This window comes from Nonomuraea sp. NPDC004186, assembly GCF_053603495.1.
Genome location: NZ_JBSGFQ010000035.1, coordinates 54,800 through 110,586, shown reverse-complemented (window position 1 = coordinate 110,586; position 55,787 = coordinate 54,800). Strand labels below are relative to the sequence as shown.

Sequence of the window (55,787 nt, the reverse complement as noted above, 5' to 3'; positions counted from 1 at the left end):
TCGCCCTCGTCGGCGAAGTAGTCGTCGCGGGCCGTCGCGTCCTCGCCGTCCGCCACCTTGGTCGCCCGGAACAGGAGCGTGCCGAGCGCCGCCACCACCAGGTTCACGGCCAGCGCCAGGAACCCGGTGTAGATCGTCATCTTGGTGTCGAAGCCCAGGTTCGACAGCGCGAACGCCGAGCCGCCGAAGTGCTCCTGGTGCTTGGCCGGGTTCGGGGTGAGGTACAGCATCCACATGCCCGTCGCCAGGCCGGCCGCCCAGCCGGCGATCAGGCCGCCCTTGTGGAACCAGCGCGTGTACAGGCCCAGCGCCACCGACGGCAGCGTCTGCAGGATGATCACGCCGCCGATGAGCTGCAGGTCGATCGAGAACTGCGGGTCGAGCAGCAGGATGCACAGCACCGCGCCCACCTTGACCACCAGCGACACGACCTTGGAGACGTTGGCCTCCTGGGCGTCGCTGGCGTTCTTGTTGAAGTACTCGCGGTAGATGTTGCGGGTGAACAGGTTCGCCGCCGCGATCGACATGATCGCCGCCGGGACGAGCGCGCCGATGCCGATGGCCGCGTACGCGACGCCCGTGAACCAGTCGGGGAACATCTTGTCGAACAGCAGGGGCACGATCGTGTTGGTGTCGGCCGTGCCCGCCTCGTTCACCACCGGCTTGATGCCGGCCGAGATGGCCATGAAGCCGAGCAGCGCGATCAGACCGAGCACGAAGCTGTAGGCGGGCAGCGCCGACATGTTGCGCTTGATGACGTTGCGGTTCTTCGAGGCCAGCACGCCGGTGAGGCTGTGCGGGTAGAGGAACAGCGCCAGCGCCGAGCCGAAGGCCAGCGTCACGTACTGGAGCTGGTTGTTGGCGTTCAGCAGGATGCCGTCGCCCGGCGCCGGGCTGGCGTCGAACTTGGCCTTGGCCGCGTCGAAGATCGAGTCCCAGCCGCCCAGCTTGGCCGGGATGTAGATGACGGCCGCCAGGATCACGATGTAGATCAGCGCGTCCTTCACGAACGCGATCAGCGCGGGCGCCCGCAGGCCCGACTGGTAGGTGTACGCGGCCAGGATCGCGAACGCGATCACGATCGGCAGGTGCCCGGTGATGCCCATCGCCTTCAGCACCGCCTCGATGCCGATGAGCTGGAGCGCGATGTACGGCATCGTCGCCACCAGCCCGGTGATCGCGATCACCAGCGCCAGCGTCGGAGACCCGAAGCGAGCCCGGACGAAGTCGGCAGGGGTGACGAACCCGTGCACGTGCGACACCGACCACATCCGCGCCAGCACCAGGAACACCAGCGGGTACACCACGACCGTGTACGGCAGCGCGTAGAACCCGATCGCGCCGGAGCCGAACACCAGCGCCGGCACCGCCACGAAGGTGTAGGCGGTGTAGAGGTCGCCGCCCACCAGGAACCACGTGATCCAGGACCCGAAGCTGCGCCCGCCGAGCCCCCACTCGTTGAGGCTGGCCAGGTCGTTCGGCCGCCGCCACCGCGCGGCGACGAACCCCATGACGGTGACCAGGAGGAACAGCAGCACGAAGACGACCAGCTCGGTCGTGTGCGCGCTCACTTGGTCATCCTGTAGACGATGGTCGTGGACACGACGCCGACCACGATGAAGGCCAGCTGGAGCCAGTAGAAGAGCGGGAAGCCCAGCAGGCGGGGCTCGTCGGCGTTGAACAGGAACGTCAGCAGCGGCAGCACGATGGGCAGGATCAGCAGCCAGTTCCAGGGGCTGCGGTCGGTGCGTGGCTGCCCGGGTTCCCCGGTAGTCATCAACCCTCCGATGAGTGGATCTGGAGCCGGCTGTGACCGGTTCCTGACGGGTAGTCAATGGAGGGAGAGTAGCTTTACGGCGGTATTAATCCAAATGTCGGCAATATTACGGTTTGGCCTAAATCTTCGGCCCCTGAAAGGGGGCCACACGCGTCGCCACAGAAACCATAAACACTCACCCGCCGCACGCCTCCCCCTGATCGCCGAATGGTCCCTTCCCCGCGACGAACGGTCCCGCACCCCACCAAGCCACCGCACCGGCGAGACTCCGGATAACGGGACCGGACGGGCGGACCGTCGTGGGGCGGTGCTTGGGCGGCGGCGTGGGGCCATCACCGGGCGGCGCGTGCCGTGGCGCATGGCGTAGGGCCGTCGTGGGGTGGCGCTTCGGAGCGCCGCGTCGGCGGGTCGGGGTGCGGTGGAGGTTGGCGCTGTCGTCGGTGCCCAGCCCTCCACGGGCGCGAGGTGCCCGCGTTCGTGGGTCAGACGGTGCGGTCGGCGGCGGTTCTGGGGTCGTGGTGGACGTCCCCCGGCTGCCCCACCCGGCGCGTCCAGGCCGCGAACTCCACCAGCACCCCATCGGGATCCTTGAAGTAGATCGACCTGACGAACACCCCGTCGTGCATCTCCGGCGCCACCCCGAACTCGCTGTCGTCGTGGTTGAGCACCACCCCCACGTCCACCCCCTTGGCCACGAGCCGTTCCCGGTACTCCTCGATCCGCTCCGGCGGCACGTCGAAGGCGATGTGGTTCATCGACCCGACCGCCGACAGCAGTTCCCCCCGATCCGGCAGGTTCTTCGGCGCCGACACCCCCGGCACGCCCTCCGGCGCGTCCGGGAACCAGAAGAACGCCAGCGCGTTCCCGCCCCCGCAGTCGAAGAAGAAGTGCTGGCCCCAGCCCATGGGCAGTTCGATCGTCTTGATCAGCGGCATGCCCAGCACGCCCGAGTAGAAGTCGACGGTCTGCTTCATGTCCGAGCAGACCAGCGCGACATGGTTGACCCCGCGGAGCTCGAATTCGCTGTTCATAGTAACTCCGTACTTATCACAGGGTTATACGAAAAAACATGACACGAGATGTCGGGTATTCGGGGAACGATCGGCCACATGATTGCTTTGGTGGCGGGGGCGACCCGCGGAACGGGACGGGGCATCGCGGTGGCGCTGGGCGCGGCCGGCGCGACGGTCTACTGCACGGGCAGGAGCACGCGGGAGCGGCGTTCGGAGATGAACCGGCCGGAGACCATCGAGGAGACGGCGGAGCTGGTGACCGCGGCCGGCGGGACGGGCATCGCGGTCCAGGTCGACCACCTGGACCCCGGCCAGGTCGAGGCGCTGGCCGAGCGGGTGGAGCGCGAGCAGGGCAGGCTCGACGTGCTGGTGAACGACGTGTGGGGCAGCGACCACCTCTGGGCGTGGGACACCCCGGTCTGGAAGCACGACATGGACAAGGGCTTCCGGCTGCTCAGGCTGGCGGTCGACACGCACATCATCAGCAGCCGCCACCTGCTCCCGCTGCTGATCAGGAACGAGGGCGGCCTGGTCGTCGAGGTCACCGACGGCACCTGGGCCTTCAACGAGACCCGCTACCGCGAGAACGTCTACTACGACCTGGCCAAGGTCTCGGTGAACCGGCTGGCCTTCGCCTGGTCGCGAGAGCTGCGCCCGTACGGGGGGACCGCGGTGGCCGTGACGCCGGGGTTCCTGCGCTCGGAGGCGATGCTCGACAACTTCGGCGTCACCGAGGACAACTGGCGCGAGGCGAAGGTGGACGTCACCTGGATGGTCTCCGAGACCCCCGCGTACGTCGGCAGGGGCGTCGCCGCCCTCGCCACCGACCCCGACCGGCAGCGCTGGTCGGGCAGGTCGGTCTCCAGCGAGGACCTGGCCGGCGCGTACGGCTTCACGGACGTGGACGGCAGCCGCCCGCGGGTGTGGAGCTTCATCACGGAGGCGCGGGAGCCGGGCAAGGACACCGACCCGGCCGAGTACCGCTGAAGGCCGGTCAGGGCCGGTAGAGGGCGGACGTGCGGGCGGCGGCGTCGGCGACCAGTTCCCGCAGCTCGGGCGGGTCCAGCACCTCCGCCTCCGGCCCGAACCGCAGCACCTGCGAGTACGCCACCGGCACCGACTCCACCGCCAGCCGCACCGTCCCGTCCGGCTGGAGCGAGGCGAGCGCGTCGTCGAGCGCGGCCGGGTCGGCGATGTGCCGCAGCATCCGCACCCCGTGCTCGCTGAGCCGCAGCGTGACCACGTCCCGCAGCAGCGACCGGCTGAACTCCGCCGACTGCTCCGCCCAGAAGGCGGCCAGGTCGAAGGAGGGCTCCCGGTCGAACGGCTCGGCGAGCACGGACACCGCGCCGAACCGGTGCACCCGGAAGATCAGGAACCGGGTCCCGAGCCGCGCGGCCAGGTACCAGGCACCCGCCTTGAGCACCAGCCCGTACGGCTCCAGCGTGCGCACCTTCCCCTTGTAGACGGCCGAGACACGGCGGTCGTTCCACACGGCCCTGGCCAGCGGTGCGAGCGCCTCCGGCGGCGGGTCGTCGCCGACGAACCAGCCGGGCGCGTCCAGGTGGAAGCGCTGCGCCGCGACGGCCGGCGCGTCCCGCAACGCGGGGGAGAGCGCGGCGGCGGCCTTCAGCCGGGCCGTGGCCGCCACCTCCTCCAGCCCCATCTCCCGCAGCGCCGCCGGCACCCCCGACAGGAACAGCGCCTCCGCCTCGGCCCGGTCCAGCCCTGTCAGCCGCGTCCGGTACCCGTCCAGCAGCCGGTAGCCGCCGCCCCGTCCCCGGTCGGCGTAGACGGGCACGCCCGCCTCCGACAGCGCGAGCACGTCCCGGTGCACGGTCCGCTCGGAGACCTCCAGCTCCTTGGCCAGCTCGGCCGCCGTCATCCCGCCCCGGCCCTGCAGCAGCAGGACCAGCGACATCAACCGCGAGGCGCGCACAGCGGCAGCACCACGCCGGAGGGACGGTCGGGGGAGTGGAACACCTCGACGTCGGCGGGCACCATCGCGCCGTCGCCCCCGCCGAGCGGGTCGCCGTTGCCGGGGTTGCGGGCGATCGTCGGGTACGCCCCGGCTGCCACGTGCACCCTGATCCGGTGGTCGCGCCCGAACCGGTGCGCGATCGGCCACAGGTCCACGGAGACCCGCCGTACCCCGTCGAGGGAGTCCGACGCCGAAAGGCGGCGCACACCCTCGCACACGTTGAACGAGCGCCCGTCCGGGTGCACGTCGCACACCCGCACCACCACGTCCACGTACGGCGTGCTCGACCGCACGAACAGCTCGCCCCGCACCGGCCCGATCATCTCCACGTCCGACTCCAGTGCCGCCGAACTGTACACCAGCACGTCGCGCCGCTGTTCCAGCCGCCGCTGATCACGCGGCCGGGAGTCGCCGAGCAGGACCGGCCCGCCGATCACCGGCGTCGGATGGGAGGGGTGGTACCGGAAGCGGTCGGGCGAGGTGTCCAGGGGCCCGTCCGTCCCCAGCCCGAAGCCGTGCTGCAGGTGCCAGCGCTGCTCCCGCATCCCCGGCGGCGGCCAGTCGGGGAGGTCACGCCACTCCTCGGCCCCCGTCACGTACAGGCGCACGGGGTCGGGCCGCAGCCCGGAGCGGTCGCCCAGCAGGTGCGCGCGGAACCAGGCCAGCGACTCGGCCATGGCGGGCCGCCCGTGCCGGGTGTCGATGTGGTACCAGGGCCCGATCGTCAGGTACGGCCGCCGCCCCGCGGCCCGCATCGCCGTGTAGTCCTTGAGCTGCCACGGCAGGAAGACGTCGTACCAGCCGCCCAGCATGGTGACGGCCGCCTCCACCTCGCCCACCTGCGGTGAGAAGTCACGTTTGTCCCAGTAGGGGACGTCCGGGTGGGCGTGGTGCATGAGCAGGTCCTGGTAGAACCGGAGCGGCCGCCCGGCCGAGGCCAGGTCCAGCTCGGCCACGGGGCGGCCGGACAGGACCGCCCTGCGGGTCAGCCGGGGCGCGGTCAGCAGGGCGGCGCCGCCGAACCGGCGCGACATGCCGTCGGTGAGCGTGGTCCAGCTCAGCGTCGACTCCAGCGCGAACGCGCCGCCCACGTACGCCGCGTCCCTGAACTGGGAGGCGGTGATCTGCGTGGCCATGGCCTTCAGCTCGGGCCCGGCGTAGGGCGCGACGGCCCACTGCGCGTAGCCGAGGTAGGAGGGGCCGAACATCGCGAACGAGCCGCCGTACCAGGCCTGCTTGCGCAGCCAGGCGATGGTGGCCAGGCCGTCGTCGTGCTCGTCGCCGAGCGGATCGAGCAGCCCGCCGGAGCCGAAGCCGCCGCGGCAGCTCTGGATGACGACGTGGAAGCCGTGCCGCGCGAAGCCGCGGCCGTAGTACCAGCCGAACAGGCCGCGCCGGCCGTACGGGGAGCGCATCAGGATGACGGGTGCCCGCTCGCCGCCGGCCGGGGCGTAATGGTCGGCCAGGAGTGTCACGCCGTCGGGCATCGGAACGGGAAGATCCCGCTGGAGCCGCACGCGTCTCATGTACTAACCAGTAACAGATGCCCCCGGGCCGTGACAGCCCGGGGGCACCCGTGGGCCGCTACGGGGTCGCCCGGTCGGGGCGCTCCGAGATGCGGACGGCGTTCACGATCGTGGCGCCCTGCCGGGTGGCGAAGCGCACGTTGAGCTGGCCGTCGGTGACCTTCACCGTGTACTGCCTGCTCACCGCCGTGTACGTGCCCGCCTCCAGGGCCAGGTCGAGCGCCGGGATGGCCAGCTGCCCCTCGACGAGGACGTCGAAGACCCGCTTGCCCGGCTGCGTGCTCTTCAGATCGGCGAAGTCCAGCTCGACCGTGTACGTGCCGGCGGGCACGTTGTCGAAGCGGTACTCCAGCATCTTCTCCCTCGCGGTCCTGAACAGCGCCTGGTCGGCGGTGCCCGCGATGGTCTTGGACGTGCTCGACGTGCTGGTCGAGGTGGCCACGTAGCCGTAGCTGCCCGCCGCGTACTTCTTGTCCGGCGTCCAGGTGTCACCGGCGCCGTCGACCACGTTCTTCGTGGCGCCCGTGTCGATGGCGACCTGCAGCTTCGGCACCACGACCGACACCTTGATCTCGATGGTCGGCTGCCGGCCGCTGGCCGACCGGACGAGGAGCGTGCCGGTCTTGACCGTGCCGGGCGCGACGCCCGTGCTGGAGAGCGTGGCCTTCAGGGTCACCTTCTGCCCCTTGGCCAGCTCGCCCGAGGCCGGCGTCGTGGCGAACCACGGCTCCGAGGCCACCGTGTACGGAGTCGGCGCGCCCAGGTTCGTCAGCTCCAGCGTCCTGGTGCGGGTGGACCCGGCCGGCATCACCACGGTCAGCTCGCCCGCCGACGCGCTCACCTGGCCGGTGACCAGCGCCGTGTCGATCCGCGTCACCGTGGTGGGCGCGACCGTGACGGCCTTGGTGAAGGTGCCGTAGTGCTCCTTGGACACCACGACCTCGTAGTCGCCGGCCAGCACCTGCCCGTAGAACGAGCCGTCCTCGGCGGTCGTGAACGTGGCCACGTCGCCCACCTTCACCGTCGCCCCGGCCAGCGGCTTGCCGTCGTTGGCGTCGGTGACCGCGCCGGTGACCAGGCCGTGCCGGCTGGCCGTGAACGTCAGGCCCTGCCCGGTGGACACCACCGGCTCCTCGTAGGAGTAGAGCATGGCGTCGGTGCCGCCCGCGTTCTCGATGCCGATGGTGGCGCTGGAGCCCTGCTCGCGCTCGCTGTCGATGTCCTTGTACCGGAAGGCGATCGAGCCGTCCTCACCCAGCAGCGCCGAGAACGACACCCGCAGGCCGGCGGCGTTGTAGAAGCCGGCGTTGCGCCACTCCACGACGAACGTCCGGTGCGGCGCCGTGCCCGTCACCCCGGTGTAGACCCCGGCCTGGGCGTCCATGATGAGGTCGTCCCAGTACGGGTAGACCGCGTTGTTGGGCGTGGTCGTGGTCGGCAGCCGGCCGTTGCTGCCGGTGGTGACCCGGTCGGTGGCGAACGAGACGTACCCGTTCGTGCCGATCCACGCCTTGCCGTACCCCGTGCCGTAGTACGGGATCGGGAACGGCAGCGTCACCTGCACGGCCTCGTCGTCGCCGCTCAGCGCCAGCTTCTCGGTGCCCGCCACGTACGCCTGGGCACCGCTCCTGCAGGTGTAGCCGAAGTTGTCGCCGCGCAGCGGCAGCTCGATGTCCTTGGTCACGTCACCGGCCACCGAGACGGACGCCGTCGTGCCGCTGGAGCAGCGGGACACCGGCGTGATCCGCAGCTCGTAGTCGCCCCGCGGCAGCGTCAGGCTGTAGCGGCCCGAGGCGTCGGTCACGGCGCTCACCGGCGTGCCGGTGGCCTCCACCGTCGCGCCCGCCTCCGGCGTGCCCGCGGTGCTGACCGTGCCGGACACCACGCCGGACTGCAGCCTGGTCATGGACACGTCCGCGGTCGCGGCCTGCCCGGCCGCGATCGTGGCCGTCGCGCCCGCCTTCTCGTAGCCGAACTTCTCCGCGCTGACCTGGTAGTCGCCCGGCAGCAGGCGCGGCACGGCGTACGTGCCGTCCTGGCCGGTCGTCACCGTACGGCTCAGCGGCCCCGAGAGCGTGATCGTCACGCCCGCCACGGGCGAGCCGGCCGAGGTGACGGTGCCGCGCAGGTCGCCGAGGTCCTCGTGCGGCGCGGCCTGCACGGCGGCGTACGTGTCGAGCCGGCCCTCGCCCCAGACGTTGTTGTCGGCCGCGGTGCCGCCGCAGCTGGTGTCGCTGACGTCAACGGCGGTGCTGTCGAGCAGCGGCCGGGTGGCCGCCACCTTGCCCTGCAGGCCGGGCGAGCCGGACCAGATCAGCGCGACCGTGGCCGCCACGTGCGGCGAGGCCATCGAGGTGCCGGTGAAGCTTTCGTAGGAGTTGCCCGGGGTCGAGGAGCGCACGTTGACGGCCGGGGCCGCGATGTTCGGCTTGATCTCGCCGTTCTCGCCCTCGCCCTTGCTGGAGCGGTTGTACAGCGCGTTGTTGATGTCGAAGCCGCCCGCGCTGTAGCTCTCCACGTACTGGCCGGGCGAGCCGCTGGTGCGGCAGGCGGGGCCCTCGTTGCCGTTGGCGAACGCCGGGAAGATCCCGGCCGCGACCCACGCCTCGACCGTCTCCTTGTACCAGGGGTCGTACCCGTCGCCGCCCCAGGAGTTGTTGACGATGTCGGGGGCCAGGTCGGGGCGCGGGTTCCGGCCGTTCAGGTCGGTCGGCGCCAGGACCCACTGCCCGGCCGCCAGCAGGGAGGCGTCGGTGCAGGTGTTGACCTCACAGCCCTTGGCGGCGATCCACTTGGCGCCGGGCGCGACGCCGATGCCGTTCGCGCCGACCATCGTGCCCATGGTGTGCGTGCCGTGGCCGTTGTTGTCGCACGGCGCGGCGGTCGGGCAGACGTGCGCCGGGTCGAACCAGTTGTAGTCGTGCGTGAACGTGCCGTCCTGGTTCCTGCCCCGGTAGCTCTGCACCAGCTCGGGGTGGTCGAACTGGGCGCCGGAGTCGATGTGGGCGATCACGATGCCCTCGCCGCGGTTGCCCAGCTCGCTCCAGACACGAGGGGCGTTGACGCGGTCGATGTTCCACTCGACGGCGACTTCTGATGTCGCCGAGTCCGCGACGTTCACCTTGGCCTCGGCCTTGCCGGGAGTGGGGTCCGGCAGCTTGACGGTGCGGACCGGCTGGATGCTCTCGACCTCGGCCAGCTTGGCGATCTCGCCCGCGAGCTTCGCGTCGGCGGTCACCCGTACGGCGTTGACGATCCAGTACGGGGTGTAGTCGGTGCGGCGGGAGTCGAGCAGCTTGCGCAGGCCCGCCTGGGAGGCGGCGGCCCGTTCGGTCTTGGCCTCGAAGACCAGCTCGGCCTTCGTGTCCTTGGTGACGGCCCGGCGGGCGCCGCTCAGGTCGGCCGCCCCTTTCAGCCGGACCCAGAAGGTGGCCTTGTCGTCCTTGTCGAGCTGCGCCTGGACGGCGGCGTCGATCTTCGCGGGCTCCGGGGCGGCCAGCGCCGGGGCCTGCGGCACGCATAAGCCTGCGATGACGGCGATCCCGGCCAGGACCGCACGCCAGCGGGGGGTGTTGGGCACGCGACTCTCCTTCGAGTCCCTCGAGACAAGAGGTGATCTTTACGCTTCTGTCGAGAAGCGTGAAGAGATCGTGTCGGGAAAGCAAGAGGTGTCGCGAAATGTAACGTGACTGCCTGAAATGTAATCTGGTCAGCTGATATGTCGCCGGTAACCGACCTGCCGCATGATCGTAAGGAAGTACGCCTTGATCTCCTCGGCGCCCTCGTCGTCGGGACGGCCGACCAGATGGCCCGTCACCGCGCTGGTCAGCAGCTCCTGCACCACGTCCACGTCGAGGTCGGGCGGGAGCTCCCCGCGCTCGCGGGCCGCGGTCAGCGCCTCGCGCACCACCGCCGCCCGCCGCCCGCCGTTGCTCTCCCGGTACGTCCGCACCAGCTCGGGATAGTCGTCGACCGTGCCGAAGACCCGCCGGAGCAGGACCCGGTTGCGCGGATCGGCGAGATGCAGCGCCCATTCTTCGAACATGTGGTCCAGGTCGCGCCAGCCGGTGAGCGCCGGGTCGTTGTCGTGCAAAGCCCACTTCAGGGTGCGCACCAGCAGCGCCGTCTTGTCGGTGTACCTGCGGTAGACCGTCGCCCTCGTCACACCGGCCCGCTTGGCGACCTGCTCGATGCTGGTCTGCTGGGCGCCGTACTCGATGAGCAGGTCGAGCGCGGCCGCCAGGATGGCCGTGTCGGCCTCCTGGTTGCGCGGCCGTCCGGCCGGTCGCGCGGCTCGCGTGCCGGTCGTGCCGAGGTCGTCGGTGGTCATCATGCGCGGCGGGTCACCATCTTGTCGTAGAGGCGGTCCGGCAGGAGTCTATTGACCCACAGCAGCAGCCCGGCCAGGTAGCCGACGGCGTAGCGGGGTTTCGGGTCGCGCGCGGCCACGATCCGCACGACGGCCCGGCCCACCACGCTCGGGTCCGACGCCTTGCTGCCCGGCCCGAACCCCGCCTCGCTCCGCCGCGCCATCCACTCCGCGTCGTCCGCGTATGCCCCGTGCCCCGAGATCTCCCGCAGCTCGCGCGGCGTGTCGTCGCCGAACTCCGTCTTGATGATCCCGGGCTGCACCACCACGACCCGCACCCCGAACCGCCCCACCTCCTCCCGGAGCGAGTCGGAATACCCTTCAAGCGCGTGCTTGGAGGCGTGGTACCAGGCGCCCAGCGGCAGGGCGATCTCGCCGCCGATCGAGGAGATGTTGACGATCGTGCCGGAGCGGCGCTCGCGCATGTGCGGCAGGACGAGCTGGGTCAGCCGCGCCAGGCCGAACAGGTTGACCTCGAACACCTGCCGCGCCCGCTCCATCGGCACCTCCTCGGTGGCGCCGTACACGGAGGTGCCCGCGTTGTTCACCAGCACGTCGATGCGCCCCTGCTCGTCGAGGACCGTCCGCACGGCCCGCTCCAGGTCGGCGTCCTTGGTCACGTCCGCGCCGATCGCGTGGCCGCCGGCGTCGCGGAGCGCGTCCATCCGCTCCACGCGGCGCGCCAGGCCGTACACGGTGTGGCCGGCGCGCAGGAGCTCCAGCGCGGTGGCGCGGCCGATGCCGGACGACGCGCCCGTGACGAGGCAGACCCTGCCCTTGATGCCGCTCATCCCCGGACGTCCCAGGTCACCGGGAGGCTGTGGACCCCGTAGATGAGCATGTCGGTACGGAGCGGCACCTGCTCCGGCTCGACCGCCAGCCGCAGCGACGGGAACCGCCTGAACAGCGCCGGATAGCCGGCCCGCATCTCCACCCTGGCCAGCTGCTGGCCCAGGCACTGGTGCACGCCGTGGCCGAAGCCCACGTGCCCGCCGGTGTCCCGGCGCAGGTCGAGGACGTCCGGGTCGGGGAAGCGGCCCGGGTCGCGGTTGGCGGACGGCATCGAGACGGTGACCGTCTCACCGGCCCTGACCAGCTCGCCGCCCAGCTCGACGTCCTCCAGCGCCGTACGGACGAGGAAGGGGACGATCGTGAGGTAGCGCAGCAGCTCCTCCACCATCTGGTCCACCCGGCCGGGCTCGTCGCGCAGGACGGCCAGCTGGCCGGGATGGCGCAGCAGCGCGAACGTGCCCAGGGCGAGCATGTTGGCGGTGGTGTCGAGGCCGGAGCCCAGGAGCAGGAACCCGATGTTGGCCAGCTCCTCGTCGGAGAGGTCGCTCCTGGTCAGGCCGCTGAGCATGTCGTCGGTGGGCTCGGCCCGCTTGGCCACGACCAGGTCGCGGATGCGCGCCTGCATCGTCAGGAACGTGGAGACCTTCCGCTCCTGCGGGGCGTCCGGGCGTACCAGGTCGGTGGCCTCGGCCATGAAGCCCGCCCGCTCCTCGTCGGGCACGCCGAGCAGCTCGCAGATCACCACCGCCGGCACCGGCGCCGCGAACGCCTCCACCAGGTCGGCCGGCGGGCCCTGCCGCTCCATGAGGTCGAGCTGCCGCTCGGTGACCTCCTCGATGCGCTCGGTGAGCATGCGCATCCTGCGCACCGTGAACTCGCCGGTGAGCAACTGTCGGTAACGCGTGTGATCGGGCGGGTCCATCCCGATGAACATCCCGGGCGGGCTCGGCCGGCCCGTGGTGGTGCTCTCGATGGGGACGTGCCGCAGCTCGGTGCGGGTGCTGAAGCGCCGGTCGGCCAGCACCTCGCGCACGAGCGCGTGGCTGGTGACCAGCCAGCCCAGGTGGCCGTCGGGGTAGGCGAGGCGGGTGATGGGGGCGGTCGCGCGCAGCTCGGCGAGGCCGTCGGGAGGGTCGAACGGGTTCGGCCGCAGGGTGGGGAGGGTGATCGCCTCGGTCTCGGACATCGTGGTTCTCCTCTCGATCCATGAATACAGTACAGCTCTGTATTCAAACTCGCGCACCCACCCCACCCTCGGCCGCTCACCGGGCGCGAGGGGGCCGGCGCGCCGTACGCCGGCAGGGGGGCGGGTCGGCGTTGCGCGATCATGGTCCGCCGGTTAACCTGTTCGCATGCGAAGTCACGCTCAGCTCCAGTGGTGGCGCCGCTCCTAGGCGGCGCGTGTTTCGCATTCCTCAACGGACGGCCGCCCCGGATGGCGGCCTTTCGCGTGTCCGCCCCCGGGGCTCGATCATTTGACGTGGTAAAGGGGCAGGAAGTGGAGACGAGCGGATATACCACCGCCGGGGGCATCGGTGTCGAGCGCGAGGCGCGTGAGGTGGACGAGGCCGCACTCGAAGAGATCGTGACCTCGCTCGGGCACAGGCGCGGCGGCGCGTTCTCCTCGGGCATGGACTACCCGGGCCGTTACAGCCGATGGGCCTTCGGCTACGTCGACCCGTGCCTGGAGCTGGTCGCCAAGGGCCGCGTCATCTCGGCGACCGCGCTGAACGAGCGCGGCAGGGTCGTGCTGCCCGCCGTCGCCTCCTGCCTGCTGGCCGCCGGGAAGCCGGTCGCCGAGCCGACGCCGGACCGCGTCGAGGTGTACGTCCCCGAGTCGGAGGACCTGCTGCCGGAGGAGATGCGCAGCCGCCGGCCCACGGTGTTCACCGCGATCCGCGAGGTCATCGCCGCCTTCAAGGGCGACGACCCGCACCTCGGCCTGTACGGCGCGTTCGGCTACGACCTGGCCTTCCAGTTCGAGCCCATCAGGCAGGAGCTCGTCCGCCCCGACGACCAGCGAGACCTCGTCCTCCACCTGCCCGACCGCATCATCGTGATCGACCGGCAGCGCGAGTCCAGCGTCGAATTCCGCTACGAGTTCACCGTCGACGGCGCCACCACCCGCGGCCTGGAGCGCACCGGCGCCACCGCCGAGCCCGTCACCCCCGGCGAGCTGCCCGAGAACCCGGAGAAGGGCACGTACGCCAAGGTCGTGGCGGCCGCGAAGGAGAGGTTCAAGCGCGGCGACCTGTTCGAGGTCGTGCCCGGGCAGGTCTTCCACTCCGTCTGCGCCGACCCGTCGGCCTTCTACCGCGGCCTGCGGCAGAGCAACCCGGCGCCGTACGAGTTCATCATCAGCCTCGGCGAGGGCGAGCACCTGGTCGGCGCCTCGCCCGAGATGTACGTCCGGGTCAGCGGCGACCGCGTCGAGACCTGCCCCATCTCCGGCACCATCGCCCGCGGCAGCAACCCGGTCGAGGACGCCGAGGCCATCCGCACCCTCCTGTCCAGCGTCAAGGAGGAGTCGGAGCTGACCATGTGCACCGACGTCGACCGCAACGACAAGTCGCGCATCTGCGTCCCCGGCACGGTCAAGGTCATCGGGCGCCGCCAGATCGAGCTCTACTCCCGCCTGATCCACACGGTCGACCACATCGAGGGGCGGCTGCGGCCGGAGTTCGACGCGCTCGACGCGTTCCTCACCCACATGTGGGCCGTGACGGTCACCGGCGCGCCCAAGACGTGGGCCATGCAGTTCATCGAGGACCACGAGGCCACGACCCGCAGGTGGTACGGCGGCGCCATCGGCTTCATCGGCTTCGACGGCTCCATGAACACCGGCCTGACCCTGCGTACCGCCCAGATCAAGAACGGCGTGGCGACGGTCAGGGCCGGGGCGACGCTGCTGTTCGACTCCGACCCCGAAGCGGAGGAGCGCGAGACCGAGCTCAAGGCCAGCGCCCTGCTCGGCGCCCTGGCCGCGGTGAACCGGCCGGGCACCGTCCCGGTCCCCGAGCCCAGGCCGCAACCGGGCCAGGGCATGAAGGTGCTGCTCGTCGACCACGAGGACTCCTTCGTCAACACGCTGGCCGACTACTTCCGCCAGGAAGGGGCCGACGTGGTGACGCTGCGCCACGGCTTCCCGGCCCACATGATCGACGAGATCGCGCCCGACCTGGTGGTGCTCTCGCCGGGGCCCGGCTGGCCGTCCGACTTCGGCATGTCGGCGCTGATCGACCAGATCTACGCCCGCGACCTGCCGGTCTTCGGCGTCTGCCTGGGCCTGCAGGCCATGGTCGAGCAGGCCGGGGGCACGCTGGAGCTGCTCGGTTACCCCGAGCACGGCAAGCGCGGCCAGGTCTCGCGGATCGCCGACAGCGCGCTGCTGGAGGGGCTGCCCGACGAGTTCACCGCGGCCCGCTACCACTCGCTGCACGCCAAGCAGCCCGGCGTCGTCGGCTTCGCCGCGACCGCGCTCACGCCCGACGGCAACGTCATGGCGATCGAGGACGTCGAGCGGCGGCGCTTCGCCGTGCAGTTCCACCCCGAGTCGATCCTCACGCAGGAGGGCGGCGCGGGCGCGAAGGTCATCGCGAACGTGCTGCGTCTGTCCCGCAGATAACTACGGTAAAACCGCCGCGGGAGCGTGCGGGGCTCCCCTAGAGTCTCCGCATGCTCCCCGTAGACCTGCCCGGCACGGTGCGTGACGCGCTGCTGGCCCCGCTCGTCGACCACCACTGTCACGGGGTGCGGCGGGACGATCTGAGCAGAGCCGAGTTCGAACTGCTCATCAACGAGGGCGGCAGCCCGGCGCCGCCCGGCACCACCCACTTCGACGCGCCGCTCGGGATGGCCGTGCGCCGCTGGTGCGCGCCGCTGCTCGACCTGGAGCCGCACGCCCCGCCGGCCGTCTACGTCTCGCGCCGGGAGGAGCTGGGCGCGGCCGAGGTCAACCGGCGGCTGCTGGCCGGGGCCGGGGTGGTGGCGTTCCTGGTGGACACCGCGCCCGCTGACATTGGCCCGGGGGACGTCGACCTGCTGACGGCCACCGAAATGGGCCGCCACGGCGGGGCCGCCGCCGACGAGCTCGTACGGATCGAGCAGATCGAGCGGGACGTGGCCGAGGAGGCCCCGCTGGCCGTGGACTACCTCGACGGCGTCGGCGAGGAGCTGACCGCCAGGGCCGCCCGGGCGGTCGGGCTGAAGACCGTCGTCGCGTCGCTGTACGGCCTCGACTTCGACCCGGCCAGGCCCACCAGGGGAGCGGTGATCGCGGCGGCCAACCGGCGGCTGTCGGACCCGAAGCAGCCGCTGACGGACGAGGTCCTGCTGCGCCACCTGCTCTGGAGCGCGGTCGACGTGGCCAGGGAAAGAGGGCTGCCCGTGCAGTTCCACACCGGTTTCGGCGGCTCGGGGCCCGACCTGCACCGCACCGACCCGGGCCGGCTGGGCGCGTTCGCCAGGATGCTGCAGCCGGTCGGAGTGCCGCTCATCCTGCTGCACTGCTACCCGTTCCACCGCCAGGCCGCCTACCTCGCCGGCGTCCACCCGCACGTCTACGTGGACGTCGGCCTCGCGCTCCCGCACACCGCCGCCGCCTCGGCCAGGGCCGTGGACGAGCTGCTGGAGCTGGCGCCGTTCCATAAACTGCTGTTCAGCTCCGGCTGCCACGGGGTGGCCGAGACCTGCTACCTGGGCGCGCTCTACTACCGGCAGGCGCTCGGCGCGGCGCTCGGGTCGCGGCTGGCGGCGGGGGAGTGGAGCGCCGCGGACGCCGCCCGGATCGCCCACATGATCGGCTCGGGGAACGCCCGCCGCGTCTACCGCCTGTGAGTCCCGGGGGGCCGACTCGCGCCGGGCGGCCTCGACCTGGTTTGCTGGGGGCCGTCACAACACCCGACCTGAGCAGGGGGGCTCTTCGTGGGCACTGTCGAACCCGAGGCCGAGATCACGTTCCGCAGCGACGTGGACGTGGAGCTGGTCAAGGCCGCCGCGTCGGACGCCGACGTGCTGTGGGCCGCGCGCGTCTCCACGAAGGGTGAGAGCTCGCTGGAGGAGATCGAGGCCGATCCCCAGCGTTCCAAGGGCCTCATCAACTACCTGATGCGCGACCGGCACGGCACGCCGTTCGAGCACTCTTCCATGACCTTCTACGTCAGTGCGCCGATCTTCGTTTTCCGGGAATTCATGAGGCACCGGACCTTTTCCTATAACGAGGAGTCCGGCAGGTATCGGAAGTTGACGCCGGTTTTCTATGTGCCCGGGCCCGAGCGGAAGCTGGTGCAGGAAGGAAAGCCCGGCAAGTACGTGTTCCTGGACGGCACCGCCGAGCAGCACAAGCTGGTGACCGAGGCGACCCAGGAGAGCTACCGGCAGTCCTATCGGGCCTATCTGGAAATGCTCGAGGCGGGGGTGGCGCGCGAGGTGGCCCGTACGGTGCTGCCGGTGGGCCTCTACTCCTCGATGTACGCCACCTGCAACGCCCGCGCCCTGATGAACTTCCTGTCGCTGCGGGTCAAGCGCGAGGACTCCACGTTCCCGTCGTTCCCGCAGCGTGAGATCGAGATGGTCGCCGAGAAGATGGAGGCCTTGTGGGCGGAGCTCATGCCTCTGACCCACGCGGCCTTCGAGGCCAACGGGCGGGTCTGCCCCTGACCTCGCCTCAGGGCAGGCGGGACGTGGTCTCGCTGATCATCTGAGTGAGGATCGACGCGGTCGCGGGGTGGGTGTCGAGGAGTTCGTCCAGGCGGGCCCGCCACGCGCCCGCCTCCGCGTGGATCGCGTCCGCCTGCGCCTGCAGCCGCCTCCGCGTCTCGCACAACTGCGACTGGTACATGGGCCCCAGGCGGTGGCCGACCGTGTCGCTGAGCCACCAGTAGGCGTCCGTGTTCGCGGCGGAGACGAAGATCCGGGCGCCTTCCCAGGCCACGCGCCTGGGATGGAGGGCTGCCATGGCCGGATGGTACGCCCCTCGCGCTGGGACGGGAATGACTCCCAGCGCCAACCCCACCGGCAAATACGATTTTTCCTCGCATTTTCCGTCCGAAATTCGTATGCGAGACATAACGAGGTAACTACAGATGGTTGGCTTCGCACCGTATTGAGGAGAAACGGTTGTGACGCGTCATCAGTGGTGTAACACTCAATTTTGAGCGCATCGGTTGTACCGGGGAGGGGCCGCGCGCTCAAGACCCGGAGCCGTCAGGGAGGTGAACGACACGACCGGAACCCGATTCCGGTCCATAGGTGGGGTTGGTAAATGTCGTTGAATCCGCGCCTGGTAAAAGAGAGTTTCTCCGTCATCGAACCGGTGGCCGACAAGGCGACGGCCTACTTCTACGGCCGGCTGTTCGCCGAGAGCCCGCATCTGCGGGGCATGTTCCCGCCCGCCATGGACGTCCAGCGGGACCGCCTGTTCAGCGCGTTGACCCGCATCGTGTGGAGCCTGGACAGCCCGGGCAGCCTCGCGACGTACCTGGGCCAGCTGGGGAGGGACCACCGCAAGTACGGCGTGATCGCCGAGCACTACACGGCCGTCGGCAACGCCCTGCTCGCCACCATCCGCCGCTTCGCCGCCGAGATCTGGAACCACGAGATCGAGGCCGCCTGGGTCGCCGCCTACACGGCGGCCGCCAAGCTCATGATCGAGTCGGCCGCGTCCGACTCCGGGGTCTCGCCCGCCTGGTGGCCGGCGGAGGTGATCGACCATGAGCGGCGCCACCCCGACATCGCGGTCCTCACGCTGCGGCCGGCCGAGCGGCTGCCGTACACGCCGGGCCAGTACCTCAACGTGCAGACCCCGCGCTGGCCGAGGGTCTGGCGCACGTACTCCATCGCGAACGCGCCGCGCGCCGACAACACGCTCAGGCTGCACGTCCGCTCGGTCCCCGGCGGCTGGGTGTCCAGCACGCTCATCAGGCACACCCGCATCGGCGACACGCTGCTGCTGGGCCCGCCGATGGGCACGATGGGGCCGTGCGAGAGCAGCCTGCGCGACGTCTTGTGCGTGGCGGGCGGCACCGGCCTGGCCCCGCTGAAGGCGATCATCGAGCACATCATCGCCTCCGGCCGCCGGCCCAACATCCACCTGCTGTACGGCGCGCGCACGGTCGAGGAGCTCTACGACCTGCCCGACCTGATCAGGATGGAGTCGTCGTTCCCCTGGCTGCGGGTGCTGCCCGTGGTGTCCGGCCAGCCGGGGTACGGCGGGATGCGCGGCCACCTGCCCGAGGTCGTGCAGCGCTTCCACTCCTGGGCCGAGCACGACGTGTACGTGTGCGGCCCGCCCGGCATGGTCAACGAGACCGTACGCCGCCTCCAGATCGACGGCGTGCCTCTGTCACGCATTCACCGGGACATCGTCCAGGCCGAACGCTGACAGATCTTGACACTTCGGGTCGAAAGGTGCGAGGTGGAGGATGACACGCCAACGTGGAGGTGGACTGTGCCATCCCCCGCCCGGCGCCGAGGAATCGGCGGGCTGCTGACCCTGGTGCTCCTCCTGATCCCGCTGCCCGCCCTGGCGTCGTCGGAGGCCCTCCCGCTGACGGAGCTGGGGACCGCCCCGCAGGCGGGGCCCGACACGTTTCAGGCGGGCACTCAGGCCGGGCCCGACACCTTCCAGGCGGGCACGACGATCGTGACCGCCCAGCAGATCGGCAGGTTCTTCGACGGCGGGGCGTCCGGCATCGCGTACGCGACCTCGGCCGACAACGGCGCCACCTGGACCAGGGGCGTGCTGCCGGGGATCACCACGTCCGGCGGCGGTGTGTACGGGCGGGCCAGCGACCCGTCGGTGGCCTACGACGCCCGGCACGGCGTCTGGCTGATCTCCTCGCTGGCGCTCACCGACCAGGACGGGGTCACCGGGGCGGCGGTGCTCACCAGCCGCTCCGCCGACGGCGGCCTGACCTGGAGCGATCCCGTCACGACCGCCGTCGCGGGCGGGGGCGACCTGGACAAGAGCTGGGTCGCCTGCGACAACGGCGCCCGCAGCCCGTACTACGGGCGCTGTTACGCAGTCTACGACGACGTCGCCGCGGGCAACGCGATCAAGGTGGCCCGCTCCTCCGACGGCGGCCTGACCTGGGCCGAGACCGGCACGTCCGCGACCGGGCTGGGCGGGCAGCCGGTCGTGCGGCCGAACGGCGCTCTCGTCGTCCCGTACCTGAGCGACGAGGGCCAGATCCGCTCCCTGCGCTCCCGCGACGGCGGCGAGAGCTGGGGCCGCAGCGTGCTCGTCGCCACCGTGCAGCGGCACAAGGTCGCGGGCGGGCTGCGGGCCGCGCCCCTGCCCTCGGCCGAGGTGGACGCCGCCGGCACCGTGTACGTCGCCTGGTCCGACTGCCGCTTCCAGCTCAGCTGCGGCGGCAACGACATCGTCGTGAGCACCTCGGCCACGGGCGCGGAGTGGAGTCACATCCTGCGCGTCACGGACGACGGCGGCGACCACTTCATCCCCGGCCTCGGCGTCGACCCCGCCGGCGCGGGCGAGACGGCCAGGCTGGCGCTCGCCTACTACCGCTACCCGTCCGCCGCCTGCACGGCCGCCACCTGCCGCCTCACGGTCGGCTACACCTCCTCCGCCAACGGCGGGGCGAGCTGGTCGGCCCCCGCACAGCTGCACGGGCCGATGGAGCTCGACTGGCTAGCCGACTCCGCGCACGGCCGCATGGCGGGCGACTACATCTCCACCTCGGTCGTCCCCGGCGGCAACGCCCACGTGGCCTTCACCGCCGCGGCGGCGCCGGCGGGCGGGGCGTTCGACATGCGTACCTACACCGTCACGGGCGGGCTGCCGATCACCGGCGGAGGCCGCCCCACGCTCGCCATCGAGGCGCCGATCGCGGCCGGCGAGGAACTGCCCGGCCCGCCCGCCCCCGCCCGCTGAGGCGCCCAGTCCGCCTGGCCCTCCGGCTGACCCCGGAGGCGAGGAGGGGGCCCGCCCGCTAACCCCGCAGGCCCTGGTGGAACGCGGCGGCGGTCTCCTCGTCGTTCGGCCAGAACGTCTCGATGGCCAGCTCGGCGACCGTCACGTCCACCGGCGTCCCGAACGTCGCGATCGTCGTGAACATCGACAGCACCCGGCCACCGGCCGCGATCCGCAGCGGCACCAGGATGTCGGCGGGGCCCGGCACGTGCGCCACGTTCAGGTCCACCCCCGGATACTCGTACGAGGCCAGCTCGTCGTGCAGCGCGGCCAGCCGCGCGTCGCCCGACCCCTCGGCCTGCCTGCGCAGCTGGTAGAGCAGGTGCGCCCGGACCTCGGCCAGGTTCAGCAGCCGGCCGCCCATCGCGTCGGGGTGCAGCGAGAGCCGCATCACGTTGATCGGCTCCTTCAGCAGCTCGGCGGGCACCCCGTCCATGAACATCGCGGCCGCCGAGTTGGCCGCCACCAGGTTCCAGGCCGCGTCCACCACGACCGCCGGGTACGGCTCGTGCCCCGCCAGGATCTTGTCCAGCGCCTGCCGTACGACCTCCATCTCCGGAGCGCGGACCTCGCGTTCCGGATAGACCGGAGCGAACCCGGCGGACATCAGCAGCCTGTTGCGCTGCCGCAGCGGCACATCCAGCTCCTCGGCCAGCTTCATCACCATCTCGCGGCTCGGCCGGGCGCGCCCGGTCTCCAGAAAACTGATGTGGCGGGCCGAAACGTCGGCCTCGATGGCCAGGTCCAGCTGGCTCACCCGCCGCCGCTGCCGCCACGAACGCAACAACTCACCAAATGTCTCTTCTTTTACGGCTACTGCTCCCATGCCCGGCACAGTAGCCGCTGGAGGGAAGCGTCACGATTACCCCCCAGGTAATGCGGCTTCGCGGGCCGAAAACTCCCAGTCCTCTGAGACTGTCGGCCCTGCGTGGCACGATGGCCGCAGACCAACAAGGGAGCACGCCATGAGTGACACACTGCTCGCGATCGGCACCCGCAAGGGCCTCTTCCTCGCCCGCTCCACCGGCGGCGGTCCGTTCGACGTCGAGCCGATCCAGTTCTCGACGGTCGGGGTGCACTCGGTGGCGATCGACACGAGAGGCCCCTCACCCCGGCTCCTGGCCGGGATCGAATACGGTCATTTCGGTCCGTCCGTCATGTATTCGGATGACCTCGGGAAGACGTGGAAGGAGGCGGAGCAGCCGCCCATCGCCTTCCCGGAGAAGACCGAGGCGACCCTGACCAGGGTGTGGCAGCTCGCGCCCTCGCCGTCCGAGCCGGGGGTGGTGTGGGCCGGGGTCGAGCAGGGCGCGCTGTTCCGCTCGGAGGACGGCGGCGTCACGTACCAGCTGGTCGAGGGCCTGTGGGAGCACCCGCACCGGCCGCAGTGGCAGCCGGGCGGCGGCGGCCTGTGCCTGCACACCATCGTCCCGCACCCGACCGACCCGCGGATCATCGGCGTCGCGATCTCCACCGGCGGCTTCTACCGCTCCTTCGACGGCGGGCTGTCGTGGGAGGCCGCCAACCGCAACATCCGGGCCGCGTTCCTGCCCGAGGGGGCGCAATATCCGGAGTTCGGGCAGTGCGTGCACAAGGTCGCCATGCACCCCTCCCGGCCCGAGCGGCTCTACCTCCAGCACCACTTCGGCGTATACCGCAGCGACGACTTCGGCGAGGCCTGGCACGACATCGGCGCCGGCCTGCCGTCCGACTTCGGCTTCCCGATCGCGGTCCACCCGTCCCGGCCCGACACGGTCTTCGTGCTGCCCCTGACGGCCGACATCGACCGCACCCCGGTCGGCCACCGCTACCGCGTCTTCCGCAGCGACGACGCGGGCGCGACATGGCAGCCGTTCGCCTCGGGCCTGCCCGAGGGCCCCGTGCACGCGGCCGTGCTGCGTGACGCGATGACGGCCTCGGAGGCGGGGGTGTTCTTCGGCACGCGCGACGGCGAGGTCCACGGCTCGCGCGACGGCGGCGAGACCTGGTCACCGGTCGTCCGCCACCTGCCCGACGTGCTCACTGTGCGGGCGGCGGTGCTCTAGCCGATGGTCACGATGGTCGTCTTCGTGCTCCCGGGCATGCTGCGGCGCTGGGTGAGCGGGCGCTCGGAGGTCAAGGTCTTCGCCGTGGCCGCCGACCGCGACTCGCCGCCCACCCTGGGAGCGGCCCTCGACATGCTCCGGCGTACGCATCCGCTGCTGGAGGAGCGGCTACGCGACGAGTACGGGCGGATCCGCCGGCACATCAACATGATCGTGTGCGGCGAGAACGCCCACGGACTCGGCTACCTCGACTGCGCCCTCCCCCCGGGCGCCGAGATCTACGTAACCCCCACCCTCACGTAACCCACCACCCCACCCACCCCAACCCCACGCCCACCCCGGACTCACCCACGTCCGCCACCCGTGCACCTCAACACCCCACTCCTCACCCGCACCCGCCCTGGCCCGACCCCCACCCCGGGCCACTCACGCGCCGTTCCGGCCCCTGGGCGCCCCGCACCAGCCCGGGCCCGGACCCCCGCCCCAGGCCAACCCGCGCACGCCACCCTCGGCCCCTCAGCGCCCCGCCTGGGCCCCACCCACGCGCGCTACTCCGGCACCTGGGCGCCCCCACCTCCCCGCGCCCTGGCCTGCCTCCGCCGGGCCTCGCACACCGGCCCGCAACCCAGCGCCCCGCGGCCGCACCCGCGTGCGCGGGAGAGCCGCCAGGACCGCCGGTGTAGGGCGGCTGGAGGCGAGGTGGGTGCTTGAGTGGGGAGGCCCGAAGGCGTACCACGCCGCGCCCGCCCCGGCCCGTCGCGTCATGTCGGCGGAGGGGGCGTGGCGTCAGGGTGGGGACAGACGTGGTAGATCTTTGGGAGACCTGACATATCGGAAAGACCTTGCGCCATGATGGGGCATGCGGCCGTCATCTTGACAGGCTGATGGCGGCACGGACTCCACCTTGCCCCCTGGAGATCGCATGTCCCGACCGCTCATCGGTATCACCGCCTACTTCGAAGCCGCCCGCTGGAGCGACTACGTACGCGAGGCCGTACTGTCGCCCCCCTCCTACGCCAGGGCGGTCGGGCGGGCCGGGGGCGCTCCCGTGATGCTCCCGCCGATCGGCACCCCCGCCATCGAGGACTACATCAGCGGCCTGCAGGGCATCGTCCTGGCCGACGGTGTGGAGCTCGGCGCGGGCAACTACGGCGGCGAGCCCGACGAGCGGGTGGCCGAGCCGCAGCAGCACCGCGACCGGTTCGAGCTGGCCCTGGCCAGGGCCGCCGTCCGCGCCGACCTGCCGATCCTGGCCATCGCCAGGGGCATGCACGTGCTCAACGTCGCCCAGGGCGGCACGCTGATCCCCTGGCTGCCCGAGGTGCTCGACAGCGACCGCCACGGCGAGCCGGGCGCGACCCACACGATCCAGGTCAGCGTCTCCAGCAAGCTCGGCAAGGCTGTGGGCGACCGGGTCGAGGTCAGCGCCCCCCACCACCAGTCCGTACGCCGCCTCGGCACCGGCCTGCTGGCCGTGGCCTGGGCCGAGGACCAGATCGTGGAGGGGATCGAGTTGCAGGGGCACCGGTTCGGTGTGGGTGTCCAATGGCATCCGGAGAGTGACGGAGATGCGCGGATCTTCGATGCGTTCATCGAGGCGGCCCGATAGGCTGCGATCATGCCGCTGCACCCTCAGGCGCGGGATTATCTCGCCCGTTACGTGCCGGACGCGGGCACCGACTACGACGCGTTCGGCCCGGAAGAGATCCAGGAGACGCGCGCGCAGCCCGACCGGGTGGCGATCCACCGCGGCCCGCTCACCAAGCTCCCCTTCGTCCGTGACGAGCAGGCCGAGGGCGTGCCCATCAGGATCTACCGCGCCGACCCCGGCGACGGCGCGCTGCCCGTCGCGGTCTTCTTCCACGGCGGCGGCTGGGTCTACGGCGGCGTCAAACGGAGCGACCGGCTCTGCCGCGACCTGGCGATCCGCACAGGCGCGGTGGTGGTGTCGGTGGACTACCGGCTCGCGCCCGAGCACCCGTTCCCGGCCGCCGCCGACGACGCGTGGACCGTCGTGCGCGACCTGTTCGCCCGGCCGGCCTTCTACCAGGGCAACGGCGGCGTCGCGGTCGTCGGCGAGGGCGCGGGCGGCAACCTGGCCGCCGTCGCCGCCTGGCAGGCCCGCGACGCCGGGCTGGGCCTCACGCACCAGGCGCTCGTCTGCCCGGTGCTCGACCTGGCCATGGACACGCCCAGCCACGCCGAATACGCCAAGGGTTACGCGCTCGGCGCCGCCGAGCTGGCGTGGTACGCCAGGCAGTACGCCGGTGACGCCGACCTCGCCGGCCCGCGGCTGTCGCCGCTGCGGCTGCCCGACGTCGCCGGCCTGGCGCCCGCGACCGTGGTGACGGCCGAGTACGACGTGCTGAGAGACGAGGGCGAGCACTACGCCCGGCGCCTGGCGGAGTCGGGCGTGCCGGCGCAGAGCCGCAGATGGGACGGCGCCGTGCACGGCTTCTTCGGCCTGCCGGGCCTGTTCGACCAGGCGGTCGAGGCCCGCGAGTACGTCGCGGAGCGGCTGCGGGGGTCATGGTGACGTACGACAAGCTCAAGATCGACACTCCGGCCGACGGCGTCCTGCGGGTCACGATCAGCGAGCCGGGCCGGCTCAACGCCGTGGACGCGACCGCCCACCGCGAGCTGGGCGAGATCTGGCGCGACGCCGACCGGGACGACAGCGTCAGGGCCGTCGTCGTCAGGGGAGAGGGTGAGGCGTTCTCCGCGGGCGGCGACCTGTCCATGATCGAGGAGATGACCCGCGACCACGCGACCAGGCTGCGCGTGTTCGCCGAGGCCCGCGACATCGTCTACAACGTCCTCAACTGCTCCAAGCCGATCGTCTCGGCGATCCAGGGGCCGGCGGTCGGCGCGGGGCTCGCCGTGGCCCTGCTGGCCGACATCTCCGTCGCCGGCCGTACGGCGCGGATCATCGACGGGCACACCAGGCTCGGCGTCGCGGCCGGCGACCACGCGGCCATCGTGTGGCCGCTACTGTGCGGCCTGGCCAAGGCGAAATACCACCTGCTGCTGTGCGAGCCCGTCACGGGCGAGCAGGCCGAGCGGATGGGGCTGGTCAGCCTGTGCGTGGACGACGACCAGGTGCACGACAAGGCCATGGAGATCGCGGTCAGGCTCGCCTCCGGCTCTCAGGAGGCGATCAGGCTGACCAAATACTCGCTCAACAACTGGCTGCGCCTGGCCGGGCCCTCGTTCGACGCCTCGCTGGCCATGGAGTTCCTCGGTTTCACCGGCCCTGACGTGGTCGAGGGCGTGCGCGCGGTGCGGGAGAAGCGGCCGCCGTCGTTCGGCTGATCCGCGGGTGTGCTTCCCCCGCGTCCGGGTAGCGGGGGGTGGACGGGGACGGCCTGGTCGCCGCGCGGATGCCGAGGGCTTGTTCACCGAGGCCGAGAACGTTGCTCCGGGGACGAGGCAGAGACTCACCCCGGCCTGCGCGCACCACGGCCGCCTCCGCCGAAGCTTTGCCGGAGATTTACGTGCCCGTCCTATGAGCGGGGGCGGCGCGCGTGGAAGACGAAGGCGGGCGGCGTGTTGCGCCACACCGTACGCCCCGGCACGACCTCCTCGAACCGCTCGGCCAGCAGCGCCCGGAACCGGCGCGCCGAGCTCAGCGGGATGGCGTGAATGTAGGAGAACGTCGTGAACGCCGCACCGGGGCTCATCACCGACGTCACCGCACTCAGCAGCGCGTGCTGCAACTCCTGCGGGAACGCCGCCCACGGCAACCCGCTCACCACCACGTCCGCCTGCTGCAACCCGCGCTCGGCCAGCAACTCGCCCAGCCGCGCCGCATCGGCGTTCACCACGTCGACGGCCGGGAACCGGGCCGCCAGGAGCCGCGCCATGGGCTCGTTGACCTCCACGGCCAGGTGGTGGCCACGCCCGCCCAGCCGCTGCTGGATCTCCGCCGTGAACGGGCCCGTGCCCGGGCCGAGCTCGACCACCGTCGGTTCGCCGCGCTCGGGGATCGGGGCGCAGACAGCCGAGGCCAGCCACCGCGAACTGGGGGCGACCGCCCCGATCGTGGTCGGCGCCCGGAAGAACTGGCCGAGAAAAAGTGCGGAGTCATTGGGCATGCCCCGAACCTAAGGCAAGATCGCGGGTGGACGCTCCGCCCTCCGGGCGGACCTCCGGCCACTTGGAGGAGACGGGGTCCTCCGCAAGGAGGACCCCCGCCGACAAGCTCCACGGATACCGTGAGTCCATGCGTTGGCGTGGTTTGCCGCTGGATGTCCTGCTCGCGGTCTCAGGTGTGGGCCTGGACCTGTTGACGACGGCGCACGCGGGCGACACCAGATACCTGCCCGCCGAGATGAACATCCCGATGGCGCTGCTGGTGGGACTGCCCATGGGGCTCGTCCGGCGCCGGCCGGTGCCCGTCGCGCTCTACCTGGCCGGGCTCCTGGTGGTGACCGACCAGCTCGGGTCGTTCACGTCCAACACGGCGCAGATCCTGGTCTGCGTGGCGCTCGGAGTCGTGGGATACCGCTCCGGCTGGCGGGGCACCGTGCTCGCCGTGGCCGCCGCGATGGTCGCGACCGCGTTGAACATCGTCGACCCCGGCATCCCGGTCGTCATGAACACCTGGGTGTACTCGGTCTTCCTGGCGGTCTTCCCGGCCGTGCTCGGGGCGTACCTGCGCGGCTCGGCGGGGCCGCTGGAGGAGCGGGACGTCACCCCCGACGCGCTGCTGGCGGCGGGCGGGGTGGCGATCACCGTGCTCAGCACCTGGACCTCCTGGCACGCGGGCACCCAGCCCGTCTGGGTGGTCGGCCTGCTCGCCGTGGTCGGCGGCCTGTCGCTGGGCATCGCCCGGCGGCTGCCCGGGGTGGTGCTCCTGCTGCAGGGCGCGCTGCTCGTCTCCGCCGACACCTATCTGAACCAGGTCGTCAACACCTGCGTGATCCTCACGCTCATCGCGATCGGCGTGTTCGCGATGCGGGTGACCTCCTGGGCGTGGACGATCATCGCCTACGCCGCCGGCTGCATGCTGACCGCGATCGCCGTCGTCGGCCAGGAGACCCAGACCACGCCGTTCCGCGTCGGCATCCTCATGACGCTGGTGGCCACGCCGATCGCCATCGGCCGCTACCTCGGCATGCGGCAGGCCGCGGCGGCCGCCGAGCGGCTGCGCGCCGAGGAGGCGGCCCGCGCGGCCGTCGCCCAGGTGCGCGCCGACCAGCTCGCCGAACGCGAGCGCATCGCCCGCGACGTGCACGACATCGTGGCCCACCACGTGGGCGCCATGGTCCTGCGGGCCAGCGCCGCCCGCTACACCGCCCCCGACGGCCCCGTCGCCGACGCGCTCACCGACATCCGCGAGACGGGACACCAGGTGCTGCAGGACCTGCGCGACCTGCTCGACCTGCTGCGCGACCCCGAACGCCAGCCCGACCTGCTGGCCAACCCCGCCGACGTGGTCCGCGAGTCCGCCGAACGCATGGCCGCCGCCGGGCTCGTCGTCGACCTCGAACTCGACCCCGCCACCGACCGGGCGCCCCTCATCGCCAGGGCCTCCGCCGCCCGCATCGTCCAGGAAGGACTCACGAACGTGCTCAAACACGCCGGCCCCGGCACCGAGGTCCGGGTCAGCGTCACCCCCTCGGCGGAGGGCCTGTCCGTACGGATCCGCAACGGCCGCCCGCCCACCGTCGTCGAGCGCCTGCCCTCGTCCGGGCGCGGCCTGGCCGGCATGCGCGAACGCGTCCGCACCCTCGGCGGCACCCTCTCCGCCGGGCCCGACGGAGAGGGCGGCTGGCTCCTGGCCGCCAGCCTCCCGGCCAGGAGCGTCGCATGATCCGCGTGCTGGTGGCCGACGACCAGGCGCTCGTACGGGCGGGCGTGCGGATGCTGCTGCAGGCCACGGGCGACATGGAGGTCGTGGGGGAGGCCGTGGACGGGGCCGAGGCGGTCCGCCTGGCCGAGCGCCACCTGCCCGACGTGATCCTCATGGACCTGCGCATGCCCAGGGTCGACGGGCTGGAGGCGATCAAACGCGTGCTCGCCGCCCGGCCGGGCGCCCGGATCGTGGTGCTGACGACGTTCGCGGAGGACGCCAACGTGTACGCGGCGCTGCGGGCCGGCGCGGTCGGATTCCTGGTCAAGGACGACGAACCGGAGCGCATGGTGGACGCCGTGCGCCGGGCGGCGGCGGGGGAGCAGCTCCTGGCGCCGTCGGTGCTGCGCCGGGTCGTGGAGCGGTTCCTGGACGCCGAGGAGCAGGCCGCCGCGCCCCCGCCCGCAGGGCTGACCGAACGCGAGCTGGAGGTGCTCGCCCTGGTCGGCACCGGGCTGTCCAACGCGGAGATCGCGGAGGAGCTGCACGTGGGCGTGACGACGGTCAAGACCCACATCGCGGCGGCCATGGAGAAGCTGGGGCTGCGCAACCGCATCCAGGCCGCCGTCGTGGCCCACCGCACCGGCCTCGTGGACGCCTCCTTCCGCCCGGTACGCCTGCCCCGCCCCTGACCCCGCCCCTGACCCCACCCATTAACCCGCCCCGCTCGTCCGCCGGACGGGGGACGGCCGCTCATTCTCCGGGTGGACCGGCGTGGGCATGGTCACCGGTGGCCCCCGCCGCCGCTAGGGTCGGGGGTGTGGTGTATGTGAAGATCTGCGGGTTGAGCGAGCCCGAGCATGTGACCACCGCCGTCGAGGCGGGCGCGGACGCGATCGGGTTCGTCATGACCCGGAGCCCGCGCAGGATCGCGCCCGAGCGGGCCGCGGAGCTGGCCGCGCTGGTGCCCGCCCAGGTGCTGACCGTGGGGGTGTTCCGCGGCGAGGACCCTGACACGGTGCGCGCGGCGGCGCTGGCGTCCGGCGTACGGGCCATCCAGCTGCACGGCAGGCACCCGCACGGCGACTTCACCGCGCTCAAGGACCTCGGCCTCCGGCTGATCAGGGCCGTCGACGCGGAGGCCGACCTGCGCTGCGGGGCCTACGACGAGGACCTGCTCCTCGTGGACGCGCCGCACGCCGGGTCCGGGCAGGCGTGGGACTGGGCGGCCGTCCGCGGCCGCGCGTCGGGGCAGTGGCTGCTGGCCGGCGGGCTCGCCCCGTCGAACGTGGCGGAGGCGATCGCGGCGGCCGCCCCGTGGGGCGTCGACGTGTCCAGCGGCGTGGAGACCTCGCCCGGGGTGAAGGACTCGGCGCTCATCCGGGCGTTCCTCGAGGCGGCGCGGCGTGCCGGCTGAACCCGCCGCGGCCCTGGCCGCGGCCCCGGACGCGGCCCTGGACACCGGCGCCGCGGACCTGGCTCGCGCGGTGGGCTTCCAGCACGCCTTCGCGCGCCGCAGGGCGCCGCGGGAGGTGACCGTCCCGGGCGGGTTCGCGGTGATCGACGGGCGCTATCCCGGCTCCCACGACGACAACAAGCTCATCGTCGGCCCCGGGCCGGTCCCGGAGACGCCGGAGGAGGCCCGGGAGGCGGCGGAGCGGCTGCTGCGGGCGGCCGACGAGGTGCTCGCGGAGCGGGAGCACCGGCTGGTGTGCGTGGACGACGACCGGCTCGGTACGGCGCTCGCGCCCGCGTTCCTCGCCGCCGGCTACGAGCACGAGACGAACCTGATCATGGCCTTCCGCGGCCCGACCCCGCCCGGCTCCGGGGTGGCCGAGCGGATCTCCCTGGCCGAGCTGCTGCCGGTGCTGCGGCGCGACTGGCGCCACACGCTGCCGCAGGCGCCGGACGAGGTGATCGACAGGCTCGCCCTGCGGGTGGAGGGCCGGCTGCGCGGCGCCGACGCGGTGAGCTTCTGGGGGGTACGCGCCCCGGACGGGGAGATCGCCGCCAGGGCCGACCTGTACGAGCACGGCGGCGTGGCCCAGATCGAGAGCGTCTTCACCGGCGCGGATCATCGGGGCAAGGGGCACGCGCGCGCCCTCATGACCGCGCTGCTCGCCAAGGCGGCGGAGGCCGAGCTGATCTTCCTGGCGGCCGACGCGGCCGACTGGCCGAAGGACTTCTACGCCGAGCTCGGCTTCGAGGAGCTGGGCCGCACCCACGCCTTCTTGCGCACCTGACCTCACTCCGGGGTGGGCGGGAAGGGCGGAAATGTGAGCGCCCCATGCGGGACCGCTGTGTCAGAGTTCCACGCAGTAGGGTCTGCTCGTGAGCGAAACTTCCGCCGAGGACCGTATCTGGACGGTTCCCAACCTGCTGAGCTTCCTGCGACTCCTCGGCGTCCCCGTCTTCCTCTGGCTGGTTCTCGGGCCCAAGGCGGACGGATGGGCCATCGCGATCCTCGCGGTGGCCGGTTTCACGGACTGGCTCGACGGAAAGATCGCGCGCGCCTTCAACCAGACCAGCAGGCTCGGCCGGATCATCGACCCCGCCGCCGACAAGCTCTACGTCTTCGCCACCATCATCGGCCTGCTGCTACGCGACGTGATCCCGTGGTGGCTGGTCGTGGTCATCCTGGGGCGTGAACTCTTCGTCGCCTGTTTCATCCCCGTACTTCGCAAACATGGCTACAAGGCACTTCAGGTGCATTACCTGGGCAAGGCTGCCATGTTCAACCTCATGTACGCCTTCCCTCTCCTCTTCCTTGCCTCCCATACGGGGTGGTATGCCGATATAGCACGAATTGTCGGGTGGGCGTTCGCGCTTTGGGGAACGGGCCTGTACTGGTGGGCAGGCGTGTTGTATGTGGTACAGGTGCTGCAACTCGTAACCTCGGCCAAAAAGGAGTGATCGGGTGAAGGCGGTCGTCATGGCAGGCGGAGAGGGAACTCGGCTGCGTCCCATGACCGCCAACCAGCCCAAGCCCCTGCTGCCCGTGGTCAACCGCCCGATCATGGAGCACGTGCTGCGCCTGCTGAAGCGCCACGGCATCACCGAGACGGTGGTCACGCTCCAGTTCCTGGCGGCGCTCGTCCGCAACTACTTCGGCGACGGCGACGAGCTCGGCATGAGCCTCCAGTACGCCACCGAGGACGTGCCCCTCGGGACGGCGGGCAGCGTCAAGAACGCCGAGGACCGGCTCCGCGACGACCGTTTCCTCGTGATCTCCGGCGACGCCCTGACAGATATCGATTTAACCGACATGATCCGGTTTCATCGTGAAAATTCGGCACTTGTGACAATCGGCCTCAAGCGCGTCCCGAACCCCCTCGAATTCGGGATCATCATCGTGGACGACGGGGGACGCGTTCAGCGCTTTCTCGAGAAGCCCACCTGGGGCCAGGTCTTCTCCGACACCGTCAACACCGGCATCTACATCATGGAGCCCGAGGTCCTCGCCACCGTCGCCGCGGGCGAGCCCGTCGACTGGTCCTCCGACGTCTTCCCCGCCCTCCTCGACAGCGGCGCCGCCATCTACGGCTACGTGGCCGACGGCTACTGGGAGGACGTCGGTACCCACGACAGCTACCTCAAGGCCCAGGCCGACGCCCTGTCCGGCCGGGTCAACCTGGAGATCGGCGGTTTCGAGCTCTCGCCGGGCGTCTGGGTCGCCGACTCGGCCTCGGTCGACCCCGACGCCGTGCTCAAGGGCCCGCTGCTCATCGGCGACTACGCCAAGGTCGAGGCGGGCGCCGAGCTGCGCGAGTACACCGTGCTCGGCAACAACGCCGTCGTCCGCGAGGGCGCCTTCCTGCACCGCGCGGTCGTCCACGACAACGTCTACCTCGGCCCCGGCGCCCACCTGCGCGGCTGCGTCATCGGCAAGAGCACCGACATCATGGCCGGCGCCCGCATCGAGGAGAACGCCGTCATCGGCGACGAGTGCGTCATCGAGCCCGAGGCGTACGTCTCCAGCGGCGTCAAGGTCTACCCGTTCAAGACCATCGAGGCCGGCGCGGTCGTCAACACCAGCGTCATCTGGGAGTCGCGCGGCCAGCGCAACCTGTTCGGCCCGAGGGGCGTCAGCGGCCTGGTCAACGTCGAGATCACCGCCGAGCTGTGCGTCCGGCTGGCCAGCGCGTACGCCACCACCCTCAAGAAGGGCGAGTACGTCGTCACCTCCCGCGACTGCTCCCTGGCCGCCAGGGCGCTCAAGCGGGCCGTCATCGGCGCGCTCACCGCGGGCGCGATCAACGTCCTAGACCTGGAGGCCGCCCCGCTGCCGGTCACGCGCTTCCACACGGCCCGCGAGTCGGCCGCGGGCGGCATCACCCTGCGCACCACCCCGGGCGATCCGCAGAGCGTGGACATCGTGATCATGGACGGCCGCGGCGCGGACCTGCCCCCGGCCGCGCAGCGCAAGCTGGAGCGGGTCTTCTCCCGGCAGGAGTTCCGGCGCGCGTTCCCGGGGGAGATCGCCGAGCTCACGTATCCGGCCAGGGCCGTCGAGGACTACACCCACGAGCTCCTGCGGCACGTGGACGTGGGCGACGTCAGGGACATGAAGGTCGTCGTGGACTGCGCGGGGGGCACCTCCTCGCTGGTGCTGCCCACGCTCCTCGGCCGCGTCGGGGTCGAGGTGCTCACCGTCAACGCCCGCCTCGACGACGTCTCGCCCACCGAGACGCTCGCCGAGCGCCGCCGCGACCTGCAGCGCCTGTCGGAGCTGGTCAGCTCGTCGCGGGCGGCGTTCGGGGTCCGGTTCGACCCGGTCGGCGAGCGCATAGCCCTCGTGGACGAGATGGGCCAGCTCATCAACGACGAACGCTCCCTGCTCGTCGTCCTCGACCTCGTCGCCGCCGAGCGCAGGGGTGGCCAGGTGGCCCTGCCGGTCACCACGACCAGGGTCGCCGAGCAGGTCTGCCGCTTCCACGGCGTACAGGTGCAGTGGACCTCCACCGCGCTCGACGCCCTCACCTCGGCCGCCGCCGGCCCCGACATGATCTTCGCGGCGGACGGGCGCGGCGGCTTCGTGGTGCCGGAGTTCAGCCCGGCCATCGACGGGCTGGCCTCGTTCATGCGCCTGCTCGGGCTGGTGGCCCGCACCCGCCTGTCGCTCAGCCAGATCGACGCCAGGATCCCCGAGGTCAAGATGCTCAAGCGCACGATCCCCACGCCGTGGGCGGCCAAGGGGGCCGTCATGCGCTCGGTCATCGAGGCGGCGGAGGCCGAGCACGAGGGCCGGCGCATCGACACCACCGACGGCGTGCGGGTGGCCCACGACGACGGGAGCTGGGTGCTCGTGCTGCCCGCGGCCACCGAGCCCGTGACCGATCTGTGGGCCGAGGCGGGCGACATGGACGGCGCCCAGGCCCTGCTCGAACGGTGGGCCCGCATCGTGGAGCAGGCCGCCATGTGAACAATCGTCGCGGAGGGTGAGGAAAAAAGCCATTAGGGTTGACGTGCCCAGACAGTGCCGCAAGATCGTAATGTAGAAACGCGCGGCGGCATGGACCAAGGGGCGGAAGCGGCGGTAACTTTGTCTGCGTCCAAACCACAGTCCAGTGCCCCGCCTTGACCTTTGCCGCTGATCAGCGTATCTTGCGGCATTCGCAAACTTGAAAAAGCGAAGCGAGGCGCGTCTTTGAGCACCGTCGCCGCGTCTTCGCGGTAGGAGGCCGAGCCGATCGATGCCGAGCGTCTACTGCACGCAGTGCGGGCACGCCAACCCCGAGGATGCCCGTTTCTGTTCCCGCTGTGGGTCACCGCTGACCAGACCCGAGGTCTCCGGGGACACCACGTCGACGATCTCCATCGCGGGAATCGAGGCATACGAGGCTGAGGCAGGCGACATGCTCCTGGCGGAGCGGGCTCTGGTCGAGCAGCTGCCGCCCGGCACGGCGCTGCTCACGGTGACCAGGGGCCCCAACCAGGGGAGCCGTTTCCGGCTGGACAAGAACCTCACCACGACCGGGCGCCACCCGGAGAGCGACATCTTCCTCGACGACATCACGGTCTCCCGCCGCCACGTCGAGTTCTACCGCCACCCCGGCGGTCAGTTCTCCGTGCGCGACGTGGGCAGCCTCAACGGCACCTACGTCAACAGGGAGCGCATCGAGGAGGTTCCCCTGCACTCCGGAGACGAGGTGCAGATCGGCAAGTTCCGCCTCGTCTTCCTGATGCGGACCCACGCCGGCGCATGATCGAGCCGAGCGAGCGACTCGTGGACGCGCCGTCCCGGGAGGTCACATGACCTCCCAGGCGGCACGCTCTCACATGAGCATCGGGGAGGTGCTCGCGCTCCTGCAGGGCGAGTTCCCCGATGTGACGATCTCCAAGATCCGCTTCCTGGAGGGTGAGGGGCTGATCGAGCCGGAGCGCAGCCCGTCCGGCTACCGCAAGTTCACTCACCTGCACGTGGAGCAGCTGCGCTTCATCCTGCGCGAGCAGCGCGACCATTACCTGCCGCTGCGGGTGATCAAGGACAGGATGGCCGAGAGCTTCGGCCGTCCGCGCGCCGTCCAGGAGAAGACGGAGGTCCGGCTCAGCCGGGCCGAGCTGCTCGAGGCGGCGGAGATCGACGACGAGACGCTCACCGAGCTCGAGGACTACGGGCTGCTCGCCCCGGTGGCCAGGCGCTACGACGAAGAGGCGCTCAACGTGGCCCGCAGCATCGGCGCGCTGGCCCGCTTCGGCCTGCGCGCCCGCCACCTGCGGGCGGTCAAGGCCGCGGCCGAGCGCGAGTGCGGGCTCGTCGAGCAGGCGGTCGCGCCCATACTCAAACGGCGGGCCCCCGGCGCCATCGGGGAGGCCGACGAGGTCGCCAGGGAGCTTTCCACACTCCTGCTCGACCTGCACGCATCCCTTGTGCGGTCGGGGATCCGGTCCGTACTGGGGCGTTGAGACCCTGGCGAGCTGGGAGGCGGAGGCGCATTCCATGCCCGCCGGGTGTTACGTTGAATTGCAGTAGCCAGTCAGCAGTAGCGACCCGCAAATAGCTGTGCCGGGTGACCGGTCAGGAATACGGAGCAGCCCGTGTTGCAGATGGAGGTCGTGGGCGTTCGAGTCGAAATGCCCACAAATCAGCCGATCGTCTTGCTCAAGGAGGCACACGGGGAGCGGTTCCTTCCTATATGGATTGGCATGACCGAGGCGACGGCCATCGCGCTGGCCCAAGCGGAGGAGCCACCGCCGCGTCCGCTCACCCACGACCTCTTCCGAGACGTGCTGAGCGCTCTGGGCGTCGGCCTGCGAGCGGTCAACATCGTCGCCTTGCGCGACGGCATCTTCTTCGCCGACCTGGTCTTCTCCAACGGCGTGGAGGTGAGCGCGCGGCCGTCCGACTCGATCGCGCTCGCCCTGCGCACCGGAGCGCGCATCTTCGCCAGCGAGGAGGTCGTCCAGGAGGCCGGGGTGATCATCCCGGACGACCAGGAAGACGAGGTGGAGAAGTTCAGAGAGTTCCTTGACACGATCACTCCCGAAGACTTCGGCAGGGCGGGGTAGGTATTTCGGTGCATTTACGCTTCACGACGCGCCGAGCCGGATCGTTGACTGAGCATGGTCACGGTCCTACGGTGCAAGTGAAACCCGTGGTCGCCCTTTACGAACCCCCAGATCAGGCCGCGGGATGAGAGAAAGCCGGAGGTCCGCGTGGCGGTCAGCAGCGGCGAGGGAAAGACGGCCGGCCAGGAAGATCCGGTTCGGCGCGAGAGCGCGCGGCAGCGTGCCGGAGAGCAGGGCCTGCTCTTCGACGAACAGCCGGCGTCGCTGCCGGCGGACATCGGATACCGCGGGCCGACGGCCTGCGCGGCGGCCGGCATCACCTACAGGCAGCTCGACTACTGGGCGCGCACGGGCCTCGTGGAGCCCACGATAAGAGCCGCGCAGGGCTCGGGCTCCCAGCGGCTCTACAGCTTCCGGGACATCCTGGTGCTCAAGGTCGTCAAGCGGCTCCTCGACACCGGGGTGTCGTTGCAGCAGATCCGTACGGCCGTCCAGCATCTGCGTGACCGCGGGGTCGCCGATCTCGCGCAGATCACGCTCATGAGCGACGGCGTCAGCGTCTACGAGTGCACCTCGGCCGACGAGGTGATAGACCTGCTCCAAGGCGGTCAGGGCGTGTTCGGCATCGCGCTCGGCCGGGTCTGGCGAGAGGTCGAGGGCTCCCTCGCGGAGCTGCCGGGGGAACGAGCGGCGGTCGAGGACAGCGTCCCGGCCGACCACCCCGCTGACGAGCTCGCCCGCCGTCGCCGCGCGCGGCGCCTCAGCTAGCACACCCCCTTCTGCCGTGGGCCGCCGGACGCGGCCCACCGGGCAATCCGCACATAACGCATCGACGGGGAAATTCATGCGTAACGCGGAGGGTTGTAATCTAGGACAGCAAGGCTGACGACCCCGTGCGGGAGAGTCCCTGGGACCCGCCGGTCTCAGGGCGCCGAAGGAGCAACCCTCCCCGGAATCTCTCAGGCACCCTGTACCGCTCGGGTGAGGCAACTCTGGAAAGCAGGCGCGCCCGCCAGGCGTGCCTCACCGACGGTGCAAGCCCCGTTCGCGGGGTGAAGCTCTCAGGTCGCGGCGTCGCCGCGCTGACAGAGGGGGAGACCCGGCATTCGCCCGCGCCACGGCGCCGGTCTCCATAGCCTCGGGAGGCACTGTCCATGACCGACCTGTCAGCTCCGCCGTTTTCGTCCAGGCACATCGGCCCATCCGCGACCGAGCAGCAGCGCATGCTCGAGGCCGTGGGCTTCGAGTCCGTGGCGGATCTGGTGGCCGTGGCCGTCCCCGAGGCCATCAGGGCCAAGGACCGGCTCCAGCTGCCCGCCGCCGTCGGCGAGGCCGAGGCCATCGCCGAGCTGCGCGCCCTGGCCGGGCGCAACCGCGTGCTCACCTCCATGATCGGCCTGGGCTACCACGACACGATCACCCCCGCCGTCATCCGGCGCAACCTGCTGGAGAACCCGGGCTGGTACACCGCCTACACCCCGTACCAGCCGGAGATCTCGCAGGGCCGCCTCGAGGCGCTGCTGAACTTCCAGACCGTCGTCTCCGACCTGACGGGCCTGCCCGTCGCGGGCGCCTCCCTCCTCGACGAGGCCACGGCCGCCGCCGAGGCGATGACCCTGGCCCGCCGCTCGGGCAAGTCCAAGAGCAGCGTGTTCGTGGTGGACGCCGACGCGCTGCCGCAGACCAAGGCCGTGCTCGCCACCAGGGCCGAGCCCCTGGGCATCACGCTGGTGGAGCACTCCCTCGAGGGCGGGCTGCCCGAGTGTTTCGGCGTGCTCGTCCAGTACCCGGGCGCGTCCGGGCGGCTGCGCGACTTCCGCGCCGTGGCCGCCGCCGCGCACGAGGCGGGCGCGCTCGTCGTGGCCGCCGCCGACCTGCTGGCCCTCACCCTCGTGGCCGCGCCCGGCGAGCTGGGCGCCGACATCGCGATCGGCTCCTCGCAGCGGTTCGGGGTGCCGTTCGGGTTCGGCGGGCCGCACGCGGCCTACATGTCCGTACGCGAGGGCCTGCAGCGCCAGCTTCCCGGCCGCCTGGTGGGCGTGTCGGTGGACGCCGACGGCGACCCCGCGTACCGGCTGGCCCTGCAGACCCGCGAGCAGCACATCCGCCGCGAGAAGGCCACCAGCAACATCTGCACCGCGCAGGTCCTGCTCGCCGTCATCGCGAGCATGTACGCCGTCTACCACGGCCCCGAGGGGCTGCGCCGGATCGCCCACCGGGCGCACCGGCACGCCGTGGCCCTGGCCGGCGGGCTGCGCCAGGCGGGCCTGGAGGTCGTGCACCGCGAGTTCTTCGACACCGTGCTCGTACGCGTGCCCGGCCGGGCCGCCGAGGTGGTCGCCGCCGCCGTCGAGCAGGGCGTGAACCTCTGGCGCGTCGACGACGACCACGTGTCGATCTCCTGCGACGAGAAGACCGGCGCCGCCGAGGTCGCCAAGGTGTGGGCCGCCTTCGGCGTCGAGCGGGCCGACGTGGCCCTGGACGCGGACGCGCTGCCCGCCTCGCTGGCGCGCGAGTCCGGCTACCTCACCCACCCGGTCTTCCACAGCCACCGCTCCGAGACCGCCCTGCTGCGCTACCTGCGCAAGCTGCAGGACAAGGACATCGCGCTCGACCGCTCCATGATCCCGCTCGGCTCCTGCACGATGAAGCTGAACGCGACCACCGAGATGGAGCCGATCACCTGGCCCGAGTTCGCCGCGATCCACCCGTACGCGCCGGACGACCAGGCCGAGGGCTACCGCGAGCTGATCGGCACGCTGGAGGGCTGGCTGGCCGAGGTGACCGGCTACGACCGCGTCTCCATCCAGCCGAACGCCGGCTCGCAGGGCGAGTTCGCCGGACTGCTGGCCATCCGCGCCTACCACCGCGCCAACGGCCACGGCGAGCGCGACGTCTGCCTCATCCCGTCCTCCGCCCACGGCACCAACGCCGCCAGCGCGATCATGGCGGGCATGCGGGTCGTGGTCGTGGCCTGCGACTCCGACGGCAACGTGGACCTGGCCGACCTCGACGCCAAGATCGACAAGCACCGTGACGCGCTGGCCGCGATCATGGTGACGTACCCCTCGACGCACGGCGTGTACGAGGAGACGATCACCGAGGTGTGCGCCAAGGTGCACGAGGCCGGCGGCCAGGTCTACGTGGACGGGGCCAACCTCAACGCGCTGGTCGGGCTGGCCAAGCCGGGCGAGTTCGGGGCCGACGTGTCCCACCTCAACCTGCACAAGACGTTCTGCATCCCGCACGGCGGCGGCGGGCCGGGTGTCGGCCCCGTCGCGGTCCGCGGCCACCTGGCGGCCTTCCTGCCCGGCCACCCGCTGCACGACGGCACGCCGGTGGGCCCCGTCTCGGCGGCCCCGTACGGCTCGGCCGGGATCCTGCCGATCTCGTGGGCGTACATCAGGATGATGGGCTCCGAGGGCCTCACGGCGGCCACCGAGCAGGCCATCCTGTCGGCCAACTACCTGGCCAGGCGGCTCGCCCCGCACTACCCCGTGCTCTACACGGGGCGCGGCGGGCTGGTGGCCCACGAGTGCATCGTCGACCTGCGGCAGATCACCAAGGAGACCGGCGTCACCGTGGACGATGTGGCCAAGCGGCTCATCGACTACGGCTTCCACGCGCCGACCATGTCGTTCCCCGTGGCGGGGACGCTGATGATCGAGCCGACCGAGAGCGAGGACCTCGGGGAGCTCGACCGGTTCGTGGACGCGCTGATCGCGATCCGCGGCGAGATCGACAAGGTGGCGTCGGGGGCCTACGACCCGGCGGACAACCCGCTGCGGAACGCGCCCCACACGGCCGAGTCGGTCAGCGCCGACGAGTGGACCCACCCGTACACGCGCGGCGAGGCCGCCTATCCGCTGCCGTCGGTGCGGGACGGGAAGTACTGGGTGCCGGTGCGCCGGATCGACCAGGCCTACGGGGACCGGAACCTGGTCTGCTCCTGCCCGCCGCTGGAGGCTTACGAGGACTAGGAGCCTTGGGCGTGGGTCCTCGTCGCTTCGCGTACGAGGACTAGGAGCTCACCGCGGGCGCGGCTTCACCACCGCGCCCGCGCCGATCACGGGCTCCCCTGGCGGGCGTCCGTCACCCCGTGGGGGGCATCGCGGGGGCCGGGTTGGCGTGGGATCATCGGCTGGGAGGCCGGTGATGGGCGACGGCGTGGTGGGCGACCTGGCCAAAGGGCAGGTATGCCTGTTATCCGGGCTGGCCGTCTGCCTGGTGATCATGCCTGGATGCCTCTCCTTCAACTGCGGGATGAGCGACTTCGGCGTCCACTGGCGCACGGTCGTCCCGTACGCCGTCGGGTTCCTCGGCGCGGCCCTCTACACCCGGAGAGCGCTGCGGGCCGCCGCGCCCGCCCTCCCCGCGCCGCGGTTCGTGGCGGCGGCCGGGGACTCGTTCGCGGTGCTGCTGGTCGGGATCCTGCTCACGCCTTACACCCTCGGGAGCGGCGTGCATTGGGTTCACAGGTCGTTCGGGGCGGCGTTGTTCCTGCACGAGCTGGTGCTGGCGGTGCGCATGGTGTCGTGGGCGTCCACCGGGGCGGCGCTGGTCGGCTTACAGGTGGCCGCCGGGGTGGCCTCCGGAGTGTCGGTCGTGCTGGCCGAAGGGCCGCTGGTGGTGGGCCAGGCGGTGTTCCAGCTCGCGTTCGGGCTGGTCATGATCAGGACCGTACGCCTGCTGCTGCGCAGGGGTCCGAAGCCGGTCAGTCCTTCCGCGTCAACTGAGCAGACATGATCGACAGAAATGGTTAGGCTCGGTGCGACCGTCGCCAGAAGGAGCTCTCTTGACGTCCTCAGAGCTGGAGACCCCGCCCCTCGACGCCGCCCGCCGCCTGGCCGAACGCGGTGATCTCGACGGCGCCGCCGCCATCCTCGCCGAGCTGGCCGCCGACCCCCACGGCCCGGACCGGGCCCAGGCCGCGGTGGGGCTCGCCGTGGTGCTGGAGGAGCGCGGCGACGTGGAGGCCGCCAGGGCCGCCGCCAGGACCGCGCTGGCCACCGGGCACCCCGAGTACGCCGCCCAGGCCGCCTGTCACCTGGCCCAGGGGTTCGAACGGGAGGGCCGTGCCGAGCAGGCCAGGGCCGCCTGGCAGGCCGTCCTGGGGGTCGGAACGGCCGCATATGTGCCGCTTGCCCACCTCGCGCTGGCCCGGCTCGCGACGGCCGTCGGCGACCTGGACGAGGTCGAGAAGGAGCTGCGGGCCGCCATGGAGGGCGGCGACCCGGGCGTCGGCGCGCGGGCGGCCCAGGAGCTGGCCGACCTGCTGCTGGAGCACGGGGAGCCGGGGGCGGCGGCCGACGTGCTCCTGGACGCGCTGGAATACGCACCGGCCGAGGAGGTGCCGGGGCTGCGGGTCCAGCTCGGGATCACGCATCTGGAGCTGGCCTGCGCGGAGTTCGCGGAGACCGTCGAGTACGGGGCGGACCCGCAGACCGGCGCCCTGGCCATCGAGCTCCTGGCCCGGACGCTGCCGCTGCGGGGGCGCGCCGACGACGCGGGACGGGTGTGGTCGTACGGGCTGGAGCACGAGGACGAGACCCTCGCCGCCGAGGTCCGCCTCCGCTACCACCGCGACGCCTGACGCGCTGGCCGGCTGTGCCCGCCTGACGCACGCCCGACTGCCGAGCCCGTTCGGCGCGCCCGACCGGAGAGAGGCGTCCGGGCAGGGGAGAGGGCGGGGGCGCTCCCGTAGGCCTCCGCCGGGTTTCCGCCGTGCTTCCGCCGGGGTCAGTTGCGGCGCATGATGGCCGCGGCCGAGGCCACGTTGATGACCACGATCGCGATCCACGTGATCGTCAGCCCCACCAGCCCCGCGTTGCCGGCCGCGATGGCCGTCAAGGGGATGCCGATGCCCATCGAGCCCAGCGCGATCGGGATCATCGCCGCGCCCGGAGGGCTCTTCTGCCGGTGCGGCGTGGCGCCGTGGTGGTCCAGCTCGGAACGTACGCGGGCGGAGATCGTGGCGTCGAGCCGCTCCACGAACGACTCGACGAGCGCGGCTTCGTACTCGGGACCGAGGTCCCGGCGGGCGTCCAGGGTCGCCTGGAGATCATCCCGGATGGGGCGCTTATCTGGCATGACAGCAATCATCCATCGCCGGCGCCACGCCGTCATCCAACCTGAGGGCTAGGGCGCGATCCTCCCCAGGTACGGTGCTGGCATGGAGGTCATGACCCCGCGAGGGCCCGCGCTCGTCCAGGTGGACGAGGTGGCGGACCCGCGGCTGCTGCTGGTGCTCACCCACGGTTCGGCCGGGGGAGTGGACGCTCCCGACCTGCTCGCCGTACGGGACGCCGCGCTCGAGTCCGGGGCCGTCGTGGCCAGGGTGACGCAGGCGTTCAGGGTGGCGGGGGCGCGGGCGCCGGGGTCGGCGGTCAAACAGGACGAGGCGTGGGAGATCGTCCTCAAGGAGGTGCGTACGCTCTGGCCGGGGCTGCCGCTGGTGCAGGGAGGGCGGAGCAACGGGGCGCGGGTCGCCTGCCGTACGGCCGGGGCGGTCGGCGCGGCGGCCGTGGTGGCGCTGGCCTTTCCGCTGCACCCGCCCGGGAAGCCGGAACGCTCCAGGGCCGACGAGCTACGCGGCGCCGGAGTGGACGTGCTGGTGGTCAACGGGGACCGGGATCCGTTCGGCGTGCCGGACGCCGCTGACGCGGCACGCCTGGTGGTGCTGCCGGGGGAGGGACACGACCTCAAGAAGGACCCCGCCCGAGTGGGCGAGGTCGTGGCGGAGTGGATAGTCCACTACGCCTAGTTCACGCCGCGCCGACCACGGGTCGGTGTGGTGCGATGGCGGCGCCGCTGGGCAGCAGCTCCCCGGTGTCCTCGAACAGGACGACACCGTTGCAGAGCAGGCTCCACCCCTGTTCGGGGTGGCAGGCCAGAGTGCGTGCCTTCTCGCGGTCGGGCGCCTCGGCATCCGGACAGGCCGGGTCGTGCGGGCACATCGGCGTGCCTCCGATATCTCGTGGGATGCTCCCGTTGGGAGGGGCGGGAGCCGGCTCGGGTAATTGTTCTGGCAAGTGTGCGACGGATGTCACACTCCCGGACATAGTCCATCAGGACTGTTACAGAAGGGATCCCCGTTCGTGTGACCTTCGACACAGCGTGCCGTATGCAGGATAACGGTCCAAGCGCGACACGCGCACTACGTTTGCAATCCCTTGAGCAGAGCGTCGAGTCCGCGCTCGAAATCGATATCGGCCCTTTCGTCCCGCCTGACCCATTCATCAACCTCAGGATCGGCCCAGCCCGACTGCTGCACCTCGACGGCCACGCTGCCGAAGACGAAGGCTCTCAGCGCCCGTACGGCCTCCGCGGCGTCGGTCAGCCCGCCGTCGGCGAGCTGCTCGGTCTGCTCCCTGATGGCGATGGCCGTGGCGCCCTTGGGGGGCTTGGTCAGGGCCAGCGCCAGCACGCCCGGATGCTCGCGCAGCAGCTCCCGCCCCGCCCGGCACCAGGCCTTGGCCGTCTCCTGCCAGGTGGCCGCCTGCTCGACGCGGACCGCGGTGACGTGCTCGGCCAGGGCGTCCATGAGCGCCTCCTTGCCCCTGGGCAGGTGGTGGTAGATGGCCATGGCCTCCACCTCCAGGGCGTCGCCCAGGCGGCGCATGGTGAGCCGGCGCAGGCCCTGGCTGTCGGCGATGTGGAGTGCGGCCTCGATGATGCGCTCGCGGGAGAGCGGGACGGGCGGTCTCTTGGCGGGCATGGAGATCATCTTACTTCGTAAAGCCGGTCGCGCCGGGTCGATTTCCCGCTGTGTCGTATCACGGCGTACCCTTGGCGGTTGAACGAGTGCCGGCTGTGTGAAAGGGCAGGGTCGATGGCGTTTTTCCGTCCGCGGGTGAGCCGGGAGGCCGAGGTTCGCTACCACGCGGACCAGGAGATCTCCAAGAGCTTCCCCGAGTTGCTCGACAAGGCCAGGGAAGCCGAGGAGACGCTGCGTGTGCTGCGCGCCGCGGCGGCCGATGAGATCGAGCTGATGGCAGCCGGGCGGGCCTTCGACCGCGCGCTGACCGACGCCCTGCGCGCCGCCGAGGCGGGGCAGCGGGCCACGTTCGGGGTGAAGGCCTACGACGACCGGATCGCGCGCCGCAAGGCCAAGGCGACGCCCGCCGGGTCGATGTGGACGGCCGAGGTCGACCGGTTGCGCACGCTGCGCGAGGACAACCGGATGTGGGGGATCCCGCGCGTGCCGCGCCCGGTGCCCGCGACCCTCTGACGCTCCGCCCGTCCCACGGGCATAAAACCCACGGGCATAAACCCACGGGCATGAACACGGGCATGAAGAAGCCCCGGCACAGCCTCCCTCGTTGTGCCGGGGCTTCGGTTTTCAGCTCGCCCAGTCCAGCAGCGGGCGGGTGTTGCTGGGGTGGCGGAGCTTGGAGAGCGATTCCTTCTCCAGCTGGCGGATCCGCTCCCGGGTCAGCCCCAGGTGCTTGCCGATCTCGTCCAGCGTGTGGGGCTTGCCGTCCACCAGGCCGAAGCGGAGCGCCATGATCCTCGCCTCCCGGGGCGAGAGGTTGTCGAGCACGCCGCGCAGCTGGTCACCCAGCAGCTGACGGTCGACGATCTCCGAAGCCTCAGGCGAGTCCACGTCCTCGATGAGGTCGCCGATCGTGGTCTCCCCGTCCTCGCCGATCGTGGCGTTGAGCGAGATCGGCTGGCGGCTGGTACGCAGCAGCTCCTCGATCTGGTCGGGCGTCCTGTCCAGCTCGACGGCCAGCTCCTCGGGCGTGGGCTCGCGCCCCAGGCGCTGGTGCATGTCACGCTCGACGCGCGACAGCTTGGACAGCATCTCCAGCACGTGCACGGGCAGCCGGATCGTACGGGCCGAGTCGGCGAAACCACGCTGGATGGCCTGCCTGATCCACCACATGGCGTACGTGGAGAACTTGAAGCCCTTGGTGTAGTCGAACTTCTCCACGGCCCTGATCAGCCCCAGGTTGCCCTCCTGGACCACGTCCAGCAGCGACATGCCGCGGTCGGTGTACTTCTTGGCGACCGACACCACGAGCCGGAGGTTGGCCTCCAGCATGTGGTCCTTGGCCCGCTTGCCGTCCTCGATCACCAGGAGAAGGTCGTCCTGGGCGGAGACGGACAGGTCGGGCTCGGTCTCCATCTTGTACTCGGCGTACAGGCCCGCCTCGATCCGCCGGGCCAGCTCGACCTCCTGCGCCGCGGTGAGCAGCGTGCGGCGGCCGATGGACTTGAGGTAGGTGTGCACGGAGTCGCCCATGGCCGACTGGGTGTCGTCCAGGTCGATCTGCTCGTTCTCGATCTCGGAGTCCTCGGGGCTCAGCTCGAGGTCCTCCGGCACGTCCTCCTCGTGCTCCGGCTTGGGCTCGGGGCGGGTCACGGCCTTGGCGGCCGCCTCGGTGGAGTTGGCCGGGGCGCTCTTCACCGTGCCGTTCCTGGCCGGGGCGGTTTTTGCCTCCGCCGCCTTGCGGCCGGTAGTCTTTGCACGCGCGGGCTTCCTGGGGGTCTTCCTCGGGGCGGTCTTGCTGAGAGACGGCTCGTTCTCGGCGGCCAGGCTCACACCGCTCTCCGAGAGCTCACGCAGGATCGTGCGGCCTTCAGAGGGGCTGATGCCGGCGTCGGCGAACGCGTCACGCAGCTCCGCGAGAGAAAGGTGACCCTGGGCTCGCCCTCGTTCAATGAGTTGGTCGAGAGTCGCAGATGGGGTCGCTACGGCGGTTCTGGGCATGAGGACACCTCCTCCGTACGGAGTCGAAGCGATCAGGCAGGTTGTGGTGGGGCGGCTTCGGTCCGCACGGCGCACCAGTATCAATAACGCCAATCGCTGTCATTTGTTCCCGGTGGGACGAAAAAGGGGCGGATCGCCCGATAGACGAACCGCCCCTCCCGTCAGTCCTATTCCCGGATCTTGATCTCCCCGGCCGACACCTCAGGCATGGGCATCGGCTGGGCGTCCTGCAGACGCTGGTCCGTCCAGTAGTCGACGACCGCGTCGGGGTCCGGGTTGACATCGCGGGAGACCACGATGCCGCCGTCGCTGGTCGTGGGCGTCGGGCTCGAAGTCGGCGGTGCCTTCTCCACCACGGCTCGGGTCTCCTTCGCGACCTGGTCGAGCTTGCCCGCCGAGGCGGCCGCCGCGACTGAGGCGCCTCCGACGACGATGACGCCGACGACGGCCGCGGATGCCCACATCTTGCGGGTCTGATCCATGAAGGCTCCCTCCCTCTCCCCAACTAAGACGCAGCCGCAACTCATCAGGTTCCTGCCCGGAGCCGGACGAAGTCGGTCTTCCCGTTCGGCAACAGCGGCAGCTGGGGCACCAGGCGCAGGCTGCGCGGGGCGGCATGAGGGGGAAGCCTATCGCGGCAGAACGCCCTCAATTGAGGAAGCGTGAGTGGCGTGTCGGGATTGGCGGGCACCACGATGGCGGTGACCAGTTCGCCCCACTCGGCGTCAGGCGTGCCGATCACGGCCACATCGGCCACCTCCGGGTGGGTGCCGAGCACCTGGGCCACGGCGGCGGCCACCACCTTCTCTCCGCCGGTGTTGATCACGTCGTCGGCCCGGCCCAGCACGCGCAGCCGGCCGCCGGCCATTTCGCCCAGGTCGGAGGTGCGGAACCAGTCGCCGTCGAACGGGTCGGCGGCGCCGAAGCGGTAGCCGGAGAACAGCACCGCGCCGGCGATCCTGATCAGCCCGTCCTCACCGATCTTGACCTCCACGTTGTGAAGGGGCCGGCCGTCGTAGACGCAGCCGCCGCACGTCTCGCTCATCCCGTACGTCGTCACGATCCGGGCGCCGAGGCCCCGGGCCCGCTCCAGCAGCCCCGGCCGGGGCGCGGCGCCGCCGAGCAGGATCGTGCGGAACACCGACAGGTCCGCCCCCAGCTCGACCAGCCGGTGCAGCTGGGTGGGGACGAGGGAGACGTGGTCGGCCCCCGAGCCGAGCACCTCGTGCGGGTCGAACCGGGCGTGGATGATCGGCTCGCTGTCCGACAGCAGGGCGCGTACCAGGACCTGGAGGCCGGCGATGTGGGAGACGGGCAGGCAGCACAGCCAGCGCTCCCCCTTGGAGGCCGCCACGTGGCGCAGGGAGGCGGCGGCCGAGGCGCGCAGGGCGGTGGCCGAGAGCATCACGCCCTTGGGGGCGCCGGTGCTGCCGCTGGTGGCGATCACGACCGCCACGTCGGAGGGGACGCCCTCGCCGTCGCTCTGGAGCGCGCCGTCGGCGTGCGTGGGGCGCAGCGCGGCCAGGGCGGCCTCGGACTGGCCCGGCGCCAGGGGGAGCACGGCGGGGCCCTCGCCGCTCAGCGCGTCGCGGATCGCCGCGTACAGGGCGGGTCCGGGAGGCTGCACAATGGCATGCAGCGGACGGTCCGGATGCGACGGGTTCCTCCACATGCTCGTAAGGTTAGTGGCGACAGGTCGGACAGAGGCGCAGGGAGGGTCGTGACGCGTTCTCCCGTGGTCTTCCGCATCCCCATGCGCACCCGGTTCCGTGGACAGACCGTCAGGGAAGGCGTGCTGCTGCACGGTCCCGCCGGGTGGGGGGAGTTCTCCCCGTTCCCCGAGTACGGCCCGCGCGAGTGCGCCCGCTGGCTGGCGTGCGCCCGCGAGGCGGCCTTCGAGGGATGGCCGGAGCCGGTGCGCGACAGCGTCCCCGTCAACGCGACCGTGCCCGCCGTGGGGCCCGAGCAGGCCCATGACATCGTCCGGCGCTCGGGCTGCGGCACGGCCAAGGTCAAGGTGGCCGAGCGGGGCCAGACCTTCGACGACGACGTGGCCAGGGTGGAGGCCGTACGCGACGCGCTCGGGCCGGGCGGCCGGCTGCGGATCGACGCCAACGGCGCGTGGGACGTGGACGAGGCGGTGCGGCGGCTGAAGCGGCTCGACCGGTTCGACCTGGAATACGCGGAGCAGCCGTGCGCCACGCTGGAGGAGCTGGCGGCGGTGCGGCGGGCCTGCGACGTGCCGATCGCGGCCGACGAGTCCATCCGCAGGGCGGAGGACCCTCTCCGGGTGCGGGCGGCCGAGGCTGCCGACATCGCGGTGGTCAAGGTGCAGCCGCTCGGCGGGGTGCGCGAGGCGCTCAAGGTGGTGGAGGCGTGCGGGCTGCCCGCCGTGGTCTCCAGCGCCGTGGAGACGTCCGTCGGGCTGGCCGCGGGGCTGGCGCTGGCGGCGGCGCTGCCGGCGTTGCCGTACGCGTGCGGGCTGGGCACGATGGCGTTGCTGGCGGGCGACGTCGTGGACGACTCCCTGGTGCCGGTGGAGGGATCTCTGACGGTACGGCGCCCCCCGGTGGATTTTCAGCATTTGTCGGCTTTTGAGATTGAATCTCCCCAGTGGCTTCGCCGGATGCAGGAGGCGTCACTTTGAACCCCGCTACCGCACTGGCCACAGTCCTGGTCGACGAGCTGGTGCGCTGCGGCCTCACCGACGTGGTGCTGGCCCCCGGCTCGCGCTCCGCCCCGCTGGCACTGGCGCTGCACGCCGAGTCGCGGGTGCGCCTGCACGTGCGCATCGACGAGCGGTCGGCGTCGTACCTGGCGCTGGGGCTGGCCAAGCGCGGCGAGCGGCCGGTGGCGCTGATCTGCTCGTCCGGCACCGCCGTCGCGAACTTCCACCCCGCCGTGATCGAGGCGAGCGAGTCGGGCGTGCCGCTGCTGCTGCTGACCGCCGACCGGCCGCCCGAGCTGCGCGGCACGGGCGCCAACCAGACGATCGACCAGATCAAGCTGTTCGGCTCGTCGACCCGCTGGTTCGCCGAGGTGGGGGTGCCGGAGGACCGTCCCGGGCAGGTCGCCTACTGGCGCTCGCTGGCCTGCCGCGCCTACCAGCGCGCGTCGGGCCCGTCCGACCCCGGTCCCGTGCACCTCAACCTGGCCTTCAGGGAGCCGCTGATCCCCGACGGTGACACCGCCTGGTGCGAGCCGCTCGACGGCGGCGGCAACGGCCCGTGGGTGCGCGCCAGGGTCGCGCCCCCGCCCGTCGCCCTGCACATCGCGCCGACCAGGCGCGGCGTGCTGGTGGTCGGCGACGGCGCGGCCAACGTGCGCCGGTACGTGGCGGCGGCGGGTATGGCGGGCTGGCCGGTGCTCTCGGAGCCCAACGGCGGCGGCCGCTACGGCGACCACGCGATCTCCACCTACCACTACCTGCTGGGCATGCCGGAGTTCGCGGACACCCACCGGCCCGACGTGATCGTGACGCTGGGGCGGCCGGGGCTGTCGAGGCCGCTGCTGTCGTGGCTGAAGCGGGCCGGCGAGCACATCGTGGTGGCGCCCGACCTGGGCCGCTGGCCCGACCCCACCCGCTCGGCCACGCAGGTGGCGCAGGCCGTGGAGATCCCGGTGGCGGCCGGCGACGACTCGTGGCTGCACGCCTGGCGGCAGGCGGACGCGGTGGTCAGGTCGGCCACGGACGCGGTGCTGGACGCCTCGGGCACGAGCGAGCCGCGCCTGGCCAGGGACCTGGTGGACGCGCTGCCCAACGGCGCGCTGCTGTTCTGCGGCTCCTCGATGCCGATCCGCGACCTTGACCAGGCGATGCGGCCGCGGCGGGGCATCAGGCTGATGGCCAGCAGGGGCGCCTCCGGCATCGACGGCGTGGTGTCCGCGGCGATGGGGGCGGCGCTGGCGCACAACGGCCCCTCCTACGCGCTGATCGGCGACCTGTCGTTCCTGCACGACCAGAACGGGCTGATCCTCGGGCCCCGCGAGCCCCGGCCCGACCTGTGCTTCGTGGTCGTCAACAACGACGGGGGCGGGATCTTCTCGCTGCTGCCCCAGGCGGCGGTGCGCGACCCGTTCGAGCGGGTGTTCGGCACGCCGCACGGGGTGGACCTCGCCTACGTGGCGGCGGCCACGCGGACGCCGTACACGCTGGTGGAGGACATCTCCGACCTTTCCAAGGCGATGCGCGGCGAGGGACCGCGCATCGTCGAGGTGCGCACCGACCGCGAGCAGAACGTCATCATGCACGCCCGCCTGCGCGAGGCCGCGCAGGAGGCCGTCCGTTCCTACCTGGAGAGCTAGCGGCTCAGCACGTCGAGCAGGCGGTTGAGCGGGCCGTCGATGCCGTGGCGGTCGGCGAGGGCCACGAGGGCCTCGGGGTCGCGCGGCTTGGCCGGCAGGGTGAGGTCGGCGTCGGGCAGCGGCGCGTCGGGGGCCACCTTGACGACGGCGGGGGCGGCGCTCAGGTAGTCGCGGGCGGCGCCCAGCTTGGTGCGGGCGCCCGCGGGGAAGCCGTCGGTGACGCCCGCGTCGAGGGCCTGGAGCAGCGCGTCGAGCGAGCCGAAGCGGGTGATGAGGGCGGCGGCGGTCTTCTCGCCGACGCCGGACACGCCGGGCAGGCCGTCGCTGGGGTCGCCGCGCAGAGTGGCGAAGTCGGCGTAGGCGCGCCCGGGGATGCCGTACTTGGCGGTGACGAACGCCTCGTCCACGATCTGCAGGTTGCGGATGCCGCGGGCGGTGTAGAGCACGCGTACGGGACGGGCGTCATCGACGAGCTGGAACAGGTCGCGGTCGCCGGTCACGATGTCCACGGCGCCCGGGGCCCGGTGGGTGAGGGTGCCGATGACGTCGTCGGCCTCGTAGCCGGCCGACTCCAGGCGGGCGATGCCGAGCGCGTCGAGCACGTCCTGGATGACGGCGATCTGCGGGACGAGCGCCTCGGGGACCTCCTCGGTGTCGCCGTGGGCGACGCGGTGGGCCTTGTACGTCGGGATCGCCTGGACGCGGAAGGCGGGCCGCCAGTCGGCGTCCATCGTGGCCGCGAGCTCGGTGGGGGAGTGCTGGCGGACAAGGGTGGCGATCATGTCGATGAGTCCGCGCACGGCGTTGACCGGAGAGCCGTCCGGGCCCTTGATCGACTCCGGTATGCCGAAGAAGGCGCGGAAGTAGAGCGACGGGGTGTCGAGAAGCATCAGCACGGGTCTATGGTCGCACTCTTGACGAGCGGTTCCGTGCTCTGTGCCGGTATGGAGACCGCCAGCAGGCAGGCGTCGTCCTCGGGGTTCGGGCCGCCGATGTCGGCCAGGAGGTGGTCGAGCCCGGCGTCCAGGTCGCGGGCGGGCACGTCGCGGGCGGCGGCCAGGACCAGGTCGAGGCCGACGTCGATGTCGCGGGTGCGCCTCTCGACCAGCCCGTCGGTGAACAGTAGCAGCAGGTCCCCGGGCAGCAGCCGGGTGGTGGCCAGCTCGTACGGGCGGCCCGAGGCGGCGCCGAGCAGCACGCCGCGCGGCTGGTCGAGCTGGCGGGCGACGCCGTCGCGCACGAGGATGGGCGCCAGGTTGCCCGCCTGGCCCCAGGCGAACACCCGGGTCTCCGGATCCAGGTGGCCGATGATCGCGGTGGCGGTGGTCTCCTTGAGCTGGTGCATGGCGAGGTCGTTCAGCCAGGCGAGCAGCCGGTGGGCGGGCTGGCCGGTCATGGCCAGGCCGACGAGGGCGTGGCGGAGCTGGGCCATGTGGGCGATGGCGGGCAGGCCGTGGCCGGAGACGTCGCCGATGGCCAGCAGCAGCCGTCCGTCGGGGGCGGGCGCGGCCTCGAACCAGTCGCCGCCCAGGCTCGCGGTCTTCTCGGCGGGCACGTAACGGACCGCGATGGTGGCGTACGGCAGGTCGAGGCATCCGGGGTGCTCGGGGAGGATGGCCTCGCGCAGGGCGAGCATGACGTGGAGCTCCTCGGCGGCCTGCTCGCGGGCCTCGAGGAGCTGGCGGCGCGACTCCGACATCAGGCGCTCGGCGCGGCGGCGGCCGGTGATGTCCTGGATGACGCCGTGCAGGCCGATGGGGCCGCCGGGGGCCATGAGGGGTTCGAGGACGACGCGCAGGTCGCGCAGCTCGCCGCGGCGGCGGATGCGGAACTCGGCCTGGACCGGCTCGACGCTCTCGACGGCCGACCACAGGAGCCGGTCGAGCGTGCCCATGTCCGCCTGCTCGACGTGCTTGGCCAGGTCGGGCAGGGCGATCGGGCCGTCGGCCGGGTCGCGGCCGAAGATCAGGTAGACCTGGTCTGACCAGATCGTCTCGCCGCTGTGCATGTGCCATTCCGCCCAGCCCATGTTGCCGAGCCGCTGGGCGTGCGCCAGCCGTACGGCGAGCATCTCGGCGTCGTTCTCGGAGCCCGGGTGGTCAGTGTGGCCTTTGTTGCTCTTGTGGCCGAGCGGCTCGGCCGCGCCTGCGACGTCGACCATGGTCCCACTTTCAAAGATGGACAATTGACCCTACACTACGTGATCAATCTTGAACGGAGTGTAGCGGGCCCTTGCTGTGTTGTGAGAGCTTTTCGCGGATTTTAGGCGGCGCGGTCCGAGTAGATTATGGGCTGTGACGTCCTCAGATCTGTATCCCGTGTCCCGTCTCACCGCCGTCCAGGAGGCCACCGCCAAGGCCGGTCTCGACGCCCTTTTGCTGACGCCCGGCCCCGACTTGCGCTATGTGAGCGGATACGAGGCCAAGCCGCTGGAGCGGCTGACGTGTCTCGTGGTGCCCGCCTCCGGCGAGCCGTACATGATGGTGCCCCGGCTGGAGCTGCCCGCGGCGCAGGCGTCGCCCGCCTCGCGGCTGGGGCTGGAGTTCGTGGCGTGGGACGAGACCGACGACCCGTACGCCATCGCGGCGGCGCGGCTGGGCCACGTCGAGAAGGTGGGCCTGGCCGACCGGATGTGGGCCATGTCGTCGCTGCGCTTCCGCGAGGTGCTGCCGGGCGCGGAGCAGGTGCTGGCCGGGACCGTGCTGCGTGAGCTGCGCATGCGCAAGTCGGCCGCCGAGGTGGCGGCGCTGCGCGAGGCGGGGGAGGCGATCGACGCGGTGCACCGGCGGGTGCCGGAGTTCCTGCGCGCCGGGCGCACCGAGCGCGAGGTGGGCCGGGACATCGCGGAGGCGATCCTGGCGACGGGCCACGCGACCGTCGACTTCGTCATCGTCGCCTCCGGGCCCAACGGGGCCAGCCCCCACCACGACGTCTCCGACCGGGTGATCCAGGCCGGCGAGCCGGTCGTGGTGGACATCGGCGGGCAGCTGCACAACGGCTACTGCTCCGACTCGACGCGCACGTACAGCGTCGGGGAGCCGCCCGCGGACTTCGCCGCGTACTACGAGGTGCTGCGGCGGGCCCAGGACGCGGCCTGCGCGGCGGTGCGGCCGGGCGTCTCCTGCGAGTCGATCGACGCCGCCGCCCGCGACATCATCGCCGAGGCGGGATACGGCGACTACTTCATCCACCGCACCGGTCACGGCATCGGGATCGAGACGCACGAGGAGCCGTACATCGTCTCCGGCAACGGCGAGCCGATGGAGGCCGGCTTCGCGTTCTCCGTGGAGCCCGGGATCTACCTGCCCGGCAGCCACGGGGCGCGGATCGAGGACATCGTGGTCTGCACCGACACGGGCGCCGAGCGGCTCAACAACACCCCGCGCGACCTCGTCATCGTGTAGGAGGCCGTGTTCGCGGAGGTCGCCTGCGCCAGCAGGCCCGGGTCCGGGCGGCCCAACGAGGACCTGGTGATCGCGGGGCCGTCGTGGATCGTCGTGCTCGACGGGGCGACGGCCCTTCCCGGGGTCGCCGGAGGGTGCGCGCACGACGTGCCGTGGCTGGTGCGGCGGCTCGGGGACGCGCTGGCGGCGGGGCTGAGCGCCGATCATGACTCGCCGCTGGCGGAGATCCTGGAGGCGGCCATCGGGACGACGATGGCCGCCCACTCCGGCACCTGTGACCTGGACGATCCCGACTCGCCGTCCTCGACGGTGGCCATGGTGCGGACCGGCCGGAACGGGGTCGAATATCTCGTGCTGGGCGATTCGCCCGTCGTCTTCTCGCTGGCGGACGGCGGCGTCCGGGTGGTGAGCGACGACCGGGTCGAGGGCCTGCCGGGCGGGCGGCCGTACACGGTGGAGCTGGTGCGGCGGATGCGCAACGCGCCCGGCGGGTTCTGGGTGGCCGGCAGCCGCCCGGAGGCGGCCCGGCAGGGGCTGTGCGGCGTCGTGGCCGACGCGCGCGGCGTGGGCGCGCTCACCGACGGGGTGTCGCGGCTCGTCGACTGGTACGGGTGGAGCTGGCGCGACCTCGTGGCGGCGCTGGACGGGCAGGGGCCCGAAGCGGTGATCGCGGCGGTCAGGGAGCTGGAGCGGGACCGTGGGCCCGTGTACGGGAAACGGCACGACGACGCCACCGCCGCCTGGACCCGGGTCGACGCCCGGCCCTGAGGTGTATCAGGGCCCGCCTCCCGCCCTCTGGGAATGCGAGGGCGGCGGAGGGAGTGCTCATGTTCGTCGGCAGGACAGCGGAGCTCGCCCTGCTGGGCGCGGAACTGCGCGCGGCGGACGGGGGATCCGCCCGGAGAGCGGTCGTCGAGGGGCCCGAGGGGATCGGCAAGACGGCACTCATCCACCGGCTCGTCGCTTCCGGGGGCGCGCGGGTGCTGGCGGCCAGCGGCGAGGAGAGCGAACGGGAGCTCCACCTCGGCGTCGTGCGCCAGCTCCTGGACGAGGCGGCATATCTGGGGGCGCCCGCGGCGGCGGGGCCGGACCCGTGTGCCGCCGGGCAGGCGCTCTGCGAGACGATCGACGCGCTCCAGGCGCAGGGTCCCCTGGTGGTGCTGGTCGACGACGCGCAGTGGGCGGACGGCCCCTCCTTACGGGCCCTGTCCTCGACGGTCAGATGAGGATCCAGGTGGTCACCACCGGGCCGCCGCAGTCGGGGCTGACCCGCAGCCGCAGCGGGCCGGGCGCGAGCTCGCCCGTGCTGAACCGGCCCAGCTCGTCCGCGCACACCGGCGTGCCACCGTCCCGCCGCTGCACCACGATCTCGGCGGGCGTACCGCCTGACACCCGCCCCACCAGCCGCCGGCCGGTCACCTCCAGCTCCACGACGACCTCCCCGGCGGCGAACGACAGCAGCCGCGCCCGCCCCCCGCCGCGCACCCGGGTGGCCGACAGCTCCTCCCACGAGTCGAACGTCAGCTCGGCCAGCTCCGCGTCCAGGGACCTGAGCGCGTAGGCCAGCATCGCCTCCTCGAACAGCCCCGCCGGGACCGGGTCGAGCCGCTCGGCCGCCGCCCGCAGCCGTTCCTCCAGCTCCAGGTCCCCATCATCCATGGCGTCGTCCATCGCGTCGTCCACGCCGTTCACCCCCTGATGCCGTTCACGCCTCGCCGGTTCATCAGGGCGGCCAGCCGTTTGAGGCAGCGCCCCCTGTTCGGGCCGATGCTGCCGACCGGCATGTCCAGCCCGTCCGCGATCTCCTGGTAACTCGGCCGCGGCTCGGCGATGAGGACGCGCAGCAGCCGCCTGCAGCGCTCCGGCAGCTCCTCGAACGCGCTCCACAGCTCCTGCTCGCGCTCGGCCTGCTCGTTCGCCTCCTCCGCCTCCAGCAGCAGGAACTCGGGCGAGCGATCGTCGGCGTCGAGGCCCATCAGCTCCAGGTCGCCGACCGGCAAGGCCCGGCCGCTGGTGCGCAGGACCCGCAGCGCCTCGTGCCTGGCGGTGCTGGCCAGCCAGGAGCCGGCCCGCTCGGGCTCCCGGAGCCTGGTCAGGTGCTCGGCGAAGCGGTACCACGTCGTCTGGCACACGTCCTGGGCGTCGGAGTCGTTCACGAGGTAGCCTCGCGCCACGGCCCACACCAGCCCGCTGTAGCGCTGGTAGAGCTCCTTCCACGCCCCGGCGTCGCCGTCCGCGGCAGCCGCGACCAGGGTTGCGGTGTCGTCCACTGCGGCGGCTCCCTATATCTGGGCGGGAAGCCCAATATATTTCGCATACCGCCGCCGGGCGGGTAACTCGCCATCATCGGAGGAAACCGCTCAGATCCGGTACGGCCAGCCGCCCCGCGAGAAGCTGCGCCGCGGCCACCCGCGCCGACACCTGCTCCTGCGCCATGCGGGCCGCGATCATCCCGGCCACGATCGGCGTGGCGAACGACGTGCCGCTCCAGGCCGCCAGACCGGTGAAAGTGGCCTTGTCGCCCTCCTGCAGCGTGGCCATGCAGGTGCAGCCGGGATAGTGGGCCGGGTCGGCGAAGCGGCAGGTGGTGCGGTGCGGGTAGCCGTACTGGTAGGGGCCGGAGGT

General features: G+C 71.6%; 54 protein-coding genes and 1 riboswitch (2 of these 55 running past the window's edge). Of the genes, 31 read left to right on the top strand and 23 right to left on the bottom strand.

Annotation, left to right across the window (positions count from 1 at the left end; genetic code table 11):
* From mctP to ACWEPL_RS27425, 3 genes are all read right to left on the bottom strand, one after another.
* Window positions 1–1,571, bottom strand: partial view of a monocarboxylate uptake permease MctP gene (gene mctP, locus ACWEPL_RS27435; RefSeq protein ID WP_397368404.1) — the 5' portion only. Its footprint begins 40 nt before the window's first position; only the first 1,571 of its 1,611 coding nucleotides appear in the window; it begins with the start codon at window positions 1,569–1,571; the stop codon falls past the left edge of the window.
* Complete coding sequence (locus ACWEPL_RS27430; RefSeq protein ID WP_350734699.1) at window positions 1,568–1,777, bottom strand: DUF3311 domain-containing protein; 210 nt, start codon at window positions 1,775–1,777, stop codon at window positions 1,568–1,570. The genes mctP and ACWEPL_RS27430 overlap by 4 nt, the downstream gene beginning before the upstream one ends.
* Before the next feature lie 482 nt (window positions 1,778–2,259).
* A complete protein-coding gene (locus ACWEPL_RS27425; RefSeq protein WP_363968775.1) occupies window positions 2,260–2,808 on the bottom strand; it encodes a VOC family protein in 549 nt (182 codons plus the stop codon).
* Window positions 2,809–2,886: 78 nt separating this feature from the next.
* Between ACWEPL_RS27425 and ACWEPL_RS27420 the strand changes: the two genes are divergently transcribed.
* Window positions 2,887–3,777, top strand: a complete 891-nt coding sequence (locus tag ACWEPL_RS27420; protein WP_355198990.1) for an SDR family oxidoreductase — start codon at window positions 2,887–2,889, stop codon at window positions 3,775–3,777.
* Between the two features lie 7 nt (window positions 3,778–3,784).
* Here ACWEPL_RS27420 and ACWEPL_RS27415 read toward each other — a convergent pair whose 3' ends face one another.
* From ACWEPL_RS27415 to ACWEPL_RS27390, 6 genes are all read right to left on the bottom strand, one after another.
* Window positions 3,785–4,729, bottom strand: coding sequence for a helix-turn-helix transcriptional regulator (locus tag ACWEPL_RS27415; protein ID WP_397368405.1), 945 nt, complete (start codon window positions 4,727–4,729; stop codon window positions 3,785–3,787).
* Entirely contained in the window at window positions 4,711–6,297 is a 1,587-nt protein-coding gene (locus tag ACWEPL_RS27410; RefSeq protein ID WP_452437841.1) for a CocE/NonD family hydrolase, read from the bottom strand. Before ACWEPL_RS27410 ends, ACWEPL_RS27415 begins: the two co-directional genes overlap by 19 nt.
* A gap of 58 nt (window positions 6,298–6,355) precedes the next feature.
* The gene (locus ACWEPL_RS27405; protein WP_452437840.1) at window positions 6,356–9,877 is read right to left on the bottom strand and encodes a S8 family serine peptidase; all 3,522 of its coding nucleotides are present in this window, start codon (window positions 9,875–9,877) and stop codon (window positions 6,356–6,358) included.
* 129 nt (window positions 9,878–10,006) lie between these two features.
* Window positions 10,007–10,630, bottom strand: a complete 624-nt coding sequence (locus tag ACWEPL_RS27400; protein ID WP_350734690.1) for a TetR/AcrR family transcriptional regulator — start codon at window positions 10,628–10,630, stop codon at window positions 10,007–10,009.
* Window positions 10,627–11,457, bottom strand: a complete 831-nt coding sequence (locus ACWEPL_RS27395; RefSeq protein ID WP_452437839.1) for an oxidoreductase — start codon at window positions 11,455–11,457, stop codon at window positions 10,627–10,629. Before ACWEPL_RS27395 ends, ACWEPL_RS27400 begins: the two co-directional genes overlap by 4 nt.
* Window positions 11,454–12,644: a cytochrome P450 gene (locus ACWEPL_RS27390; RefSeq protein WP_452437838.1), complete on the bottom strand. Its 1,191-nt coding sequence runs from the start codon at window positions 12,642–12,644 to the stop codon at window positions 11,454–11,456. Before ACWEPL_RS27390 ends, ACWEPL_RS27395 begins: the two co-directional genes overlap by 4 nt.
* A gap of 312 nt (window positions 12,645–12,956) precedes the next feature.
* Between ACWEPL_RS27390 and ACWEPL_RS27385 the strand changes: the two genes are divergently transcribed.
* The 3 genes from ACWEPL_RS27385 (at window position 12,957) to thyX (ending at window position 17,116) form a co-directional block, all read left to right on the top strand.
* On the top strand, window positions 12,957–15,083 hold the full coding sequence (locus ACWEPL_RS27385) for an anthranilate synthase component I (RefSeq protein WP_363968762.1): 2,127 nt from the start codon (window positions 12,957–12,959) through the stop codon (window positions 15,081–15,083).
* Between the two features lie 50 nt (window positions 15,084–15,133).
* Window positions 15,134–16,294: an amidohydrolase family protein gene (locus tag ACWEPL_RS27380; RefSeq protein ID WP_452437837.1), complete on the top strand. Its 1,161-nt coding sequence runs from the start codon at window positions 15,134–15,136 to the stop codon at window positions 16,292–16,294.
* An 87-nt stretch (window positions 16,295–16,381) separates the two neighbouring features.
* Window positions 16,382–17,116 (top strand): FAD-dependent thymidylate synthase, encoded by a 735-nt coding sequence (gene thyX / locus ACWEPL_RS27375; protein ID WP_350734682.1) that lies wholly within the window; start codon window positions 16,382–16,384, stop codon window positions 17,114–17,116.
* Between the two features lie 7 nt (window positions 17,117–17,123).
* Here thyX and ACWEPL_RS27370 read toward each other — a convergent pair whose 3' ends face one another.
* Window positions 17,124–17,414 (bottom strand): hypothetical protein, encoded by a 291-nt coding sequence (locus tag ACWEPL_RS27370; protein WP_363968756.1) that lies wholly within the window; start codon window positions 17,412–17,414, stop codon window positions 17,124–17,126.
* A 357-nt stretch (window positions 17,415–17,771) separates the two neighbouring features.
* On the opposite strand from ACWEPL_RS27370, the gene ACWEPL_RS27365 reads away from it, so the two are divergent.
* Both ACWEPL_RS27365 and ACWEPL_RS27360 read left to right on the top strand, forming a co-directional pair.
* Window positions 17,772–18,839 (top strand): globin domain-containing protein, encoded by a 1,068-nt coding sequence (locus ACWEPL_RS27365; RefSeq protein WP_452437836.1) that lies wholly within the window; start codon window positions 17,772–17,774, stop codon window positions 18,837–18,839.
* A 66-nt stretch (window positions 18,840–18,905) separates the two neighbouring features.
* Entirely contained in the window at window positions 18,906–20,351 is a 1,446-nt protein-coding gene (locus ACWEPL_RS27360) for a sialidase family protein (protein WP_452437835.1), read from the top strand.
* A gap of 58 nt (window positions 20,352–20,409) precedes the next feature.
* Here ACWEPL_RS27360 and ACWEPL_RS27355 read toward each other — a convergent pair whose 3' ends face one another.
* Complete coding sequence (locus ACWEPL_RS27355; protein ID WP_452437834.1) at window positions 20,410–21,174, bottom strand: helix-turn-helix domain-containing protein; 765 nt, start codon at window positions 21,172–21,174, stop codon at window positions 20,410–20,412.
* A gap of 181 nt (window positions 21,175–21,355) precedes the next feature.
* On the opposite strand from ACWEPL_RS27355, the gene ACWEPL_RS27350 reads away from it, so the two are divergent.
* From ACWEPL_RS27350 to ACWEPL_RS27330, 5 genes are all read left to right on the top strand, one after another.
* Window positions 21,356–22,435, top strand: a complete 1,080-nt coding sequence (locus tag ACWEPL_RS27350) for a WD40/YVTN/BNR-like repeat-containing protein (RefSeq protein WP_452437833.1) — start codon at window positions 21,356–21,358, stop codon at window positions 22,433–22,435.
* Window positions 22,436–22,438: 3 nt separating this feature from the next.
* A complete protein-coding gene (locus ACWEPL_RS27345; protein WP_192783282.1) occupies window positions 22,439–22,738 on the top strand; it encodes a ubiquitin family protein in 300 nt (99 codons plus the stop codon).
* 619 nt (window positions 22,739–23,357) lie between these two features.
* Window positions 23,358–24,044 (top strand): gamma-glutamyl-gamma-aminobutyrate hydrolase family protein, encoded by a 687-nt coding sequence (locus tag ACWEPL_RS27340; RefSeq protein ID WP_363968746.1) that lies wholly within the window; start codon window positions 23,358–23,360, stop codon window positions 24,042–24,044.
* A 9-nt stretch (window positions 24,045–24,053) separates the two neighbouring features.
* Entirely contained in the window at window positions 24,054–24,971 is a 918-nt protein-coding gene (locus ACWEPL_RS27335; protein WP_452437832.1) for an alpha/beta hydrolase, read from the top strand.
* Entirely contained in the window at window positions 24,965–25,747 is a 783-nt protein-coding gene (locus tag ACWEPL_RS27330; protein WP_350734667.1) for an enoyl-CoA hydratase/isomerase family protein, read from the top strand. Before ACWEPL_RS27335 ends, ACWEPL_RS27330 begins: the two co-directional genes overlap by 7 nt.
* A 191-nt stretch (window positions 25,748–25,938) precedes the next feature.
* Here ACWEPL_RS27330 and ACWEPL_RS27325 read toward each other — a convergent pair whose 3' ends face one another.
* A complete protein-coding gene (locus ACWEPL_RS27325; protein WP_363968740.1) occupies window positions 25,939–26,529 on the bottom strand; it encodes a class I SAM-dependent methyltransferase in 591 nt (196 codons plus the stop codon).
* 128 nt (window positions 26,530–26,657) lie between these two features.
* On the opposite strand from ACWEPL_RS27325, the gene ACWEPL_RS27320 reads away from it, so the two are divergent.
* From ACWEPL_RS27320 to ACWEPL_RS27260, 13 genes are all read left to right on the top strand, one after another.
* Entirely contained in the window at window positions 26,658–28,250 is a 1,593-nt protein-coding gene (locus tag ACWEPL_RS27320) for a sensor histidine kinase (RefSeq protein ID WP_350734663.1), read from the top strand.
* Window positions 28,247–28,921: a response regulator gene (locus ACWEPL_RS27315; protein WP_192783287.1), complete on the top strand. Its 675-nt coding sequence runs from the start codon at window positions 28,247–28,249 to the stop codon at window positions 28,919–28,921. The genes ACWEPL_RS27320 and ACWEPL_RS27315 overlap by 4 nt, the downstream gene beginning before the upstream one ends.
* 128 nt (window positions 28,922–29,049) lie before the next feature.
* Window positions 29,050–29,646, top strand: a complete 597-nt coding sequence (locus tag ACWEPL_RS27310) for a phosphoribosylanthranilate isomerase (protein WP_452437831.1) — start codon at window positions 29,050–29,052, stop codon at window positions 29,644–29,646.
* The gene (locus ACWEPL_RS27305; RefSeq protein WP_452437830.1) at window positions 29,636–30,472 is read left to right on the top strand and encodes a GNAT family N-acetyltransferase; all 837 of its coding nucleotides are present in this window, start codon (window positions 29,636–29,638) and stop codon (window positions 30,470–30,472) included. The genes ACWEPL_RS27310 and ACWEPL_RS27305 overlap by 11 nt, the downstream gene beginning before the upstream one ends.
* Window positions 30,473–30,560: 88 nt before the next feature.
* A complete protein-coding gene (locus tag ACWEPL_RS27300) occupies window positions 30,561–31,142 on the top strand; it encodes a CDP-alcohol phosphatidyltransferase family protein (protein ID WP_319717518.1) in 582 nt (193 codons plus the stop codon).
* Between the two features lie 4 nt (window positions 31,143–31,146).
* On the top strand, window positions 31,147–33,651 hold the full coding sequence (locus ACWEPL_RS27295; RefSeq protein WP_350734658.1) for a mannose-1-phosphate guanyltransferase: 2,505 nt from the start codon (window positions 31,147–31,149) through the stop codon (window positions 33,649–33,651).
* Between the two features lie 271 nt (window positions 33,652–33,922).
* Window positions 33,923–34,435, top strand: a complete 513-nt coding sequence (locus tag ACWEPL_RS27290; RefSeq protein WP_185074355.1) for an FHA domain-containing protein — start codon at window positions 33,923–33,925, stop codon at window positions 34,433–34,435.
* 46 nt (window positions 34,436–34,481) lie between these two features.
* A complete protein-coding gene (ftsR, locus tag ACWEPL_RS27285) occupies window positions 34,482–35,135 on the top strand; it encodes a transcriptional regulator FtsR (RefSeq protein ID WP_363968731.1) in 654 nt (217 codons plus the stop codon).
* Window positions 35,136–35,267: 132 nt separating this feature from the next.
* Window positions 35,268–35,738, top strand: a complete 471-nt coding sequence (locus ACWEPL_RS27280; RefSeq protein WP_090771501.1) for a bifunctional nuclease family protein — start codon at window positions 35,268–35,270, stop codon at window positions 35,736–35,738.
* A 147-nt stretch (window positions 35,739–35,885) separates the two neighbouring features.
* Window positions 35,886–36,506: a MerR family transcriptional regulator gene (locus ACWEPL_RS27275; RefSeq protein WP_350734655.1), complete on the top strand. Its 621-nt coding sequence runs from the start codon at window positions 35,886–35,888 to the stop codon at window positions 36,504–36,506.
* A gap of 118 nt (window positions 36,507–36,624) precedes the next feature.
* A riboswitch (glycine riboswitch) is annotated at window positions 36,625–36,724 on the top strand.
* A 168-nt stretch (window positions 36,725–36,892) separates the two neighbouring features.
* Window positions 36,893–39,718 (top strand): aminomethyl-transferring glycine dehydrogenase, encoded by a 2,826-nt coding sequence (gcvP, locus tag ACWEPL_RS27270; protein WP_452437829.1) that lies wholly within the window; start codon window positions 36,893–36,895, stop codon window positions 39,716–39,718.
* A 175-nt stretch (window positions 39,719–39,893) separates the two neighbouring features.
* Window positions 39,894–40,484, top strand: coding sequence for a hypothetical protein (locus tag ACWEPL_RS27265; protein WP_452437828.1), 591 nt, complete (start codon window positions 39,894–39,896; stop codon window positions 40,482–40,484).
* Between the two features lie 49 nt (window positions 40,485–40,533).
* Entirely contained in the window at window positions 40,534–41,331 is a 798-nt protein-coding gene (locus tag ACWEPL_RS27260; protein ID WP_452437827.1) for a hypothetical protein, read from the top strand.
* Between the two features lie 146 nt (window positions 41,332–41,477).
* On the opposite strand, the gene ACWEPL_RS27255 is transcribed toward ACWEPL_RS27260, so the two are convergent.
* Window positions 41,478–41,828, bottom strand: a complete 351-nt coding sequence (locus tag ACWEPL_RS27255) for a hypothetical protein (protein WP_363968722.1) — start codon at window positions 41,826–41,828, stop codon at window positions 41,478–41,480.
* 82 nt (window positions 41,829–41,910) lie between these two features.
* On the opposite strand from ACWEPL_RS27255, the gene ACWEPL_RS27250 reads away from it, so the two are divergent.
* The gene (locus ACWEPL_RS27250; RefSeq protein WP_363968720.1) at window positions 41,911–42,501 is read left to right on the top strand and encodes an alpha/beta hydrolase family protein; all 591 of its coding nucleotides are present in this window, start codon (window positions 41,911–41,913) and stop codon (window positions 42,499–42,501) included.
* Between the two features lies 1 nt (window position 42,502).
* Here the strand turns inward: ACWEPL_RS27250 and ACWEPL_RS27245 are convergent, their stop codons facing one another.
* Window positions 42,503–42,694, bottom strand: coding sequence for a DUF5999 family protein (locus tag ACWEPL_RS27245; RefSeq protein ID WP_185074362.1), 192 nt, complete (start codon window positions 42,692–42,694; stop codon window positions 42,503–42,505).
* 200 nt (window positions 42,695–42,894) lie between these two features.
* A complete protein-coding gene (locus tag ACWEPL_RS27240) occupies window positions 42,895–43,455 on the bottom strand; it encodes a TetR/AcrR family transcriptional regulator C-terminal domain-containing protein (RefSeq protein ID WP_355198945.1) in 561 nt (186 codons plus the stop codon).
* 114 nt (window positions 43,456–43,569) lie between these two features.
* Between ACWEPL_RS27240 and ACWEPL_RS27235 the strand changes: the two genes are divergently transcribed.
* Window positions 43,570–43,968 carry a hypothetical protein gene (locus ACWEPL_RS27235; protein WP_363968718.1) on the top strand — a complete coding sequence of 133 codons (399 nt, stop codon included), beginning with the start codon at window positions 43,570–43,572 and terminating at the stop codon, window positions 43,966–43,968.
* 111 nt (window positions 43,969–44,079) lie between these two features.
* Here ACWEPL_RS27235 and ACWEPL_RS27230 read toward each other — a convergent pair whose 3' ends face one another.
* The 3 genes from ACWEPL_RS27230 to ACWEPL_RS27220 all read right to left on the bottom strand — a co-directional run bounded on the left by ACWEPL_RS27230 (window position 44,080) and on the right by ACWEPL_RS27220 (window position 47,125).
* Entirely contained in the window at window positions 44,080–45,453 is a 1,374-nt protein-coding gene (locus ACWEPL_RS27230) for an RNA polymerase sigma factor (RefSeq protein WP_452437826.1), read from the bottom strand.
* 167 nt (window positions 45,454–45,620) lie between these two features.
* Window positions 45,621–45,935: a hypothetical protein gene (locus tag ACWEPL_RS27225; protein ID WP_363968714.1), complete on the bottom strand. Its 315-nt coding sequence runs from the start codon at window positions 45,933–45,935 to the stop codon at window positions 45,621–45,623.
* 44 nt (window positions 45,936–45,979) lie between these two features.
* A complete protein-coding gene (locus ACWEPL_RS27220) occupies window positions 45,980–47,125 on the bottom strand; it encodes an AMP-binding protein (RefSeq protein WP_452437825.1) in 1,146 nt (381 codons plus the stop codon).
* An 81-nt stretch (window positions 47,126–47,206) separates the two neighbouring features.
* Here ACWEPL_RS27220 and ACWEPL_RS27215 point away from each other — a divergent pair, with 81 nt between their 5' ends.
* Together ACWEPL_RS27215 and menD are read left to right on the top strand one after the other, a co-directional pair.
* Window positions 47,207–48,100 (top strand): o-succinylbenzoate synthase, encoded by an 894-nt coding sequence (locus ACWEPL_RS27215; RefSeq protein WP_397368501.1) that lies wholly within the window; start codon window positions 47,207–47,209, stop codon window positions 48,098–48,100.
* Window positions 48,097–49,758, top strand: coding sequence for a 2-succinyl-5-enolpyruvyl-6-hydroxy-3-cyclohexene-1-carboxylic-acid synthase (gene menD, locus ACWEPL_RS27210; RefSeq protein WP_452437824.1), 1,662 nt, complete (start codon window positions 48,097–48,099; stop codon window positions 49,756–49,758). The genes ACWEPL_RS27215 and menD overlap by 4 nt, the downstream gene beginning before the upstream one ends.
* On the opposite strand, the gene ACWEPL_RS27205 is transcribed toward menD, so the two are convergent.
* Window positions 49,755–50,648 (bottom strand): 5'-3' exonuclease, encoded by an 894-nt coding sequence (locus tag ACWEPL_RS27205; protein ID WP_452437847.1) that lies wholly within the window; start codon window positions 50,646–50,648, stop codon window positions 49,755–49,757. The two genes, menD and ACWEPL_RS27205, sit on opposite strands and share 4 nt — an antisense overlap.
* A complete protein-coding gene (locus ACWEPL_RS27200) occupies window positions 50,648–51,919 on the bottom strand; it encodes a PP2C family protein-serine/threonine phosphatase (RefSeq protein WP_363968707.1) in 1,272 nt (423 codons plus the stop codon). The genes ACWEPL_RS27205 and ACWEPL_RS27200 overlap by 1 nt, the downstream gene beginning before the upstream one ends.
* Before the next feature lie 133 nt (window positions 51,920–52,052).
* Here ACWEPL_RS27200 and ACWEPL_RS27195 point away from each other — a divergent pair, with 133 nt between their 5' ends.
* The 3 genes from ACWEPL_RS27195 to ACWEPL_RS27185 are packed head-to-tail and all read left to right on the top strand — an operon-like array spanning window position 52,053 to window position 54,388.
* Window positions 52,053–53,162 (top strand): M24 family metallopeptidase, encoded by a 1,110-nt coding sequence (locus ACWEPL_RS27195; protein ID WP_452437823.1) that lies wholly within the window; start codon window positions 52,053–52,055, stop codon window positions 53,160–53,162.
* A 6-nt stretch (window positions 53,163–53,168) separates the two neighbouring features.
* Window positions 53,169–53,930, top strand: coding sequence for a protein phosphatase 2C domain-containing protein (locus ACWEPL_RS27190; protein WP_452437822.1), 762 nt, complete (start codon window positions 53,169–53,171; stop codon window positions 53,928–53,930).
* Window positions 53,931–53,989: 59 nt separating this feature from the next.
* A complete protein-coding gene (locus ACWEPL_RS27185) occupies window positions 53,990–54,388 on the top strand; it encodes an ATP-binding protein (RefSeq protein ID WP_452437821.1) in 399 nt (132 codons plus the stop codon).
* On the opposite strand, the gene ACWEPL_RS27180 is transcribed toward ACWEPL_RS27185, so the two are convergent.
* The 3 genes from ACWEPL_RS27180 to ACWEPL_RS27170 all read right to left on the bottom strand — a co-directional run.
* Window positions 54,381–54,845 carry a hypothetical protein gene (locus ACWEPL_RS27180; RefSeq protein ID WP_452437820.1) on the bottom strand — a complete coding sequence of 155 codons (465 nt, stop codon included), beginning with the start codon at window positions 54,843–54,845 and terminating at the stop codon, window positions 54,381–54,383. The two genes, ACWEPL_RS27185 and ACWEPL_RS27180, sit on opposite strands and share 8 nt — an antisense overlap.
* A gap of 5 nt (window positions 54,846–54,850) precedes the next feature.
* Window positions 54,851–55,432: an RNA polymerase sigma factor gene (locus ACWEPL_RS27175; RefSeq protein ID WP_363968697.1), complete on the bottom strand. Its 582-nt coding sequence runs from the start codon at window positions 55,430–55,432 to the stop codon at window positions 54,851–54,853.
* 73 nt (window positions 55,433–55,505) lie between these two features.
* Window positions 55,506–55,787, bottom strand: partial view of a S8/S53 family peptidase gene (locus tag ACWEPL_RS27170; protein WP_452437819.1) — the end only. It continues 1,056 nt past the right edge of the window; only the last 282 of its 1,338 coding nucleotides appear in the window; its start codon lies off the right edge, out of view; it ends in the stop codon at window positions 55,506–55,508.

What these genes read in the sequence shown, in the direction of transcription:
- ACWEPL_RS27430 (WP_350734699.1), bottom strand. Translation starts at nt 1,777, where the DNA reads ATGACTACCGGGGAACCCGGGCAGCCACGCACCGACCGCAGCCCCTGG.
- ACWEPL_RS27425 (WP_363968775.1), bottom strand. Translation starts at nt 2,808, where the DNA reads ATGAACAGCGAATTCGAGCTCCGCGGGGTCAACCATGTCGCGCTGGTC.
- ACWEPL_RS27420 (WP_355198990.1), top strand. Translation starts at nt 2,887, where the DNA reads ATGATTGCTTTGGTGGCGGGGGCGACCCGCGGAACGGGACGGGGCATC.
- ACWEPL_RS27410 (WP_452437841.1), bottom strand. Translation starts at nt 6,297, where the DNA reads ATGAGACGCGTGCGGCTCCAGCGGGATCTTCCCGTTCCGATGCCCGAC.
- ACWEPL_RS27400 (WP_350734690.1), bottom strand. Translation starts at nt 10,630, where the DNA reads ATGATGACCACCGACGACCTCGGCACGACCGGCACGCGAGCCGCGCGA.
- ACWEPL_RS27395 (WP_452437839.1), bottom strand. Translation starts at nt 11,457, where the DNA reads ATGAGCGGCATCAAGGGCAGGGTCTGCCTCGTCACGGGCGCGTCGTCC.
- ACWEPL_RS27390 (WP_452437838.1), bottom strand. Translation starts at nt 12,644, where the DNA reads ATGTCCGAGACCGAGGCGATCACCCTCCCCACCCTGCGGCCGAACCCG.
- ACWEPL_RS27380 (WP_452437837.1), top strand. Translation starts at nt 15,134, where the DNA reads ATGCTCCCCGTAGACCTGCCCGGCACGGTGCGTGACGCGCTGCTGGCC.
- ACWEPL_RS27370 (WP_363968756.1), bottom strand. Translation starts at nt 17,414, where the DNA reads ATGGCAGCCCTCCATCCCAGGCGCGTGGCCTGGGAAGGCGCCCGGATC.
- ACWEPL_RS27350 (WP_452437833.1), top strand. Translation starts at nt 21,356, where the DNA reads ATGAGTGACACACTGCTCGCGATCGGCACCCGCAAGGGCCTCTTCCTC.
- ACWEPL_RS27345 (WP_192783282.1), top strand. Translation starts at nt 22,439, where the DNA reads ATGGTCACGATGGTCGTCTTCGTGCTCCCGGGCATGCTGCGGCGCTGG.
- ACWEPL_RS27340 (WP_363968746.1), top strand. Translation starts at nt 23,358, where the DNA reads ATGTCCCGACCGCTCATCGGTATCACCGCCTACTTCGAAGCCGCCCGC.
- ACWEPL_RS27335 (WP_452437832.1), top strand. Translation starts at nt 24,054, where the DNA reads ATGCCGCTGCACCCTCAGGCGCGGGATTATCTCGCCCGTTACGTGCCG.
- ACWEPL_RS27330 (WP_350734667.1), top strand. Translation starts at nt 24,965, where the DNA reads ATGGTGACGTACGACAAGCTCAAGATCGACACTCCGGCCGACGGCGTC.
- ACWEPL_RS27325 (WP_363968740.1), bottom strand. Translation starts at nt 26,529, where the DNA reads ATGCCCAATGACTCCGCACTTTTTCTCGGCCAGTTCTTCCGGGCGCCG.
- ACWEPL_RS27320 (WP_350734663.1), top strand. Translation starts at nt 26,658, where the DNA reads ATGCGTTGGCGTGGTTTGCCGCTGGATGTCCTGCTCGCGGTCTCAGGT.
- ACWEPL_RS27315 (WP_192783287.1), top strand. Translation starts at nt 28,247, where the DNA reads ATGATCCGCGTGCTGGTGGCCGACGACCAGGCGCTCGTACGGGCGGGC.
- ACWEPL_RS27290 (WP_185074355.1), top strand. Translation starts at nt 33,923, where the DNA reads ATGCCGAGCGTCTACTGCACGCAGTGCGGGCACGCCAACCCCGAGGAT.
- ftsR (WP_363968731.1), top strand. Translation starts at nt 34,482, where the DNA reads ATGACCTCCCAGGCGGCACGCTCTCACATGAGCATCGGGGAGGTGCTC.
- gcvP (WP_452437829.1), top strand. Translation starts at nt 36,893, where the DNA reads ATGACCGACCTGTCAGCTCCGCCGTTTTCGTCCAGGCACATCGGCCCA.
- ACWEPL_RS27265 (WP_452437828.1), top strand. Translation starts at nt 39,894, where the DNA reads ATGGGCGACGGCGTGGTGGGCGACCTGGCCAAAGGGCAGGTATGCCTG.
- ACWEPL_RS27255 (WP_363968722.1), bottom strand. Translation starts at nt 41,828, where the DNA reads ATGCCAGATAAGCGCCCCATCCGGGATGATCTCCAGGCGACCCTGGAC.
- ACWEPL_RS27250 (WP_363968720.1), top strand. Translation starts at nt 41,911, where the DNA reads ATGGAGGTCATGACCCCGCGAGGGCCCGCGCTCGTCCAGGTGGACGAG.
- ACWEPL_RS27245 (WP_185074362.1), bottom strand. Translation starts at nt 42,694, where the DNA reads ATGTGCCCGCACGACCCGGCCTGTCCGGATGCCGAGGCGCCCGACCGC.
- ACWEPL_RS27240 (WP_355198945.1), bottom strand. Translation starts at nt 43,455, where the DNA reads ATGCCCGCCAAGAGACCGCCCGTCCCGCTCTCCCGCGAGCGCATCATC.
- ACWEPL_RS27235 (WP_363968718.1), top strand. Translation starts at nt 43,570, where the DNA reads ATGGCGTTTTTCCGTCCGCGGGTGAGCCGGGAGGCCGAGGTTCGCTAC.
- ACWEPL_RS27230 (WP_452437826.1), bottom strand. Translation starts at nt 45,453, where the DNA reads ATGCCCAGAACCGCCGTAGCGACCCCATCTGCGACTCTCGACCAACTC.
- ACWEPL_RS27225 (WP_363968714.1), bottom strand. Translation starts at nt 45,935, where the DNA reads ATGGATCAGACCCGCAAGATGTGGGCATCCGCGGCCGTCGTCGGCGTC.
- ACWEPL_RS27220 (WP_452437825.1), bottom strand. Translation starts at nt 47,125, where the DNA reads ATGTGGAGGAACCCGTCGCATCCGGACCGTCCGCTGCATGCCATTGTG.
- ACWEPL_RS27215 (WP_397368501.1), top strand. Translation starts at nt 47,207, where the DNA reads ATGCGCACCCGGTTCCGTGGACAGACCGTCAGGGAAGGCGTGCTGCTG.
- ACWEPL_RS27205 (WP_452437847.1), bottom strand. Translation starts at nt 50,648, where the DNA reads ATGCTTCTCGACACCCCGTCGCTCTACTTCCGCGCCTTCTTCGGCATA.
- ACWEPL_RS27200 (WP_363968707.1), bottom strand. Translation starts at nt 51,919, where the DNA reads ATGGTCGACGTCGCAGGCGCGGCCGAGCCGCTCGGCCACAAGAGCAAC.
- ACWEPL_RS27185 (WP_452437821.1), top strand. Translation starts at nt 53,990, where the DNA reads ATGTTCGTCGGCAGGACAGCGGAGCTCGCCCTGCTGGGCGCGGAACTG.